This window comes from Pseudoalteromonas sp. CR1, assembly GCF_019392235.1.
Taxonomy (GTDB): Bacteria; Pseudomonadota; Gammaproteobacteria; order Enterobacterales; family Alteromonadaceae; genus Pseudoalteromonas.
Genome location: NZ_JAHXRM010000004.1, coordinates 115,344 through 173,014 on the forward strand (window position 1 = coordinate 115,344; position 57,671 = coordinate 173,014).

The 57,671-nt window shown below is 39.5% G+C and carries 43 protein-coding genes (2 of these 43 cut by a window edge); 29 read left to right on the forward strand and 14 right to left on the reverse strand.

Annotated features, from left to right (window positions below; all coding sequences use genetic code 11):
• Nucleotides 1-678, reverse strand: partial view of an SMP-30/gluconolactonase/LRE family protein gene (locus tag KZZ04_RS05760; protein ID WP_219422101.1) — the 5' portion only. The gene continues 195 nt to the left of window position 1, outside the view; the window shows 678 of its 873 coding nt (coding positions 1-678); it begins with the start codon at nucleotides 676-678; its stop codon lies off the left edge, out of view.
• A 473-nt stretch (nucleotides 679-1,151) separates the two neighbouring features.
• Between KZZ04_RS05760 and KZZ04_RS05765 the strand changes: the two genes are divergently transcribed.
• The 3 genes from KZZ04_RS05765 (at nucleotide 1,152) to KZZ04_RS05775 (ending at nucleotide 4,488) form a co-directional block, all read left to right on the forward strand.
• Nucleotides 1,152-1,991: a patatin family protein gene (locus tag KZZ04_RS05765; RefSeq protein WP_058404600.1), complete on the forward strand. Its 840-nt coding sequence runs from the start codon at nucleotides 1,152-1,154 to the stop codon at nucleotides 1,989-1,991.
• Between the two features lie 81 nt (nucleotides 1,992-2,072).
• The gene (locus KZZ04_RS05770; protein ID WP_058553029.1) at nucleotides 2,073-2,294 is read left to right on the forward strand and encodes a hypothetical protein; all 222 of its coding nucleotides are present in this window, start codon (nucleotides 2,073-2,075) and stop codon (nucleotides 2,292-2,294) included.
• A 157-nt stretch (nucleotides 2,295-2,451) separates the two neighbouring features.
• The gene (locus tag KZZ04_RS05775) at nucleotides 2,452-4,488 is read left to right on the forward strand and encodes a GAF domain-containing hybrid sensor histidine kinase/response regulator (protein ID WP_058404598.1); all 2,037 of its coding nucleotides are present in this window, start codon (nucleotides 2,452-2,454) and stop codon (nucleotides 4,486-4,488) included.
• Between the two features lie 382 nt (nucleotides 4,489-4,870).
• On the opposite strand, the gene ahpF is transcribed toward KZZ04_RS05775, so the two are convergent.
• Together ahpF and ahpC are read right to left on the reverse strand one after the other, a co-directional pair.
• Complete coding sequence (gene ahpF / locus KZZ04_RS05780) at nucleotides 4,871-6,454, reverse strand: alkyl hydroperoxide reductase subunit F (RefSeq protein WP_219422102.1); 1,584 nt, start codon at nucleotides 6,452-6,454, stop codon at nucleotides 4,871-4,873.
• Between the two features lie 154 nt (nucleotides 6,455-6,608).
• Nucleotides 6,609-7,178, reverse strand: coding sequence for an alkyl hydroperoxide reductase subunit C (ahpC, locus tag KZZ04_RS05785; RefSeq protein ID WP_058404596.1), 570 nt, complete (start codon nucleotides 7,176-7,178; stop codon nucleotides 6,609-6,611).
• Between the two features lie 263 nt (nucleotides 7,179-7,441).
• Here ahpC and KZZ04_RS05790 point away from each other — a divergent pair, with 263 nt between their 5' ends.
• From KZZ04_RS05790 to KZZ04_RS05800, 3 genes are all read left to right on the forward strand, one after another.
• Nucleotides 7,442-7,861 carry a DUF3429 domain-containing protein gene (locus KZZ04_RS05790; RefSeq protein ID WP_058404595.1) on the forward strand — a complete coding sequence of 140 codons (420 nt, stop codon included), beginning with the start codon at nucleotides 7,442-7,444 and terminating at the stop codon, nucleotides 7,859-7,861.
• 67 nt (nucleotides 7,862-7,928) lie between these two features.
• Nucleotides 7,929-8,312 (forward strand): hypothetical protein, encoded by a 384-nt coding sequence (locus KZZ04_RS05795; protein ID WP_058404594.1) that lies wholly within the window; start codon nucleotides 7,929-7,931, stop codon nucleotides 8,310-8,312.
• Between the two features lie 6 nt (nucleotides 8,313-8,318).
• On the forward strand, nucleotides 8,319-9,131 hold the full coding sequence (locus tag KZZ04_RS05800) for a class I SAM-dependent methyltransferase (protein WP_219422103.1): 813 nt from the start codon (nucleotides 8,319-8,321) through the stop codon (nucleotides 9,129-9,131).
• Here KZZ04_RS05800 and KZZ04_RS05805 read toward each other — a convergent pair.
• Nucleotides 9,128-10,732 (reverse strand): GMC family oxidoreductase, encoded by a 1,605-nt coding sequence (locus tag KZZ04_RS05805; RefSeq protein WP_219422104.1) that lies wholly within the window; start codon nucleotides 10,730-10,732, stop codon nucleotides 9,128-9,130. The genes KZZ04_RS05800 and KZZ04_RS05805 overlap by 4 nt on opposite strands.
• 317 nt (nucleotides 10,733-11,049) lie before the next feature.
• Here KZZ04_RS05805 and KZZ04_RS05810 point away from each other — a divergent pair, with 317 nt between their 5' ends.
• The 4 genes from KZZ04_RS05810 (at nucleotide 11,050) to KZZ04_RS05825 (ending at nucleotide 15,357) form a co-directional block, all read left to right on the forward strand.
• On the forward strand, nucleotides 11,050-12,081 hold the full coding sequence (locus tag KZZ04_RS05810; protein WP_219422105.1) for an AraC family transcriptional regulator: 1,032 nt from the start codon (nucleotides 11,050-11,052) through the stop codon (nucleotides 12,079-12,081).
• A 2-nt stretch (nucleotides 12,082-12,083) separates the two neighbouring features.
• A complete protein-coding gene (locus tag KZZ04_RS05815; RefSeq protein WP_219422106.1) occupies nucleotides 12,084-13,079 on the forward strand; it encodes a Gfo/Idh/MocA family protein in 996 nt (331 codons plus the stop codon).
• A 470-nt stretch (nucleotides 13,080-13,549) separates the two neighbouring features.
• Nucleotides 13,550-14,293 (forward strand): FadR/GntR family transcriptional regulator, encoded by a 744-nt coding sequence (locus KZZ04_RS05820; protein WP_058404589.1) that lies wholly within the window; start codon nucleotides 13,550-13,552, stop codon nucleotides 14,291-14,293.
• 206 nt (nucleotides 14,294-14,499) lie between these two features.
• Complete coding sequence (locus tag KZZ04_RS05825) at nucleotides 14,500-15,357, forward strand: DMT family transporter (protein ID WP_058404588.1); 858 nt, start codon at nucleotides 14,500-14,502, stop codon at nucleotides 15,355-15,357.
• A 37-nt stretch (nucleotides 15,358-15,394) separates the two neighbouring features.
• Here KZZ04_RS05825 and KZZ04_RS05830 read toward each other — a convergent pair whose 3' ends face one another.
• Both KZZ04_RS05830 and KZZ04_RS05835 read right to left on the reverse strand, forming a co-directional pair.
• Entirely contained in the window at nucleotides 15,395-16,597 is a 1,203-nt protein-coding gene (locus KZZ04_RS05830; RefSeq protein ID WP_219422107.1) for an MFS transporter, read from the reverse strand.
• Between the two features lie 55 nt (nucleotides 16,598-16,652).
• Entirely contained in the window at nucleotides 16,653-17,747 is a 1,095-nt protein-coding gene (locus tag KZZ04_RS05835; RefSeq protein WP_219422108.1) for an NADH:flavin oxidoreductase/NADH oxidase, read from the reverse strand.
• Nucleotides 17,748-18,213: 466 nt separating this feature from the next.
• On the opposite strand from KZZ04_RS05835, the gene KZZ04_RS05840 reads away from it, so the two are divergent.
• From KZZ04_RS05840 to KZZ04_RS05865, 6 genes are all read left to right on the forward strand, one after another.
• Nucleotides 18,214-20,628, forward strand: a complete 2,415-nt coding sequence (locus KZZ04_RS05840) for a TonB-dependent receptor (protein ID WP_219422109.1) — start codon at nucleotides 18,214-18,216, stop codon at nucleotides 20,626-20,628.
• A 91-nt stretch (nucleotides 20,629-20,719) separates the two neighbouring features.
• Entirely contained in the window at nucleotides 20,720-22,318 is a 1,599-nt protein-coding gene (locus tag KZZ04_RS05845) for a sulfotransferase (RefSeq protein ID WP_219422110.1), read from the forward strand.
• A 289-nt stretch (nucleotides 22,319-22,607) separates the two neighbouring features.
• A complete protein-coding gene (locus tag KZZ04_RS05850; protein WP_081824571.1) occupies nucleotides 22,608-23,579 on the forward strand; it encodes a phospholipase A in 972 nt (323 codons plus the stop codon).
• 29 nt (nucleotides 23,580-23,608) lie between these two features.
• Nucleotides 23,609-24,685 (forward strand): efflux RND transporter periplasmic adaptor subunit, encoded by a 1,077-nt coding sequence (locus KZZ04_RS05855; RefSeq protein ID WP_219422111.1) that lies wholly within the window; start codon nucleotides 23,609-23,611, stop codon nucleotides 24,683-24,685.
• Nucleotides 24,686-24,692: 7 nt separating this feature from the next.
• Nucleotides 24,693-27,770 carry an efflux RND transporter permease subunit gene (locus KZZ04_RS05860; RefSeq protein ID WP_219422112.1) on the forward strand — a complete coding sequence of 1,026 codons (3,078 nt, stop codon included), beginning with the start codon at nucleotides 24,693-24,695 and terminating at the stop codon, nucleotides 27,768-27,770.
• Between the two features lie 44 nt (nucleotides 27,771-27,814).
• Nucleotides 27,815-28,465, forward strand: coding sequence for a DUF3313 family protein (locus KZZ04_RS05865; protein WP_058403186.1), 651 nt, complete (start codon nucleotides 27,815-27,817; stop codon nucleotides 28,463-28,465).
• Nucleotides 28,466-28,482: 17 nt separating this feature from the next.
• Here KZZ04_RS05865 and gltS read toward each other — a convergent pair whose 3' ends face one another.
• The 4 genes from gltS to KZZ04_RS05885 form a co-directional block, all read right to left on the reverse strand.
• Entirely contained in the window at nucleotides 28,483-29,682 is a 1,200-nt protein-coding gene (gene gltS, locus KZZ04_RS05870) for a sodium/glutamate symporter (protein ID WP_219422113.1), read from the reverse strand.
• A complete protein-coding gene (locus tag KZZ04_RS05875) occupies nucleotides 29,679-30,113 on the reverse strand; it encodes a potassium channel family protein (protein WP_058403184.1) in 435 nt (144 codons plus the stop codon). The genes gltS and KZZ04_RS05875 overlap by 4 nt, the downstream gene beginning before the upstream one ends.
• Before the next feature lie 438 nt (nucleotides 30,114-30,551).
• Entirely contained in the window at nucleotides 30,552-30,965 is a 414-nt protein-coding gene (locus tag KZZ04_RS05880; protein ID WP_219422114.1) for a hypothetical protein, read from the reverse strand.
• 71 nt (nucleotides 30,966-31,036) lie between these two features.
• A complete protein-coding gene (locus KZZ04_RS05885) occupies nucleotides 31,037-31,483 on the reverse strand; it encodes a hypothetical protein (RefSeq protein ID WP_219422115.1) in 447 nt (148 codons plus the stop codon).
• A gap of 731 nt (nucleotides 31,484-32,214) precedes the next feature.
• Here KZZ04_RS05885 and KZZ04_RS05890 point away from each other — a divergent pair.
• From KZZ04_RS05890 to KZZ04_RS05900, 3 genes are read left to right on the forward strand one after another with little or no spacing between them, the layout of a single operon-like run.
• Nucleotides 32,215-34,068, forward strand: coding sequence for a CIA30 family protein (locus tag KZZ04_RS05890; protein ID WP_219422116.1), 1,854 nt, complete (start codon nucleotides 32,215-32,217; stop codon nucleotides 34,066-34,068).
• Nucleotides 34,069-34,095: 27 nt separating this feature from the next.
• Nucleotides 34,096-35,136 carry a sensor histidine kinase gene (locus tag KZZ04_RS05895; RefSeq protein WP_219422117.1) on the forward strand — a complete coding sequence of 347 codons (1,041 nt, stop codon included), beginning with the start codon at nucleotides 34,096-34,098 and terminating at the stop codon, nucleotides 35,134-35,136.
• Nucleotides 35,133-35,921 carry a LytTR family DNA-binding domain-containing protein gene (locus tag KZZ04_RS05900; protein WP_219422118.1) on the forward strand — a complete coding sequence of 263 codons (789 nt, stop codon included), beginning with the start codon at nucleotides 35,133-35,135 and terminating at the stop codon, nucleotides 35,919-35,921. The genes KZZ04_RS05895 and KZZ04_RS05900 overlap by 4 nt, the downstream gene beginning before the upstream one ends.
• 1 nt (nucleotide 35,922) lies before the next feature.
• On the opposite strand, the gene KZZ04_RS05905 is transcribed toward KZZ04_RS05900, so the two are convergent.
• On the reverse strand, nucleotides 35,923-36,342 hold the full coding sequence (locus tag KZZ04_RS05905; RefSeq protein WP_219422119.1) for a hypothetical protein: 420 nt from the start codon (nucleotides 36,340-36,342) through the stop codon (nucleotides 35,923-35,925).
• 200 nt (nucleotides 36,343-36,542) lie between these two features.
• Between KZZ04_RS05905 and uvrA the strand changes: the two genes are divergently transcribed.
• Nucleotides 36,543-39,125, forward strand: coding sequence for an excinuclease ABC subunit UvrA (uvrA, locus tag KZZ04_RS05910; RefSeq protein WP_219422120.1), 2,583 nt, complete (start codon nucleotides 36,543-36,545; stop codon nucleotides 39,123-39,125).
• A 50-nt stretch (nucleotides 39,126-39,175) separates the two neighbouring features.
• Here uvrA and KZZ04_RS05915 read toward each other — a convergent pair whose 3' ends face one another.
• Together KZZ04_RS05915 and KZZ04_RS05920 are read right to left on the reverse strand one after the other, a co-directional pair.
• On the reverse strand, nucleotides 39,176-39,793 hold the full coding sequence (locus KZZ04_RS05915) for a LysE family translocator (RefSeq protein WP_219422121.1): 618 nt from the start codon (nucleotides 39,791-39,793) through the stop codon (nucleotides 39,176-39,178).
• A 71-nt stretch (nucleotides 39,794-39,864) separates the two neighbouring features.
• Nucleotides 39,865-42,327 carry a S9 family peptidase gene (locus tag KZZ04_RS05920; protein ID WP_219422122.1) on the reverse strand — a complete coding sequence of 821 codons (2,463 nt, stop codon included), beginning with the start codon at nucleotides 42,325-42,327 and terminating at the stop codon, nucleotides 39,865-39,867.
• A 164-nt stretch (nucleotides 42,328-42,491) separates the two neighbouring features.
• On the opposite strand from KZZ04_RS05920, the gene KZZ04_RS05925 reads away from it, so the two are divergent.
• The 7 genes from KZZ04_RS05925 (at nucleotide 42,492) to KZZ04_RS05955 (ending at nucleotide 52,973) form a co-directional block, all read left to right on the forward strand.
• Complete coding sequence (locus KZZ04_RS05925) at nucleotides 42,492-43,496, forward strand: LacI family DNA-binding transcriptional regulator (RefSeq protein ID WP_138529838.1); 1,005 nt, start codon at nucleotides 42,492-42,494, stop codon at nucleotides 43,494-43,496.
• Nucleotides 43,493-44,722, forward strand: a complete 1,230-nt coding sequence (locus KZZ04_RS05930; RefSeq protein WP_219422123.1) for a glycosyltransferase family 4 protein — start codon at nucleotides 43,493-43,495, stop codon at nucleotides 44,720-44,722. The genes KZZ04_RS05925 and KZZ04_RS05930 overlap by 4 nt, the downstream gene beginning before the upstream one ends.
• Nucleotides 44,723-44,990: 268 nt before the next feature.
• Entirely contained in the window at nucleotides 44,991-46,217 is a 1,227-nt protein-coding gene (locus KZZ04_RS05935; RefSeq protein ID WP_082653575.1) for a threonine/serine exporter ThrE family protein, read from the forward strand.
• 146 nt (nucleotides 46,218-46,363) lie between these two features.
• Nucleotides 46,364-48,412 (forward strand): S9 family peptidase, encoded by a 2,049-nt coding sequence (locus KZZ04_RS05940; protein WP_219422124.1) that lies wholly within the window; start codon nucleotides 46,364-46,366, stop codon nucleotides 48,410-48,412.
• Nucleotides 48,413-48,550: 138 nt separating this feature from the next.
• Nucleotides 48,551-50,203, forward strand: a complete 1,653-nt coding sequence (locus KZZ04_RS05945; RefSeq protein ID WP_219422125.1) for an RluA family pseudouridine synthase — start codon at nucleotides 48,551-48,553, stop codon at nucleotides 50,201-50,203.
• Nucleotides 50,204-50,433: 230 nt separating this feature from the next.
• Nucleotides 50,434-52,353: a tetratricopeptide repeat-containing diguanylate cyclase gene (locus tag KZZ04_RS05950; RefSeq protein ID WP_219422126.1), complete on the forward strand. Its 1,920-nt coding sequence runs from the start codon at nucleotides 50,434-50,436 to the stop codon at nucleotides 52,351-52,353.
• A 194-nt stretch (nucleotides 52,354-52,547) separates the two neighbouring features.
• A complete protein-coding gene (locus KZZ04_RS05955) occupies nucleotides 52,548-52,973 on the forward strand; it encodes a hemerythrin domain-containing protein (RefSeq protein WP_058403167.1) in 426 nt (141 codons plus the stop codon).
• Nucleotides 52,974-53,059: 86 nt separating this feature from the next.
• Here the strand turns inward: KZZ04_RS05955 and KZZ04_RS05960 are convergent, their stop codons facing one another.
• Nucleotides 53,060-53,473 (reverse strand): hypothetical protein, encoded by a 414-nt coding sequence (locus tag KZZ04_RS05960; RefSeq protein WP_219422127.1) that lies wholly within the window; start codon nucleotides 53,471-53,473, stop codon nucleotides 53,060-53,062.
• A 247-nt stretch (nucleotides 53,474-53,720) separates the two neighbouring features.
• On the opposite strand from KZZ04_RS05960, the gene KZZ04_RS05965 reads away from it, so the two are divergent.
• Together KZZ04_RS05965 and KZZ04_RS05970 are read left to right on the forward strand one after the other, a co-directional pair.
• On the forward strand, nucleotides 53,721-56,075 hold the full coding sequence (locus KZZ04_RS05965) for a TonB-dependent siderophore receptor (RefSeq protein WP_219422128.1): 2,355 nt from the start codon (nucleotides 53,721-53,723) through the stop codon (nucleotides 56,073-56,075).
• A 190-nt stretch (nucleotides 56,076-56,265) separates the two neighbouring features.
• Nucleotides 56,266-57,671, forward strand: the 5' portion of a protein-coding gene (locus KZZ04_RS05970; RefSeq protein WP_219422129.1) for an FAD-dependent oxidoreductase. Its footprint extends 748 nt past the window's final position; the window shows 1,406 of its 2,154 coding nt (coding positions 1-1,406); the start codon lies at nucleotides 56,266-56,268; its stop codon lies off the right edge, out of view.

Genomic DNA, 57,671 nt, shown 5'->3' on the forward strand with positions numbered 1-57,671 from the left:
ATCAGGCGATAAGCACATAACGCACCCCATTCCCCATACCGCTAGCCACAAGTTACCTTTACTGTCGATTACGCATCCATCTGGGTCTATGTCTGTATTACTAAATTGATAAAATACCTTTTCAGTACCAACAACTTCGCCTGTAATATCATCAAGGTCAAGCTGGTAGATACAGCTTGTAAAAGAGTCACAATAGTAACCACGTGAGCGGTTTTTATCAAAGCACAAACCATTTGGAATAGTTAAATCAGTAATAATGCACTCAAGCTTTTTATTGTAATAGCGGTATACTTTCCCCTGCCCTTTTTCGGCACTCTTATCCATGGTACTTAACCAAAAGCCACCCCACGGATCGGCTCTCCCATCGTTTGAGCGTCTATTAAGCTCATTACTTTCAAGTTCTATAATTAATTCAGTGAATTTACTGTTTATGTTATAGCGATAGATACCTAACTCAGTTCCTAAAATCAAATGTTCTGCATCATGCCAAGCTATAGCGGTCACTATAAAAGGCATTTCAACCGAGTATATTTTTTCTGGTTCATCGAATGAGCAACAAAATAACAGTTTTTTATTGATATCAACCCAAAAAAGCATATCAAGTATTGGATGCCAAAGAGGGCTTTCTCCAAGCTGGTTTTGTACTTTACTAAATAGGATTGTCTTAAAATCAGCCATACTAAAGCCTGTGACCTTTCAGAATTAAAATTTTGTATAAATGGGCATTTTTAAGGCAACAAACTAAATTGCCTAAATAGCAACTTTTTGGTAATCCCTATAGATAACATCGATTTAGTAAAAAATATATAGCACTTCCTCAAACTGCTGCTTTTGATCACAGCAACATCGTTTTAAGTAGCCGCATAGAAAGAACTCGTATACCAATTCACACTAAGACTCAATTAAACGAATTAGTATTAAATATTCTTTCCTATTAACATAAACTTGCACAACAAAGGTTATCACTGTTTAGATGTACAAATATTCATAAATATCACTAAACTAGTGTGTAAATAAATTAATATATGAACTATTAACCTGTGTAAGACACTCAACCATTAGTAAAATAACGTATTGATTATATGAATTTTTTACTCGCTCTACTCAAACTTAATTGCTAGCATAAAAACAGATTAAAAGGAGTTATAATTATGGCCAAAAATATAAAACATGCGCTTGTAGTCGAAGGCGGCGCAATGCGCGGTATATTTGCGGCGGGCGTGCTTGATGAATTTTTAACGCAAAGTTATCAACCCTTTGATTGTTATTTTGGAGTGTCAGCAGGGGCAACAAATGTCGCCGCGTTTTTATGTAATCAACCTATGCGAAACCACAAAGTAATAACCGATTATTCTTGCAGGCCTGAGTTTATTAATCTAGCAAGATTTGTTAAAGGCGGGCATTTGTTTGACCTCGATTGGCTATGGGAGCAAACAATTCGTGATATTCCCTTGCAAACAGAAGTCTTTGAACAAAACCCACAATCATTTTACATTGTTACCACGGCAGTCGATTCAGGCAAAGCCCTCTACTTAGAAGCAACAAGCAATAGCATGGTTGAGCAGCTAAAAGCATCCTGTGCTATTCCCATTGCATATCGTGATTATCCAATACTCAATAAAATACAAATGACCGATGGGGGTGTTTCAGACTCTATACCTGTGATTAAAGCATACGAAATGGGAGCACGCGAAATAACCGTTATACTGTCTCGCTCGCTTGGTTATCGTAAAAAATTAACAAAAGCACCTTGGCTAACAAAAAAAATATATAAAGGCTACCCTGCATTAATTAATGCAACTTTAAACAGAGCCGAAGTTTATAATAAAAGTATCGACTTCATATTAAGCCCGCCCAGTGATTGCAAAATTAATATTATTGCACCACCAAAACAATTTAAGGTAGGCAGAACAACTAAATCGTTTGATGTTTTAAATAATGGCTATAACATAGGTTTAGAAGAAGCCCGTACTTATTTATTGTCATGTTAAGCTATAGAAATAATTAAAGAAAAAACATTAGCTGCCGATAGTAACCTTGATTTGTTAATTGTATTTGGTTAGGAGAAATTGATGAGTGAAAAAATGAACGAAGATGCCCTTCATGCTCTTAAAATAGCATTTACGTATATGCCAAAAGCTATTGAAGTAACTAAATACGAATACGGTGAACGTTATCAAACAGTACTGAGTCATATTGAAGCGGTAAGAGAAACACTGCTTATAAACGATGTTGACCCAGAAGAAGTTGATGGCGATATTAACCCTGAATACACACCTAACTCAACTTATTAAATAACTAATATTTTTTTAATTATGGTTTATATAAAAAGCGTCTTAATATTATTTAGTTTGTGAGCAATAAATCATCACTGTTTCAATTTTGTTCTATCTGTATTAGCTGCTAGTTAAAATTGAGTTTGAAAAATTATTTCTAAAGGATCTTTTTCTATTGAATTTTCTTAGGCAATTTCACGACATAGTCTCTGACCAAAATTTGGCTTTTGATGATAAAACGCAAAAATTATTAAATTTTGGGCTTAAAGTCTTTGGCCTCGATTTAGCTATTATCAGTGAAGTACAAGAACGTATTTACACTGTTCTATATGCAGTGACTCCTGACAACGGGCTTGCCATCGGCACACAATTTAATTTAAATGATACCTACTGCGTTCATACGCTCAATGCAGGCTCCGCACTTGCGTTTCATAATGTATCGCAAAGCGAAATAGCCGATCACCCATGCTTTACTAATTTTCAGCTAGAGTCTTACATTGGTGCTCCAATTAAAGTTGGAAACGAGGTTTTTGGCACAGTTAACTTTTCCTCAGCCAATCAATCTCCGGTATTTACCGATCAGGCCTATGACTATATAGAGTTATTTGCGCAGTGGTTAGGCGCTGAGTTTGCCAGAAACCAAACTAAAGACCGCCTAACAAAAAACAGTAATAGCCTATTAAAACTAGAAAGCGTCGCAAATATTGGCACATGGGAAGTTGATATTGCTCACAATAAAATTTATTGGAGCAAACAAACCAAGCTTATTCACGAAGTTGATGAAAACTATCAACCAATGATGGAAACAGCAATCAACTTCTACAAAGAAGGATCTAGCCGAGAAAATATTACTAAAGCAGTAGAATTAGCCGTTGGAAAAGGCGAAAAATGGAATTTAGAACTAGAAATTGTTACCGCAAATAATAACAACATCTGGGTTTCTACATTCGGTGAAGCTGAATTTGAAGGCGACACCTGCGTAAGGCTATTTGGTACATTTCAAGATATTACTGAGTCGATGAGATTACGCGAAGAGCTTAAAAGTAAAAAAGCAGAGGCTGAACGCTTACTTTTTGACAGAAGCATGCTTTTTGCAAAAATAAGCCATGAACTCAGAACACCGCTTAATGGTATCACAGGCATGCTCACCAACTTGATAGATGAGCATGACCCAGAAAATAGAACAGAAAAAATCAAAGTTGCGCTACGCAGCTCAGATATATTATTGAATATTATTAATGAGGTTCTTGATTTTTCAAAAATTAATCATGGTGAGCTTAAATTAGAACCGAATAATGTTTTATTAAAAACTGTTTTTACTGACCTTGTATCACTTTATACCCCTTTATTTACTGAAAAGCGTGTTGCACTTGAAGTAAAAAATGAAATTAATGACGATTGCTGGGCCTTTTTCGACAACACACGCCTAAGTCAAATCACCTCTAATTTACTCAGCAACGCATTAAAGTTTACAGAACAAGGTATTGTAAAGCTGGACACGTTTTTAACCAATACTGACGGTGATTTGTCACTCACTATTACCGTAACCGACTCAGGCAGAGGAATGACTCCTGAATTTCTAAAGTCGCTATTTTCGCCATTTACGCAAGAAGTCGATTCTAAAAATACTAAAGGTGGCACTGGCCTAGGCCTAGCAATTGTAAAAGAGCTTGTGCAATACATGGGCGGTCAAATTGAAGTCAGTAGCGAAATTAATAAAGGCTCTACATTTTCAGTTTATATTCCAATAACCCGAGGCGAGGAGCAAATACTTGAAGACAAACCCCTCGCTAATATTAATATTGATACAAATGAGTTATCTGTACTTGTTGTTGATGATAACGACATCAATAGATTAGTGCTTAACGCATCCTTAAATAAGCTTGATATAAACCCCGACTTTGCTGTGGACGGGCAAGACGCTGTTTTAAAATGTAAGCAAAAGCCGTATGACCTTATTTTCATGGATTGTATCATGCCTATTTTGGACGGGTTTGAGGCCACTAAACAGTTAAGAGAGCAAAATATTTGCCCTACTAATAAGACCTATATTGTTGCTTTAACCGCTAATACATCGTCTCAAGACAAACTTGCGTGTAAACAAGCGGGTATGGATTTATTTATATCAAAGCCATTTAAAATGTATTCGTTAGAATCAGCCATAGCATCAGCAATAAAAACTGTTAAACCAAATTTAAGCTTAATTAGATAATTAATTAAAAAATAGGTAAAAGGAGATAACAATTAAGCTAATAGCTCGAACGCTATTAATTACTATTTTTAGTATTGCTTTTTTTGCCGGTTACTCATCAGATGATTGGCAATCAGTCATGGTTGTGTTGATTATCAGCTGCTTTTTACTATTGCTCAGTTTCATAACTTCAAAGTCAAATAGCGGCACAACAGGCTACAGTGGCGGCGCAAGTTACTCTAATAATAGTTGCAGCGGCTCAGATTCTAGCTGTGGTGGCGATCAGCCTATTTTTTAAAAAGGTTATTTGCATCATAAAAAAGCCGCCTTTGGAGAGGGCGGCTTGGGTTAACAAACAGCTTTGGGTGTACCTTGCTGTTATATCAAGAGAGGGTTTTACAGTTTAAGCAGCTGTTTTGTCTTGCTCGCTTTCTTCGCTGTTGCGAATTAAGTAATCAAAAGCACCTAAACTTGCTGTTGCGCCGCTGCCCATCGCAATAATAATTTGTTTAAATGGGGTATTTGTTGCATCACCTGCGCCATAAACACCTGGTAATGACGTAGCACCTTTTGCATCAATTAATATTTCACCAAATTTACTTAGCTCTAAGTCACTAATTTTTAACCACTCAGTGTTAGGGATTAAGCCTATTTGAACAAAAATACCCGCTAAAGTAAGTGCCTTACTATCACCTGTTACTCGGTCTGTGTAAGTAAGTCCTGTCACCTTTTTACCATCGCCAAGTACTTCTGTAGTTTGGGCGTTTTTAATAATAGTAATATTATTTAAGCTGTTTGCTTTGCGAATAAGTACTTCATCGGCACGTAATGAATCTGCAAACTCAAGTACTGTTACATGCTCAACAATGTTTGCTAAATCGATTGCGGCTTCAATACCAGAGTTACCACCACCAATTACAGCTACGGGCTTGCCTTTAAATAAAGGACCGTCACAATGCGGGCAGTATGCTACACCGTGTCCGCGGTACTCTTGCTCACCGGGAACGTTCATTTCGCGCCAGCGTGCACCGGTTGCTAAAACTAGCGATTTAGCTTTTAAAGTAGCCCCGTTTTCAAGCGTGATTTCGTACTTGTTATTAACGCGTTCAAGCCCTGCTGCACGTTGGTTATGCATTACGTCAACATCGTACTCTTTCACATGCTCTTCAAGCTGTGCAACAAGCTTAGGGCCTTCAGTGGCTTTAACCGAAATAAAGTTTTCAATAGCTAATGTGTCAGCAACTTGCCCACCAAATCGCTCTGCAACAATACCGGTATTTAGCCCTTTACGTGCAGAATAAATAGCAGCTGATGCACCGGCAGGTCCGCCACCTACTACTAATACGTCAAATTCGTCTTTTTCGCTAAGTGCCGCAGCTTGGCGTGCTGCACCTTTACTATCTACTTTGTTTAATATGTCAGTTAGGCTTAATGCACCTTGGCTAAATGGTTCGCCATTTAAATAAACAGCCGGTACTGCTAAAATGTTGCGCTCTTCTACTTCCTCTTGAAATAGTGCGCCGTCAATCATTGTTGCTTTAATTTTGCTATTAGTCGCAGCCATTGTGTTTAGCGCCTGCACTACTTGTGGGCACGTTTGGCAACTCAAGCTAATATAGATTTCAAAATTAAGTTCTTGATCAAGTGATTGTATTTGTTCAATGTCTTCGCTTTTTGCTTTACTTGCATGTCCGCCAGTATGTAAAAGCGCCAACACTAAACTTGTAAATTCGTGTCCCATCGGTACGCCTGCAAACGTAATGTGGGTGTTTTTAACCGGTGAATGTACAACCATAGACGGGCGTCGTGCGCTGGTATCAGGGTTGGTAACTACCGTAAACTTATCGCTTAATGATGCTAAGTCGTTTGCTAAGCTTTCAACTTCTGCTGATTTTTTGCTGTCATCCAAGGCAATAAGCAGCTCAACAGGTTGAGTAAGCGATTCAAAATGGCTTTTTAATTGATTTTTAATGTTGTTATCTAACATGGCTTAACCCTTTTTAGGAAAATTTAAACAGCAAGCCTCCCATGCCAATAAACGCATGTGCTTAATTATCAAATTGAGATAGGAGGCACCAATAAACGAATATTTATTGGTTTAAGGGCAGTTGCCTGCCCTTATAGTAGGGATAAATCTATACTTAGATTTTACCAACTAGGTCTAGTGAAGGAGCAAGTGTGTCTTCACCTGGCTGCCAAGATGCAGGACAAACTTCACCGTCGTGAGTTGCAATGTATTGTGCAGCTTGTACTTTACGTACTAACTCTTTAGCGCTACGACCAATACCTAAATCGTGAGTTTCGATTACTTTGATTTCGCCCTCAGGGTTCATTACAAAAGTACCACGAAGTGCTAGACCTTCTTCTTCAATCATTACACCGAAGCTACGAGTAATACGGCCAGTTGGGTCGCCAATCATTGGGTAAGTAATTTTACCGATTGTGTCTGACGTATCGTGCCATGCTTTATGAGTGAAATGAGTATCAGTTGATACTGAGTAAACTTCTACGCCCATTTCTTGAAGCTGTGCGTAGTAATCTGCAAGGTCGCCTAGCTCTGTAGGACATACAAATGTGAAATCTGCTGGGTAAAAGAAGAAGATTGACCACTTACCAAGTACATCTTTTTCAGATACTTCTACAAAATCACCATTGTGGTATGCAGTTGCGTTGAAAGGTTGAATTTTTGTGTTGATTAATGAAGTGCTCATAGTATTCCTCATTTGTATTTAATGTATTAATTTAAGTTACCAAGCAAGGCTAGATTTGTTGGCTAACCTTGCTGGCTTGATTAATACAATAAGCCTATTGATAAACTAAATAAAATTGATTGTTTAGATTAAAACAATCGATTTTTAAGATGAAACTAAATTATAGATAGATTCGTATTTAATTTATTGCAACATATCGGTTTGCACACGCAAGGCTGATACAATTGCCTCGCTTACTATTAAAATATTCAGGGCACACTGTTATGAACAAGTTTATCAATCACATTCAATTAGGCTACCTTGGCCTAATTCCGTTTTTAGCCTGTTTAGCTTGGCCGCTAATGCTCGGTAGTAACAGTGTAAACTTAGAGTTTTTTACCTTTTATAGCATTGCTATACTTGCCTTTATGGCTGGTAACCTTTGGCATGCTGGGATGCAAAGCTATGCAGATGCAATAAAAGCGGTACTACCTGTTATTCCAGTACCATTTTTAGCATTTTTACCTATTGAATGGGTTTTAGGATGGTTATCGCTGAGTTTTTGGCTGGTTTTACTTTTTGAAAAATCTACACCACAATGGCAAACCTACCATAAAGACTATCAAAAAATGCGCTTTGTGCTCACGTCGGTCGTGTTTGTGTGCCACATATTTATTATTGGTATGAGTATTTACCCAAAATAGCAGCTATTACCTTAAATATTGCGCGGTAATAATGTACCATCCGCGCACAGCTATTTGAGGACTCACCATGATTGACCAATTACGCCAGCAGCTTAACGAACTTGGCGAAAATTACGTAGAAAAAAATGCCGCTTTTAAAATAAAGGTCATTCCATTTTTTTGCGCTATTAGCATAAAAAAAGATCACAAAAATGAAAATCGCCTCAACTTTTATTCAAACCAACTTATTGAGATATTTTTAGTTGTGTTACTCATATTATTTGGCGTAACGCTATATAAAGCAGAGGGCGGATTTACAGACGGCCCATTGCACTTTTCGTTTGCAATTGTGATCACCTTTAACCTACTTATTAAACAAATAGCCATCGAAGGCCTAAAAACAAGACTTGCCTTTGAACGTTTAAATGCGGCAAATAAACAAGCTCAAAACGTTCATAAGCAAGACACTTAGCACAGTATGTATTTAAACTCTAATTGGCGAATACTTACCGTTGGCGATGGCGACTTATCGTTTTCTCATGCAATTTACGAGCACGTAAAACCAAACACGTTGGTAGCCTCAACTTACGATAGCGCGCAAACCTTAAAACAAAAGTACCCTGATAACGCTTTAAATAAATTGCGTGAATGCAGTGTTGAGGTTCTTAATAGCTTTGATGTGACAAACAAAGCGTGTTGGCAAGCGTTAAAAAGTTATAATCAACGCTTTGACGTTGTTATTTTTCAGTTTCCACTTATTCCTGCATTTGTAGGTAAAAAGGAATATGAAGCTAATACTCGTCAATCAAGTATGAATGTTTTAAATAGAGCCTTATTACATCAATTTATTAAATACGCCACTGAGTTTGCACTAAACCCAAATGGCCCAATGCTGTGCTTTATTACCTCTAAAGATGTAAAACCTTATCGTGAATGGAACATAGAAGGCAGTTTAAACGAACGTTTAAGCAGCAAGTACTGCGGCCAAATGCCATTTGATATATCACGTTTTTCGGGTTATAAAATTCGTAATGTTGACCGCGACAAACATGTTAAAGACACCAGCGGGATCACCTATGTATTTAGCCTAAAAAGTAGCTGTATAGAGCCACAATTAGCCAAACAATTAATTAAGCCAAGCTACTTATCACCAAAACATTGCCCCCTTTGCCGAGTAGGGCCTTTTATAGCTGACGAAGACCAAATCAAACATTTTAAAGCTAAAAAGCACCTGCAAATGTTACGCCTAGAGTCTGATTGGCAGCATTGGCTAAACACTTTTTATAGCTAACTATTGGCTGCCTTTATTAAGTCAGCCGCTTTTTCTGCAATCGCTATAACGGGTGCATTAGTGTTACCTGTTACAATTGTGGGCATTATTGACGCGTCAACAACGCGTAAATTATTAACGCCATGCACTTTCAATGTGCTATCGACAACCGACATAGCATCATTACCCATTTTACACGTCCCAACGGGATGATATTCTGTATCAGCCGTTTGGCGAATAAATTCTATTAGCTGCTGATCATTATTTATATCCAGTGGGTAAACCATATCGGCACGAATTTCATCAAAGGCAGGGCTATTCATTATTGCGAGTGTTTTTTTCAAACCTAACAACATTATGTTTAAGTCATCCGGATGGCTCAAATAATTAGGATCAATAAGCGGTGCTGCGTGTGGGTCATTGTTTGCAAGCTTAATAGTCCCTCTACTTTTAGGTCGCATAATACTGCTATGAATACTGTACCCATGGCCATAATGTAACTTGCGGCTATGATCGTCTACCAAACCAATTACAAATTCGAGTTGAACATCGGGCGCAGGTGAATCTTTAAATAACTTAATAAACGCATGAGACTCCGCAAAGTTACTTGTTAAACACCCGTTTCGATTACTAAACCAATCTACAACCCCTTTGGCAACTTTAAGGGCACCTTTTGGGCTAATACCAAAGGTGCCCGCGCTATTATTAGCTTTAAAAAGTGGAACAACTGTAAGGTGGTCTTGTAAGTTTTGGCCGACTCCCTCTAACGCAACCTTTACATCAATGTTATGTAATTTTAAGTGGTCTGTTGGGCCAACTCCCGAAAGCATTAATACCTGAGGCGAATTAATTGCGCCCGCACTTAAAATCACCTCTTTTTTAGCTGTTAACTCTATTTGCTTTTTATTCTGCTCTATTTGCACCCCTTGCGCGGTTTTATTTTTTATCTTTATTTTATTAACATGGCAATGTGTGAGTACTGTTAAATTATGCCTATTTAAATTAGGTGTTAAATACGCTTTTGCGGCACTACAGCGTTCTCCATTATACTGCGTAACCTGCGACAAACGTGCGCCACTTTGCTCTTCTGCGTTAATATCATTGCTTAATGATACTCCTTGTTCTACACAGGCATTTAAAAAATATTGATTAACAAAACTTGGCGCATTGAGGTCTTGCACATGAAGCGGCCCATCATCACCATGCAATGGGTGATTATTAAATGCTTTGTTGTTTTCAGCTTTTATAAAGTAAGGCAGCATATTTTTAAAACCCCAACCCGTGTTGCCCAAACTCTCCCATTGGTCGTAGTCGTATTTATTACCACGAATGTAAACCATAGCATTGATTGAACTTGAGCCACCCAGTACTTTGCCTCTTGGTACAAAACCACACCGATTATTAAGTGCTTTTTGAGGTACCGTATTGTAATGCCAACTGTTAATACCATAAGGAACGCTCGCAGCAATTCCAGCTGGCATTTGAACAAAAGCGCTTTTATCGCTCCCGCCGGATTCAATTAAACATACACTCACATTTTTATCTTCAGATAAACGCGAAGCAATAACACACCCAGCACTACCCGCTCCTATTACGATGTAATCAAATGATGTGTTTTGCATATGAGTCCTTAATTAAAAATAATACCTTATGGTCTGTTGATCTTTGTGGATTAAAATTTGTTGAAACTAGAAGCTATTTAATCGCGGCGCGAGGTGTTTAATCTAGCGGGCTCGATAACTGCTCCTGCTTTACTCTACTGGCATACACCCATGTAAGAATAAGTAAAAGCCGAGCAATAAAGAGTAAATAGCCCCTAGGGCGAATCCTTCGGCCAGCACCTGCTTAACCTTTAAAGGCCAACGGACTCTAATAATACTGCATAGAAAAACACATCAAAACTTGATATTTTTAGACAACCAAGTTATTGGAGCACTACATGAATAATTTTATTAAGGCCACATCACTACAAGGAATGGACTCACTTGTTACGCACCTAGGCGGTGACATAACACAAATAATGACGCAGTTTGGCCTTAACATTCACTTTAATAAACTAGCGCAGCAATACATGCCCTATAGCACTTACGCCGAACTACTTGAATATTGTGCACATACTCTTAAATGCCCAAGCTTTGGGCTGCAACTGGCCAATAAGCAAAGCTTTGAAATACTTGGCCCTATTGCTATTGCAGCAAAAAGTAGCACTAATTTAGGTGATGCCCTTAACTGGGTTATTAAATATTTGCACCTACACACCCCAGCTTTAAGTTTAACTATTCATCCGTTAGAAGCTGATAAAACACTCTTTTTATCGTTTCAAATAAACTTAAACCCATTACCTAAAACAACTCAAGTGCTCGAACTAACTATCGGCCTTGCCATGGGCGTAATAAAAAAATTAAGTAATAACGCCTGTAAACCACAAGCCGTATTCTTGCCCCAAAAACAGCCCACTAATACCCGCGCATATAACACTTACTTTGGTTGCAAAGTCACACAAAATAGAAATAGTGCCGGTATTGTTATTCTAAAAACCGATTTAGCGTTAACGGTTGCACAACATCAATACGATAAAGTACCTGCCGCACTGCAATTTTTAGCTCAAAGTAAACAGCATAATCAATCCCTTCCCACCCAAGTAAGCGCCTTAATTAGGCCTATGCTGCCAATATACCAATGCACCAACGAGACCATAGCTAAAGCGCTGGGTATGCACCCTAGAACATTGCACAGAGAACTGAGTAAACACAATACAAGCTTTATAAAACTAAAAGACTCAACCCGACGTTCATTAGCTGCGCACTATTTGGCGCAAAACCATTACAGTATTTCAACCATCTCAGAGCTATTAGGCTATCAAGAACAAGCGACTCTTAGCGCCAGTGTAAAACGTTGGTTTGGGTATTCTCCGCGAGCATACAGAGCTAAAAAAATGATAAACTTAAATAAACATTATTCTAAGGAGTGAGTATGAACTTTGTAATTGTAGGTACTAATTTTATAAGCGACACATTACTTGACGCCGCAAATACCCTAGCCGATTTTAATTTATATGGCGTTTGTTCACGCGCGCTTTCAAGCGGTGAAGCTTTTTTAGCAAAACACCCAAAAAGTAGCCAAGCAAAAATATTTACCCATATTGAACAAGTTTGCCAAGACGAACAGGTTGATGCAGTTTACATAGCCGCCCCCAATAGCTTACACAAACAATATGCGGTTATGTGCTTAAACGCTGGTAAACATGTACTTGGTGAAAAGCCATCCGCAGCCAATAGCCAAGAACTAAACAATATAATCGCCGCCGCTAAGCTAAACCAGTGCTTGTACATGGAAGCCATGATGACCACGCACTTGCCTAACTTTACATTATTAAAAAATGCACTTTCTAAAATAGGCACTCCCAGAAAATTTATAGGGCAATATAGCCAGTACTCTTCGCGCTACGATAAATATAAAAATGGCGAACGCCCAAACACCTTTTTACCTGAATTTGCTAACGGTGCCTTGGTCGATTTAGGCATATACCCGCTTTACTTATTAATAGCGCTTTGGGGCGCACCGCAAAATGTAAATGCCAGTGGCGTGTTACTCGATACTGGGGTTGACGGGGCTGGCGATGTGCTGCTTAATTATTCAGACAAGCAAGCTGTTATTAGCTACTCAAAAATTTCGCAAGGTGACAACATAACCGAAATACAGGGTGAACTGGGCAGAATTCGTATTGAAGCCGTATCGCAACTTAAAAAAGTAGAGTTTATTGCTAACAATGGCGAATCAGAAACCTTATCGGAAGAATTTGATGAGCATTTCATGAAATTTGAAGTTGCTCATTTTATGCAGTTAGTAACAAAAAATCAGTGGGAGTCTAATGTAAACACATTCGCACTTTCACTAGATGTTATGAATGTACTTGACGAAGCTCGCAAACAGTTAGGCGTGATTTACCCTAACGATAAAACAGATTAATTTAAACCTCGACTGGGAGAAGTTGTATATGGGCGTTAACCAACGACAGTTAACGCCCATGGGGAAATGCAAATCACTATACCAACTACACACTTGTTACCTACGCACATTTAAGTAACGATCCCCATCCGTGGGCAATCAATTTGATATAATGACCTAAAGTATTTACCAATTCCTAACTGATAATAGATCGACTACTCAATCCTAATCACAAAACAGCTATTACAATCTTAACAGCATAAATCTAAACTAACACAAAAAAACATGACCAATCAAGCTGGCCAATCATGTAATTTTAAACTAAATTGGTATTACACAAATTAAACCAACTAACAATGTAGTTTTATAACCAAATCATGGTGCTAGAATTTTGACAAATTAGTGGGGTTTGGGGTAACCTTGTCGGTTAACAAATGTTATAAATTTTTAGACCTAAATGGTCAATATTCCTTAGGGTATGAAGGTACAATATGGGTAATCGTCGCTTATTTTGGCGCATTGTTGATAAAATAGAGTCTTTAATAAATCAAGGCGAATTTACTGCTGGGAGTCGTTTACCCCCTGAGCGTGAACTTGCAGAAATGTTTGACGTAAGTCGCCCAACAATTCGAGAAGCAATTATTGCATTAGAAGTACGTGGCCGGGTTGAGGTTAAGACCGGTTCAGGTGTGTATGTTGTTGAGCAAAAAAATGCCTCTATAAAATCAAAAGAGATCAGCGCATTTGAACTAACACAAGCCCGTGCACTTATTGAAGGCGAAATTGCAGCACTGGCGGCTCAAAGCATTACAGAAGAAGAACTCGAGCAGCTAAACCAAACGCTAATAGCAATGGAAAAAGGCCTCTACGTAGAACAGGCTGACCGCGAATTTCATGAGATTATCGCCAAAGCAACACGTAATAAAGCACTTGAGTTTGCTGTTTCTAATTTGTGGGATTTACGATTAAAAAACCCGCAAATTGTTGCCGATTACAGCAGCGTTTGTACTAACAATAACGAATGCGTAATGGATGAGCACACCGCGATTTATACTGCACTAAAAGCGCATGACGCCAGTGCCGCTCGTACTGCCATGCATAAACACTTTAACCGCTTAATTAATGCATTATTTGATGCAGTAGAAGCCCGCGCACTTGAAGAAATAAAGCGTAAAAATGACGAAAAACGCGGCCTGTACTCGTTAGACGGCTTAGTTAACAAAAACGCTCATTAAGTTTTAACATACTAGCAAATGCCTGTTTGCTAGTATGTTGCCTTTCATTAAATCCTACTCTAAACAGCCACACCTATTTTTTAATCGCAAACACTTACCAATCGTACTAAAAGCAGATATTATCCCGCCACAAAATACAGCTATAGCATCTCAAACAGGGTAAGTTTACTAATCCCTATTAACAGTGCTTTACATTAGGGACGACAATGCAATCAAGTACCAAAGATTTCATATTAGCAATTGTTTGCTTATTAATTGCCATGATGACCATTCAATCGGGTGCATCGTTTGCAAAGCAACTATTCCCTATTGTTGGCCCCGAAGGGACAACCGCGCTTAGGCTTGGTTTTTCTGCACTTATATTATGTTTAGTATTTAAACCATGGAAGCATATACCCGCCAGAGGGAACCGCTTAGCTATTGTGGTTTATGGTTTAAGCCTAGGTGGAATGAACATTTTATTTTACTACGCAATTGAGCGTATCCCCTTAGGCATTGGTGTCGCACTAGAATTCACAGGCCCCCTCGCCGTTGCCTTGTTTTCTTCACGCCGTAAACGCGATTTATTTTGGGTTGCGTGTGCCATTGCCGGTATTTTACTGTTACTACCCGATATGAGCGGTAAAGACAGCCTAGATCCTGTTGGTGTTATTTTAGCCTTAGCAGCGGGTGCCTGTTGGGCAGGCTATATATTGTTTGGAAAAAAAACCGGAATGCAAAGCTCAGGTGGTGCAACGGTTGCCCTAGGTATGACAGTCGCAGCCATAGTGCTTGTGCCCTACGGAGGCATGATGCAAGCAAGCGCATTCACATGGGAAATTATTCCACTGGGAATTGGTATTGCAGTTTTATCTAGCGCGTTACCCTACACGTTAGAAATGGTTGCACTTCGTAATATGCCTTCACAAGGCTTTAGCATCATGATGAGCCTTGAACCTGCTATTGCATCACTCGCTGCCTTTGTTATTTTGGGCGAGCTACTAACAATATGGCAGTGGTTAGCAATTTTATTAGTTATTATTGCCTCAGCAGGAAGCTCCTTCTCTGGCGAGTCAAAAAAGTAACCTAAGCCGAAAAGCCATCAACTAAGATGGCTTTTTGTTAAACTAAATGTGCTTTTTGTTTTGCCCTTTTAGCAGAAAAAATAAAACCTAATAACGCAATAAGCGGCATAGCAGCTGCAAATAAGGCAATACTTTCCCACCCACCAAATTCATATAATGGGCTAGCAATTAACGAACCAATAGCCCCGCCCAAAAATATACTGGTCATATAAATGGCGTTTAGCCGAGCGCGGCTTTGTGGTTCAAGTGAGTATATTACCCGTTGACCAAGTACCATATTGGCTTGCACTGCAAAATCAATAAATACACCCGTTAACGCCAATATAATAATGCCGTTTGGTAAATCAAATAAGCTAGGTAAAAAGCACGCCACCGCGATAACTTTAGCTAATAACGACATTTCGTAGGTATAGCCTTTGTCAGCTAAGCGCCCAACAATAGGCGCTGCAACGGCCCCCGCGGCACCAACTAAAGCAAACAATGCTATTTGCGTTTGCGAAAAACCATATTCTCGGGCTAGTACAATGGGTACTGTGGTCCAAAACACGCTAAACGACGCAAACATTAACCCTTGATAAAACGCGCGTTGACGAAGCACAGGTTGGCTCAATAACAACGACTTCAGTGACCTCAACAACGTAAAGTAACTTGTTTTATGCGTTGGCAACCTTGTGGGTATAACAAAGTAAATAACCAAAGAGATAAACACCATGCACCCCGCAGCAAAAAAGAACACGGCACGCCAGCCAAAATGATCAGCAATTAGGCTGGCCACAGGTCTTGCTAGCAATATACCTAGCAAAAGCCCCGCCATAATATTGCCCAAAACTTGCCCACGCTTTTCATCTGACGATAAATGTGCCGCTAACGGAATAAGTACCTGCACCGATACCGAGCTTGCCCCCACCAGCAAACACAAAACCAACATGGCGTTTGGTGTTTGAACAACCCCCACTCCAATTAAGCTAAAAAATGTAACAGACAGGGTAACCAACATTAACCGTTTATTTTCAACTAAGTCAGCTAGCGGCACTAAAAAAAATAATCCAATGGCATAGCCAATTTGGGTTAATGACACAATAAAACTAGCACTGTGTGCACTTAATCCAACATCGGGGGCTAACAATTCTATAATAGGCTGCGCATAGTAAATATTGGCAACAATTAACCCACAACACAGCGCAACAACGCTCACAAGAGCTCTGCTTATTTGCACAGGCTCGGCGCTTAATTTAGACATGGCATTCTCAAAATAAATGAAATAAAACCTCAAGCAACTGAGGTTGGCTATTAAGTCACTTTATGGGCGACAGCTTTCCATATGGGCCTGAGCGTAAATATTGTTTAGGCGCACTTACTGTGGCACCAAGTTCAGCGGCAGCATGCCATGGCCAGTGTGGGTTGTATAAAATACCTCTCGCTAATGCGACTGCATCGGCTTGTTGCTCTTTTAAAATATTTTCTGCCTGTTGCGCTTCGGTAATTAAACCCACCGCAATAACCGGCATACTAACCGCTTTTTTTATTGCCGTAGCAAAAGGAATTTGAAAGCCAGGCTCAACAGGAATTTGCTGTAAAGGGCTTAAACCTGCGGTGCTTACATGAATAAAATCGCACCCTGCGTCATCTAGCGCTTGAGCAAGCACTATTGATTGCTCTAAATCCAAACCACCCTCAACCCAGTCAGTCGCTGAGATTCGAATGCCAACTGGTTTATTAACATTAAACTCAGCGCGCACCGCTTTAAATACCTCCAATACAATACGCATTCTGTTAGTAAGGTTTCCGCCATATTCATCGTCACGCTTATTTGTAATTGGCGACAAAAACTGGTGTAGCAAATACCCATGTGCACCATGTAATTCAATTAGATCTAGGCCTAGCTCGTCGGCGCGTTTGGCTGCACTTGCAAAATCAGTAATTAATTGGGCTATATCCGCTTTACTCATTGCAACAGGTTCAAACGAATGCTCATCATAAGCCAATGCAGATGGCGCAATAGTTTGCCACCCATTTTCATCGCTTGGTGAAATAGCGCCTAAGTCTTCCCACGGTTTACCGGTTGACGCTTTGCGTCCGGCATGCGCCAGCTGTATTCCTATGGGCATATCGCTGTATTGCCTAACCGCGTTTAAACTTTTACCTAATGCTTGTTGGGTTTCATTATTCCACAGACCTAAATCACCATAGCTTATTCGCCCCTCAGGGCTTACAGCCGTCGCTTCCATAATAAGTAAACCGGCTCCACTTAAGCTCAGTTGACCCAGATGAATAGTATGCCAGTCAGTTGCCTCACCATTAATAGCTGAATATTGACACATAGGCGCAATAATAATGCGATTAGGGAGGGTAAGTTCACCAATAGTTAACGGTGAAAAAAGTTGGCTCATAACAAGTCCTTGATGGATGCACAGTAAAAAATCAAATTGAATGTACGAACAAGCCCCCCTATTCGCCCATTAAACTCAATAAAAACCTTTGTTTAAAAGTAGATTATGGGGAGTAACAATAATTTTTAAATAACCAAAACACACAAAAATTAAGATTCACAACTTAAAAAACCAAAAATAACAAAAAAATTAACATCATTAAAAACACGCAAATCTAACAAGCATGAATAGCTATTCACACACTCAATACAAGTAAAACAGTTCAAAAAACGTACCTGTAGTAGGTATGCATTATGAGGAAAGAGCTTAAATCATCATTCATTAACTAAAAAACACAACTTTAACCCTTTTTTATTCTAAAAAACTGAATTTTAATTCAATTTATTCATTCCCAGATCTAATTGTGACTGATAATATATTCCATGTACTTTACTTATGTTAATTCTTTGAACTGGGGATCATTTTTATGTTTAAACCAAGCCTGTTGACCTTGGCTATGTCGGGCGCGCTTACTAGCGCTTTTTTACTTCCAAATACAGCACTTGCTCAAGAGCAAGAAACCGCAAAAGACAAATCACTTGAAGTTATTGAAGTAACTGCAACACGACGTAGCGGCTCAGTGCAAAACGCACCGCTTAACATTACAGCGCTTGATGCCGACATAATGAAAGATCAAAACATCAGCGAGCTTGCCGACGTAGCACGTTGGGTACCTGGTTTAACAATTACCGATCAAGGTGGTCGCTCTGGATCACCTATTATTGTACGTGGTTTAAACACAAACTCATCTGGCCCATCGTCAGACGGTGGCACAGTAGCTACTTATATTAATGAAATCCCAGTTGCTATTGATATGCGCCTAGTTGATGTAGAGCGCGTAGAGGTCCTTATTGGGCCACAAGGTACACTTTATGGTGCGGGCACATTAGGAGGTGCCATTCGTTACATGCTTAAAGAGCCTGAACTTGATTTCACATCACTTGAAGTATTTGGCAATGTATCGCAAACACAAGAAAGCGACTCTATTGGCGGCGAAGGTGGATTCATCTTCAACCTACCATTAATTGAAGATAAACTTGCCGTTCGTGCGAGCTTAAACGTTTACGAAGACCCAGGGTTTATTGACTACGGCTACGTAGTACGTGAGCCAGGCGTATCGTTACCCGATCCAGATTGGACCGACAGCGCAGCAATTAACAACAACCTTAAAAATGTAGAAGACGCTAACGGTGAAACCACCACAACAGGGCGTATTTCTGTTCGCTTTAAACCAAGCGAAACACTTGAAGGCACACTTAACTACTTTTACCAAAACCAAGACAGCGAAGGTCGTTCAATTGTTCATTACAACACATTAAGTGCTGATAACGGCCTTAGCAACATCATTGGTAAATACGAATCAGCGTACCGCTACGAAGAACCGCGTGAAAAAGAAAACCAATTACTAAGTTTAGAGCTAAAAGCAGACCTAGGTTTTGCTGAATTAGTATCGGCAACTGGTATTTCAAACTTTGATGCCGACGGCCAACGTGACCAAACCGATTTACTTATTCGTCTTGATTACGGTTATGAAGAATTTCCTGCATTCTCATCGTTCACGCGTGAGCTTGAAGAGCAAGACACGTTCACACAAGAAATACGTTTAGTATCACAAAACGACAGTGACATTAACTGGATTGTAGGTGGCTTTTACAACAAAATTGAAAGCGATGCGTCTAGTCAAGAGTACACACCAGGCTTTGGCGACTTTGCAGTAGAAAATTTTGGCGCAGATCAATCTCGTCCAGACCAACTTGAATACTACTCAGTTGATCGCGTTGAAATAACAGAGTCAGCTTTATTTGGTGAAATTGGTTACCAAGTTACCGACAAACTCGATATTACTGTAGGCGCTCGTTTTTACAAGTACGATGTTGAGTCTGAGTCAGCGGTCGATTTTCCATTATTTAATACCTTATTCGGCGGCGCAGGCCCAGACGACGTAACACTTAACTTTGAACAAAATGAAGCAAGCGACAACGGCAGCCTATTTAAATTTAACGCCAAGTATCAATTTACTAATTCAGTAATGGGTTACGCAACAATAAGTGAAGGCTTCAGAATTGGTGGTTCAAATGGTTTAGCACCTTGTCCTGATCCATTACCAGCTAACCAAGCGGGTTGTGGTAACCCAAGTGAAATGCTTTACGATGCAGATACAACAACTAACTACGAGCTTGGTTTTAAAAGCACATGGTTAAGAAGCCGTTTACACTTTAACGCCGCATTATTTAATATAGATTGGGACGACGCACAAGTTGCCGGTGCAACCGAGGTAGGCCAACTACCGTACTTGTCTAATGCGGGTTCAGCCAATGCGAAAGGTATTGAAATATCGTCGCGTGCAATTTTATCTGACTCATTCTCTGTGTATTCTACATATGCATACACAAAAGCAGAGTTAACATCAGACGCACCATTCTTATTTAATTCAGACGGAACAGATGGTGCAGAAGATGGCGACCGTTTACCAGGCTCGTCTGAGCACCAGTTTTCAATGGGTGTAAACTATCAAACCGATGTGTTTAACGACAAAACGCTTGATATTAACTACGGTATTACCGCACAAAGCGATGTAATTTCTCGTGTTGGTTTACGCGATAACGGTGAAACATTACCAGGTTATAGCTTAAGCAATATTTCAGCTAAACTAACCGCCGATGAGTGGTCAGCGACCGTTTACGTAGACAACGTATTTAATAAATACGCCGTTACGTCTGTTCGCCGTTCAGATGCCGATATTACCTCAGCAAATAGAACTGATATACAACGTAACTATGGTTACTTTATCAACCGTCCATTAACGGTAGGCATTAAATTTAATTATAAGTTTGAAATATAATTAACCGTTAAGTTTAAGTACAATCAAAAGGCTCAAATTTATTTGGGCCTTTTTTCTTTATTAACGCGTAACTAAACAATACAAATAAAAAATGCAGCCAAATTTAAAACAACTCCATCAAAGCGCTATTAAATATTTAAACGAAGGCAAAGTACAACTTGCCCACAAAAGCTTAGTTGAACTGGTTTCGCATAAACCTGACTTTGCCGACGGCTATTTTTTACTGGCAATGGTTAACTTGCAAGTAGGGCAAATTTATAAAGCCATCAAGCTAATCGAAAAAGCCTTAACACTTGGCTCTAGCATTGAATATACTGCTCAACTGGCAAAATGTTATGCGCTTACCGGTGACTTAAAAAAAGCAAAAAATGTAGCGCTGTCGGTGCCTATTACACAAATAAAAAAAGCACTCGACGCCGATACTCTAGGCGTTGCACTTACGCAAGCAGGCCTACACGAACACGCTTTACATTATTTTGAATGTGCACTCACATTAGCCAATGCCAAACAACAACCTCACCCCCAGTTTTATTACAACTTTGCAGTAAGCGCCAAGTTTTTGGGCCTATTTGACAAAGCACACACCGCGTTTGAACATGCCATTGCACTTAACCCGCTTCATCATCAAAGCCACTTTGCACTCAGTGATTTAACTAAAGTAACAAAGCAAAAAAATAATATTACACGGTTAAAGCAAGTGTTTGAGCAGGTTTCACACCCTGATGCTAAATTACACATAGGCCATGCACTGGCAAAAGAATACCAAGATATTGGCGCATTTTCTGACGCCTTTACCGCGTTACAACAAGGTAAAGCAGCAAAGCATGCACTTACCCCGTTTGATAACGCATCGTCAAATGCGTTGTTTGAACATATAAAACAACTCAGTGCTAAACACAAAAACCAACAAGTAAACGGCAATCCCACCGCTGAGCCTATTTTTGTATTAGGTATGCCCCGCTCTGGTACCACATTAGTTGAGAGAATATTATCGAGCCACAGTGACGTGCAGTCAGCCGGTGAATTACAAGACTTCGGCCTAAGCGTAAAAAGATTAAGCAACACACCCACACCAAACGTGCTCGACATACAAACACTCACTAAAGCGTATGAACTTGATTTTAATCAGCTTGGCTCAACATATTTAAACGCCACCCGCGTTACTACCGGTAGCCATAAACATTTTATAGATAAACTCCCGTTTAACTTTTTTTATATCGACTTAATCACTAAAGCACTGCCAAACGCTAAAATTATTTGCATGCTGCGCGACCCAATGGACACCTGTATTGGTAACTACCGCCAACTATTTACTATTAACAACCCTTACTACGCGTATTCACTCGATTTACTCGACACCGCTAAATTTTATAGCCGCTTTTACTCACTTATGCAGCACTTCAGCACCGTGCACAGCAATATTAAAATTGTAAAATACGAAGAACTAGTCGCACAGCCCGAACAGCAAATAAAAGAGTTAGTCAGCTTTTGTGATTTAGAGTGGCAAGAGCAGTGTATAGACTTTCACCTAAACACCGCACCGGTGTCTACTGCCAGTAAAATGCAGGTACGCCAACCACTTAACAACAAAGCAATTGGCCGTTGGAAGGCATTTAAGCCCCATACTGATGAGGCTCAAAAATACCTTTTAGAGCAAGGGATCCCTTTTTTAAAGGAACCTTCGCCATAATTTTTACTTCAATATACTCAGTATCAGGTTTACTTCTCTGATAAAATTAAAAAGTGAACACGGCACGCAAATTAAATCTATCCAAAAAATGGTTTTAGTTGATTTAGGTCACAGCTTTTCATAACTGTTAATGTATTATTTAGCGACTCCTACCTAAAAACTAATTCAATTGTATTTATTAAAAATTGAATCATGCACTTTTAGTATATAATTTCAATAATTTGCAATAAAGCTGTGTTACAAAAGAGTAAACAACATGTATAATTACAAGAAAGCCTTGGTAAACATAATGTCTAAATATAAGCTGCCATTTGCCCTTTGTGTATTAATACCTTTTTCAACCTTGTCGCAAACCGCTGATTTATCAGCCTGTATAGCTGAAAAAAGTATAAATGCCGATGATAATGTAACTATTGGCGAACTAAAAAAACAGTGCTCCGATATACTTACAAACTCTATCGAAAAAAGGAGGGTATTAGAAAACCAAGCATCTCCTAATCCGTTTTCTATTTTACCTCACAAACCCAACTACGTTTTGCCTGTTAGCTATTCCAATGTAAGCTCAGTGCCTTATCAAGAACGTTTAGAAGGCGAATCACTTGATGATGTCGAAACCAAGTTTCAGGTTTCATTAAAATATTTAGCTATGGAAAATGCGTATTTTGACGACTTAGACATTTATGCAGCGTTTACAGCGGTTAGCTGGTGGCAATCATATAATAGCGATATTTCAGCGCCATTCAGAGAAACTAACTACGAACCAGAATTAATATTCAACTATAGTCGTCCGTGGCAATTTTTAGGTGTTGATATTAGCAACACCTCCTTATCGTTTAATCACCAGTCTAATGGCCAAGCAGGTACTTTATCTCGCAGTTGGAATAGAGTAATTGGAGCTGTCACTATTGTTGATGATGACCTAGTTTGGAATCTTAAAGCTTGGTGGCGACTCCCTGAAGATGACAAAGAATCATCTTTTTTAAGTGATGGCGACGATAACCCAAATATAGAAAACTATTACGGATATGGTGAATTAGGTGTGTTGTGGCAAGTTAACAATGACCATAACTTAGATTTGATGTTTCGCAATAATCTAAAAAGTAACAACCGAAGTACCTTTCAACTTGGTTGGTCTTTCCCTCTCACTTACCGCTTAAGAGGCTATGTAGAATACTTTAATGGCTATGGCGATGGGCTTATTTATTATAACCAACACTCATCTCGTTTAAGCATTGGTGTAAAGCTTACAGATTGGCTTTAAAGTTAAAAATTAAAAGTTAGGAATTATTTATGATCTTCAATTATTTAAAGCTCACTGTATTCATATTAAGCGTTTATTTTTTAAATGGCTGTAGTGACAACAACCAAAACGAATCAACACTTGCTGCAAGTAAGCCCGCTAAACTACTTACAATAAAAGAAAGCAACCTAGAACAGTTTCTTCGCTATCCAGCAACCGTTAAACCCCAAAAATCCTCAGACTTAAGCTTTGAAGTATCAGGCATTGTTAAAGAAGTGCTTGTTACTGAATCACAACGTGTAAACGCAGGTGATGTAATTGCAATTTTAGACTCAAGAGACATTAAAGAAAGTTATAATGCAGCGCTATCGCAATTTAACATCGCAGATAAAGAATATCAGCGTATGTTAAAATTAATGGGCACAAATGCGATTGCTAAAAATGAATTAGACAAACGTCGTTCTGATAAAGAAGTTGCAGAGACAAAACTTAAAACCGCAAAAAAAGCGCTTGAAGATACAACCCTAAAAGCCCCATTTTCATGTTTAATTGCTGAGCTTAACCTTAAAGAGAAACAAGTTGTTCAAGCCGGTAGTACCGCCGTTAGTATCATTTCCGATGGGTTAATGGAAGCAACAATTAATCTACCGGCAAGTGTTATTGCAACAGCAAAACCGCAAAGTGCAAGTAATACCGCCGCGTTTGTTACTTTTGTATTTGACCCTTCAAATAAATTACCCGCAGTTTTTCAAGAGGCTAACCTAAACGCTGATGCGACTTCACAAACCTACCAAGTAAAATTTGCATTTAAATCACCTGAAAATTTAAACATACTGCCAGGAATGAACGCAACTGTTTGGTTTAAAGACCCAACAAGTACACTCAACGATAAAGGTCTAGTCCAAGTTCCTCTCAGTGCTATTGGCATCGATAACGAAAAAACCTACGTTTGGAAAGTCACACCCGATACTGGCACCGTGTCTAAACAATTTGTGACACTTGAAAAGTCAGCAACAAAAAATGCGATTATTAAAGAAGGCTTAGTTTCGGGCGATGTAATAGTAACAGCAGGTATAGCGAGCTTATATGAAGGTATACAAGTTCATGCATGGTCTGAAAAGCAATAGGTGACATATGAACTTAGCTGAATTTTCCATTAAAAATCAATTACTGTGTGTAATTGCAATAATTTTAGTATTCGTTGGCGGTATCAATGCTTACACCACAATGCCAAGATTTGAAGACCCAGAGTTCACCATAAGAAATGCGCTTATTTACACTCAATATCCTGGAGCAAGCCCTAATGAAGTAGCAAGAGAAGTAACTGATCCTCTTGAAATCGCCTTACAACAACTCCAAGAAGTTAAGTCTATTAGCTCTACTTCATCCGCAGGTGTCTCGGAGATTAATGTTGAAATAAAGTATGAATTTTCAAAGTCTAAGGAAGACTTACAAGTCATATGGACCAAGTTACGAAATAAAATTAGTGATGCAAAAAGCACTTTGCCTCCAGATGCACTAACACCTATTGTTAATGACGATTTTGGCGATTTATATGGCCTCTCTTATTTGATTACAGGTAATGATTATAGCTACGCTGAATTACAAAATTACGCAAAGCAATTACAAAAAGATATTTTACAAGTTAATGGCGTCGCTAAAGTACAATTAGCAGGCAGCCAACAAAAAGCTATTTTTGTAGAGGTTTCGCAAGAGAACGCTGCAAGTCTGGGTGTTTCAATTAACAAAATTTATGACATACTCAAACAACAAAATAGTATTACTTTTTCAGGTAGTGTTGACGTTGGGGATTTACGTTTAAGCTTTAGTCCATCAGGTAGCTTAAATTCAATTGATTCAATAAAAAATTTACTTGTTACCGACTCAACAGAAGGCCGTGTAATTTATCTAAAAGACATTGCTAATGTATACAGAGGTTACGAACAACCAGCGCAAAAGCTAATCCGTTTTAATGGTCAAAAAGCCATAGCCATGGGGGTATCTAATACCTCTGGTGGTAATGTTGTTGAAATAGGCAAAGCTGTTGATGAAAAAATAAAAGAAGCTGATAGCCGTCGCCCATTCGGTATTGAAGTAAGCGAATACTATAACCAAGGTAAAGTAGTTGAAGCATCAGTTACTAATTTTTTAGTCAATGTAATATCGGCATTGGTAATTGTAGTGTGCTCTTTATTGTTCACTATGGGGGTACGCTCAGCGGCTGTTATCTCATTTATTTTGCTTGTTACTGTTGGCGCAACGCTGACGACTATGCAACTTATGGGCATTCCACTTCACCGCATATCATTGGGTGCTCTTATAATATCACTCGGAATGATGGTTGATAACGCAGTAGTAATAACAGAAGCTATTTTAGTAGGTGTTAAACAGGGACGACGTAAGCTAGATATAGCAAAAGAAATTGTCATGCAGACAAAATGGCCTCTTTTAGCCGGAACACTAGTCGGCGTAATTGCTTTTGCTCCAATTGGCTTTGCACCAGGACAAACAGCTGAGTATACCGGCTCACTTTTCTGGGTTGTTATGATCTCATTACTTTTCAGCTGGGTATTAGCATTAACCATTACCCCATTGACCTGTTACTGGCTTTTCCCGCAAAGTGACGCAAAAAATTCAGACGATTCAAAAACAGAAAAAGAAAGTGCTTTTTTCTTAAAATATAAAGCGCTTATGCGCTGGTGTTTAAGGTCGCGTGCATTAGTTATTTCAAGCGTAATGGTTTTGTTTGCTATCTCAATTTGGGGTGCGCAATTTATGACGCAAGGTTTTTTCCCTCGCTCTACGTCACCTCAAATGGTGGTTGACTTTTGGCTACCTGAAGGAACAAACATCAAAAAAACTGAGCGCGAAATGATCAAACTAGAATCATTCGTTCAATCTTTAGATAACGTTAACAGTGTGCAAACTCTGATTGGCGGCGGTGCAATTCGTTACATGCTGACCTATTCACCACAGTCAGCTAACACAGCCTACGGCCAACTTCTTGTAAAAGTCGACGACTATAAAAAAATTGATGCCATGACTCCTGTTATTCAACAATACGTTAAGGAGAATTTCCCAGAAGCAGAATCAAAGGCTTGGCGTTTTATTTTAGGGCCTGGTGGCGGCTCAGCAATTGAAGCCGAGTTTAGCGGCCCCGACCCTGTTGTCCTTCGCTCCTTGGCTGAACAAGCTAAAAAAATAATGTCCTCTGATCGTAAGTCTGTATCTGTTAAAGACGACTGGCGACAAAAAGTAGCCGTTATTGAGCCTATTTATTCAGAAGATAAAGCAAGGCTTTCGGGCGTATCTCGTAAAGATTTATCCCAAGCAATCGCTCACTTTTACAACGGCGAAAAAATTGGTACTTTCAGAGAAGGTAACGATTTAATACCTATAATATCTCAAACACCAACAACTCGTTCAGCCACGCTAGACAACTTAAAAAGTATACAGGTTATAAGCTCGGTAACGGGTAAATCTGTTCCTATTTTACAAGTAACTGATGGGTTTGAGACCAAATGGCGCGACAGTAAAATAAAAGCGGAAGACCGTATATTTATGATCAAGGCGCAGTCTGATCCTATAGCTGGCGAACTTTCGAGTGAATTACTTGCCAGAATAAAACCACAAATCGAAAATATTGCATTGCCCTCTGGATATAATTTAACCTGGGGTGGTGAGTTTGGCGATTCGAGCGAATCAAATGGTGATTTAATGTCAACAATACCCCTTGGCTTTTTAGCTATGGTGCTTGTTGTAATTGTATCATTTGGCAAAATTAAGCAGCCGTTAGTCATATGGTCTGTTGTACCATTGGCTTTAATTGGTGTTGTGTTTGGTTTAGTTGTGACCGGCGTACCACTAGAGTTTATGGGTATTTTAGGGTTGCTTTCGCTTTCAGGATTGTTAATCCAAAACGGTATAATTTTAGTCGACAGAATGGACACTGAAATAAAAGAAGGCAAACCTCGCTTTGATGCAATTGTTGACTCGGCGTCTAGCCGTGTAAGACCAGTATTATTAGGATCTTTCACTACTGCGCTAGGTGTTATCCCGCTATTTTTTGATGCATTTTTTCAGTCAATGGCTGTGGTTATAGTATTTGGTCTCAGTTTTGCCACACTACTCACATTACTTGTTGTACCGGTGCTTTATGCAACATTTTTGCAAGTTTCATCAAACGAAACAGCAAATAGTTCGCAACTATAAATCTCAGGGCTCTTTGAGCCCCAAATTAATTAAGGTTTTTCTCAGTGAAACAATCACAAATTAAAAAGTTAATTTCTGGATCTATTATATCTACCACTCTGTTTATAAGTGCTTGTACAGGAATAAGTAAGAATGTAGTAAAAGAAGATATAAATGCTGACTTAGCGGGCTTAATTCAAGATGAGTCAATGAAACCTGCGTTAGTTTACATCAGGCCTGATGCGCCCACACTCGCAGATTATAAAAAGTTTATGTTTGATCCAATCAAAATCGATTATTCAGATCCAGATATAAAAAATATATCTACCGAGGATATCCAATCTTTGCAAAGTTATTTTTTATCAGCGATGACCACTGAACTGAATAATTCAGGCTATCAAGTTGTGACACAACCAGACAAAAACGTTTTAAGAATTTCGTTTACTTTATCTAACTTAAAAGCTCCGTCATCGCTAATGAATGCGACACTGTTAGTAGTACCAGGCGTAACACTCAGTGTCGGTGAAGTATCTATTGAGGGAGTTTTTAGAGACTCTATAAGCAGAAAAGTTAACGCCGTCGTGTACGAAGGTAGCCAAGGAAGTTACCTATTTAAAGATAAACCATGGAGTACATTTAGTGACATAGAGGCAGCGTTTGACCGCTGGGCTATTGGCTTTACTAAAGCAGTTAATTCAGCCCATAACGCTAAGTAACACGATAATGCGCTGACTTAAAACAAAGTCAGCGCAAATTTAATAATAAACGAATTACTAATATCTACAAAAAATGCCGCAACCAATGGTAATATTATAAACGCAACTGGTGCAGGCCCATGAGATTTTGTCACTGCCGTCATGTTTGCGATTGCCGTTGGTGTCGCTCCCAGTACAAACCCACCAAAACCTGCACTTAAAACTGCTGATTCATAATTTTTTCCCATTAAAGGAAAAACAATAAACAAAATAAATATCACCGCAGTTAACGTTTGAAATACTAAAATAAGCAGTAAATCACTCGCTAAATCTGCAATTACCCATAATTGCATACTCATTAACGACATAGTTAAAAACAGGCTAAGAGAAAAATCAGATACAATAGCTAATGACTTTGTTCTTGCAGGCCAATTTAACTTTGGGATCAAATAAGGAACCGTATTCGATAAAAACATCCCAACTATTAAGCAAGAAACAAATAAAGGTAACTTAACTCCAAAGCTGACCAAATATTCATTAATTATATAACCTGCAATAATGCAGATATGAATAACTAAAATAACGGCCATAAAATTTAAGTGCGAAAAATTTTCAGAATCAGATTTAGTGTATTCAATTCCTACCGATAAAGACGATGACTCACTGGATAATTTATATTTATTTATCAGGTATTTAGCAATAGGTCCGCCAATTAAACTAGCAATAACTAAACCTAATGTGGCTGATGCTATACCAATCTCAAGCGCACTTTCGATCCCTCTTTCTGCAATTACGGGCGACCAAGCTATAGCTGTTCCATGTCCTCCAATAAGAGACGACGACCCTGCTAATATACCTATTTCTTTTGATATATTAAGGCTATAAGCACCAGCAACACCTACTACATTTTGTAATACAATAAATGTTAAGGTGAGGGTAAGTAATATAAATAAGGGTTTACCCCCTTTAACTAAGTCAGACACCCGAGCATTTAAGCCTATGGCTGTAAAGAAGTAAACTAACAACCTATCGCGGGTTGATAAATCAAAGTTTATTTCACTTTCTAAGAAAAAATACGCAAAAGTAATGGCTATCGCAGCGATCAAACCACCAGTCACCGGCTCAGGTATATTAAAATGCCTTAAAAAGGGAATTTTTTTTGTTAAATATATACCCACAAAAAAGATTAAAATAGCAATAGTGTAAGTTAAAAAACTATCTACATTAACAATATTCACTTTAAGTCCTTTGATTGTGCTTTTCTGATCTGGGAAATAGCTTCAATGAGAAATGCAGTATTTAGGCCCACTATTATTAACCCATTTACAGCTGTTAAACTGCCAAGCAGTCGCCATTGAGTTCCCAATACAACATCGCCGTAACCAAGCGTTGTAAAGGTAACAACCGAAAAGTAAAGTGCGGGCTCTAACTCACTAAACACCTCAAAAATTAAAAATATAGCAGCCCATAACCACGCACTTGCCGTTAAGCCTCCAACGAGCCAAATTACCATCGCCGTTACCACAAAAATCATTTTTAAGGTTTTAGAGTCCTTTAATAACCAGTCGCTAATATTGGCCAACACTTTAGATAAAACACCAATAAACATTGCTTGTATAAGCACCGTGCCACAGATAACAAACGTTCCTATAATTAGCTGTATGAGCATTTTAATCCCACTGTATAAATCTTAATATTTTAAATAACATTATACATAAAATTAACAACAAGGTAGGAACCTGTAATAACTATAATAAAGTATTTTCAATACCGTTATTTAACCGTTTATTACTGCTATTAGCAACGTACTAAAACTCAGCCAAAACCTAAGCAAGACAATATTTAGCTAAATAAAAACAGAAATAAACACTTAAAACCAAAAGGAAATGCAGTAAACGTAAACATCACTAAACCGCTAAGTAATCATCGGGAAAGCAATAAAAAAATGTTTGGCGTAAATCATCGATTAAGTAAAAACGACAGATAGTTATGCCTGTACTTGCTTTAACTCACCTGACTCATATTCCGTTAAATTTTAATTTAACTCGATAGGTTAGATTTAGTCTGCAAAATGCCAATTGAGGACACTCATAACCTTAGTCACTTGTTATATTTTATTTTTCAATTTATAAGAACCATTAAATACAGCATTGAAGCAATTGTATTGGTGTGGACAATTACGCAAATTTACAATTAGATTGCTTCCTCTAAGTGTTATTGAGCCAGAGTAAGAGTTTAATATTTGTAACTTATTTTTATAGGTTATCTTGAAATCATTTTCAGTCAGCTCACCGGACAATTGATCGATATGTATTTTGTAAAGCACATCATGGTAAGTTGGCCAAAACATTTGAGATTCGTCGTGAACCATATTTGGCATTTTGCCTTTCAAAATAAGCTCAAATCTTTTAAGTTCACCATTTTTAACAACAACATCATTTTCAAATGATGCGCTGCCCAATAAAGCACAACTTGATAGAAACACACTCAAAAATATTAATAGTAGTCGATTCATAATCATAAAATATAACGCCCGATTAACGGGTTAATAATTGTGGGCTAAAATTGAGCGAAGCGAGGAGCACGCAGTTTTTAATCCCTGTTTAATTGTTTGTTAGGTGCGTAAGAATTCAAGTACTCACCTACTCGACCACCAAATAGTGAAGGTGATGTATAATGTATTTTCCGTTTAACATATGTGCAAGACTCTTTAACTCTGTCGCTGCTCTCAGATTGCCACAATGCTATGTCTGTATTTTTTACTATTTCATTTAATGGTTGCTTGCCGATGATAACTGCTTTATCGATGAGTTGTTTGTTACTTAAATACCACTCATTTATTTCTTCTTGGATAGCGGGATCACAGTATCTTTTTAAAGATAATACGTAGCTAAAAACCTGACGAGCTTTAAATGCAGCATCTTGATATGAGCAAACACCATCTCGCCTTTGCTTGCCCTCTGGGATTGCTGCACAAGGTTCCACAGCAGACACTTTAAATGAAAAAAGCAGAAGCAAAGTTATTAATACAATCTTCATTAGCACCTAACATTTTAGTATTTATGCGACACGCAGTTTGTGTTGCATAATCGCTTGTTGGACTGAGGCGCTACCTGCTCGGTGTGTCAGAGTTGGTGTTGTTTATGCTATGGGAATTTGCTTTTTAGAGGCTCTCACTTTCCTCGCTAATTTAATCAGCTTAGCGAGTGTTATGTAAGCTTTCCCTGCATTGCTCAGCGTTTATTATCTATTCATTAAACCGAATGTTTAACCGTTAAGCAAGGATATTTTTCGCTCACACAGTCGCTATTAACCTGAGCAATTAAGCAGGTTAACTTATTGATTTGATGCAGCAAGCAAGGCTGCTAACTCGTTCGCGCTACTTTATTTGTCGCCTCATCTAAATTCATCAACCAATAAATCGTAAAGTACCCGTCTTGCATAAGTCGAGGGGCAAATCTTGACTTCAGACATTCAGACTTTTGACTAACTATTTCTCTCTCATAGCTGCCTTTGATAACCATTCTAACATGATCAAATTTTAAAGCTTTGCCTTAAACTAGGCACACACGTCGATGGAACCTATCGCTCATTCAAAACACTTAATTTAGTTAGCTTGGGCGCCCCACCACAACGCTTATTTACTTTTGTGTCGGTTCAACTGCTAATAATGTTGATTCAGATAAACATTAATGAAGCAGGTTATAAAACTCGCTAAATTTCTTACCAACAAAACGCCAAATACCTATTTATTGATAAGGAATACAGTCATGAACATTATTACAAAAACAGTTATAGCACTGAGCTTAGCAAGCCACTTTAGTGCGCACGCCATTGACCTTCGAGTCGATAACATTCGTTTATACCAAAGTAGTTCGCAAAGCTTTTCTGCGCCAAGTTCGCTGTATATTGATGAGGGTAAAATAGTAAGTATTACTAAAGCGACTGACCCACTACAAAACGCCGATAATACTATTAATGCCAACAACCAATATGCAATACCCGGTTTAATTGATTTGCATGTACATTTGGGCTCATCGGGCAGTAACTTTTCTGAGTTTCAGTATTTGCCGGTTAAGTCGCACTTTAATTCTAATTTGTATTTAGGCGTAACTAATATTGTTGATTTGTTTTCGTTTGAGCAAACCCTAAACGAAGCCGCACAATTAAAAGAAGCCCACCTAACCCCTAACCTTTTCTATGCAGGTACATTGTTTACTAATCCTGGCGGACATGGCACGCAGTTTGGCGGCCACGCATACGAAATTGCAAAAGATGAAGACATAGCAGCGCTATGGCAAAAACATATAAGCACTAAGCCACATGTAACTAAAGCTGTTATTGAAACTTTTGGCGGTGTAGGTGAATCGTTAACTGATAGCCAATTAAGCGAATTAGGTAAGCGCTCTAAAGCCGCTAATTTACCGTATTTTGTGCATGTTTCTACACTAAATGATGGTAAACGCGCTATTAAGGCCGGTGCAACGGCTTTAGCGCATGGTATTAATAGCGAAGCGATTGACGATGAGTTTATTACGCTTATGAAAAAGCATAACGTAACCTACATCCCTACGCTTGCGGTGTACCACAATCATAGCGATGAAAAGCATAACCATACTATTAGCTCACAAAGTGCGTTACTAAAAACTATTCCCGAAAAGCTTCAAGGGTGTTTGTTTGAAAACGTGCCTGCCCCTTCAAAATGGAAAGAGCACGCGTGGGATGAGCGTAAAACTGCTTATGCAAATATACAAAAGTTACATAAAGCTAATATCGCTATTGGCACAGGCTCTGATGCCGGTAACCCATACACGCTGCACGGTACTGGGTTACACAACGAGCTAGATGCACTTAAAAAAGCAGGCTTAACTAACGGTGAAATCATTAATGCGGCAACGGTTTACGGCGCAAAAGCGATTAATAAAGCCGGGAGCATTGGCAAACTTGCTAAAGGCTTTGAGGCAAGCTTTGTATTGCTTAAGCAAAACCCACTTGATGATATAAACCACATTCACACTATCTCAGAGGTTTATAAAACAGGTGTACAAGTAGACCGCCCAGCGCTTATTGCTCAAAACAAAGCCATAAAGCCACAAGGCCCTGCTTGTAATGAAGTAATAAAAAGTAGCCAAGCGCAACATGTTATTGATGATTTTACCGGTGAAACACCATGGCAAGCTTTAAGCGACTCGGTGATGGGGGGCCAGTCTGTGGCAACACTTACCACGAATAAAAATAGCTTAACCATAAATACAACCATTACAAAGCCAACCAGCTTTGGCGCGTGGGCAGGCGCTGAAATTAAATTTACATCGCCGGCTGATGCCTCAGCATTTAAAGGCATTCGGTTAACCTATAAAGGCTCAACTACACCTTTTGCTATGTCTGTTTATCATAGTGATGTAAAAGATTGGGATCACTTTAGTGTACTTTTAAAACCGCGCGATGAGTGGACAACGCTTGATATTCCTTTTTCCACTTTTAAACAATTTGGCTTTGGTAGCCCAGTTACGTGTTCGGCAACTGAATTAACTGGGGTTAACTTAATGTGGCGTAAAATGCCAGGCGCAAGCAATGAGCCATTAAAAAACACACTACAAATCAAGGAGCTAACTTACTTTTAAATAAGTTACAGTCAAAACACAAAGTCTTTGGGTTTTGACTGTTTTTTGTTATGGTTTAATCACTTACAAAAAGAAGCACCTATTATGCTCAAACATCATTTTTATAAATACAGCTTTTTTATTTTACTTGTTGTAGATATTGCTTATGCCCTTGGGCTCATAATTGCTAACTCTGCGCCCTTAACAGGCGGTAGTGCACTTGCTGCTACCGTGTGGTTTGTTACTTTTTACTGGGTGCCGGTATGGAGTGCGGCAGCGGTTATTTTTTACTTGCGCAATAAGCACATTAATAAAATAGCACTTGAATGGTTAATTGCCGTTGTATTTATGGCCCTCGGTAATGTGCTTACCGATGTATTACTGACACTGCTTTTTGATGGGCATAAATCAATGGGGATTTTTGTTGTATTTAACGGCTTACTTTGGGGCTCGTGTATTTACTTTACCAGTATTTTTATTGAAAACAAAAAACGCGCAACAGCCGAAAAACACGCACTTAAACAAGCTCAACTTGCTACATTGCGCTACCAGTTAAACCCACATTTTATGTTTAATAGCTTAAATACAATTTCGGCTTATATTCATACAAACCCCGATTTAGCCGATGAAGTACTTCATGAACTTGCTGATATTTTAAGGTACTCGCTTGATACTGCCGAGCAACAGCAAATACCTTTACAGCAAGAGCTTACAATAATAGAAAAGTACCTAAATATTGAAAAAGCACGCTTTGGCGATAAGCTACAGGTTAACTACCACATTCCCAATCCCCTTAAAAACATAACGCTACCACCGCTACTTATTCAGCCCATAATTGAAAACGCCATTAAACATAACGCCAAACAAACGTCGTTAATACTTAATATAACGTTAAGTGAGCTGCCTAACGGCGTTAAAATACAAATTAGCGATAATGGTAAAGGGTTCTCGAGTGATGTTATAAAACACGGGCATGGCAATGGTATAGGGATGAAAAACATCATGCTACGCGTTAATCAACTTGGACAAAGTAAAGTAATACTCAGCAATGATAATGGGGCTGTTGTTACGCTGGAGCTAACGTTATGAACAATAAAAACCAGCCAAATACAGCATCTAAAATGCGCATATTATTTGCCGATGATGAGCTTCCCGCTCGCGAAAAATTAAGCCATCAATTAAGTTTAATGGAGCATGTTGATGTAGTGGGTATGGCCAAAAATGGCAAAGAGGCCATTTCATTAATTAATGAGCTAAAACCTGATGTGGTATTACTTGATATACAAATGCCTGAAATTAACGGCTTAGAGCTTATTGATTTACTTAACTACCAGCCCATTATTATTTACACAACCGCGTATGACCAATTTGCGATTGAAGCATTCGAGCACGCCTCTACAGATTACTTACTTAAACCTTTTCCTATTGCTCGATTAAAAAAAGCACTCGCTAAAGCGCAGCAGCTACTTGAGCAAAAGCGTGCCCACTGCCAAGTTAACAGCCCAGAACACGAGCAAACCTTTGCATTATCCGAAAACACATTAAATAAGCTAATTAGTAAAAACGGTGAGCGTATATTTTTACTCTCCCCGGGTGACATTAAATTTATTAAATCAGAACAAGGTAATAGTTTGGCGTGGAATGGCGACACATTTCATCACTTAAGCGATACACTCGATCAGCTTGAACATGCCTTAGTAACAAAAAACTTTGTACGAATTCATCGAAGTTACTTGGTTAACGTTGACCACATTAAAGAAATACAGCGCTGGTTTAACGGTAAGTTAATGGTAATTGTAAATGATGATGTTAAATCAGAGCTTAGCACCAGCAGAGCCGGTGCCGATAAACTAAAGCAATTACTACACATTTAACTTATCTAAAAATTTGTTTCTGATCATTGCTTGAATACACACTTAAAATAGGAAACTTATATTCCGCAAACGAAACGGTAACTGATTGCGTTTCGTTACCTTTAAAACTTAATTTAAAAGGTTGAGGAGCTAATCGCGTACCATCTGCAAATAAAGCGAGTAAGTGATCTTCGTTAAGCTCTCTATTTCCCGATGATACATTTGTTAATGTGATAACTGCCCAACGTTCGCCTTCGTTATTACTCATTAATATGTAATTTAACACCTCAAAGTCGCCTTTTTTTGGTGTGATATTAGCATCGTTTGGAAATGCTAAATGCAAGCTATTGGGTATTGCTCTGTCTACGTTTATTACTTTTTCACTATTTGCCAATGCCGAAAACGAAAGCATAACCAACATTATAATCCATATTTTAGCCATATTTGTGTTCTCCAATAAACATACTATTTGTATATGCAAGCGCAAAATATACTCTCAGTATTTACCTATTATGTAAACATACAAAAACTTTATTACTATAATAAGCTCTCATTCACAGTGGTAATTGTAATATTAAGGCTTTGCAGTTCATCTATTAAATAGGCTAATTAATACAGGGTCATTAAACAGGAGTAAATTACATGGCAACCACACCTAAAAAGTTACATGAGGTTAGTAAGGCACAATCGGCTTTATTAAACCCAGAACACAGCATTCAAGTAAAAGGCGCACGTGTTCATAACTTAAAAGATGTGGAAGTAAACCTGCCCCGTAATTCACTTGTTGTTTTTACCGGTATATCGGGCTCGGGTAAATCATCGCTTGCCTTTGGAACACTATTTGCCGAATCGCAACATCGTTACCTTGATTCGGTATCCCCTTATGCACGCCGATTAATCGATCAGGTAGACGAGCCTGATGTAGACTCAATTGAAGGACTGCCACCAGCGGTAGCATTACAACAACAGCGTGGTGCACCCTCGGTACGCTCATCGGTTGGTAGTGTAACCACTATTTCTAACGCGCTGCGAATGCTTTACTCACGCGCAGGCGAATACCCAAAAGGGCAAGGCATACTGTACGCCGATGCATTTTCGCCTAATACGCCACAAGGCGCCTGCCCAGAGTGCCACGGTATTGGCCGTGTATTTAACGTAATCGAAGAGCTGCTAGTGCCCGACCCCACTAAATCAATTAAAGAGCGAGCTATTGCAGCATGGCCGCCGGCTTGGCAGGGTAAAAACCTAAGCCGTATTCTTACTTCTTTAGGTTACGACATTAATAAACCGTGGAATACCCTGCCTAAAAAAGCCCGTGATTGGATTTTATTTACCGACGAAACACCCACAGTGCCCGTGTTTCCCGAGTACACGCTTGAGCAAACACAAGCAGCTATTAAAAATGAAGAAAGCCCTAGCTACATGGGTACATTTATAAGTGCTAAACGCTTTGTTTTACAATCGTTTGCGAGCACTCAAAGCCCACGTACTAAAAAGCGCGTATCGCAGTATATGCAAATATCACAATGCCCGCAGTGCGAAGGTAAAAAGCTTAAAAAAGAGTCGTTATCGGTTAAAGTAACGGGCCTTGATATAGGCGAAATTTCGCAATTAACACTCAATGAGCTGGCAGATAAATTAAGGTTTGCCGCTAATAACCCCGCTAAAAGTAACGCTGCAAATCCCGAAAAAGCCATAGTCGCAAAGCGTATAGCAGGCGACATTCTTAAACGCGTTGAGGCACTCACCAAACTTGGTTTAGGGTATTTGTCGCTTGAACGCACCACCCCATCTTTATCGCCCGGTGAATTACAACGCTTAAGGCTTGCAACGCAAATTCGCTCAAAATTATTTGGCGTAGTGTATGTGTTAGATGAGCCTTCTGCAGGTTTACACCCTGCCGACACACAAGCTTTATTAGCCGCACTAGATGAGCTAATAGCCGCTGGTAACTCAGTGTTTGTGGTTGAGCACGACGTAAGTGTTATTCGCCATGCCGATTGGGTGGTTGATGTAGGGCCAAATGCGGGCTCCCGTGGCGGTAATATTGTTTATAGCGGCCATGTTGAGGGCTTAAAGCAAATTAGCAGCTCACACACAAGCCAGTACTTATTTAAAAATAACGAATCTCAGCAAGCTCAAGTACAAAACAAACAACGCCAAGCAAAAGCATGGCTTACGCTTAAAAATGTTGAGCGTAACAACTTACAAAAGCTTAATGTAGAATTTCCGCTTGGGGTTATTACAAGTGTTACAGGGGTATCTGGCTCAGGTAAATCAAGCTTAGTAAGCCAAGCGCTTGTTGACTTGGTTTACGATGCACTGGGGCAAAAATCGCAGCCACAAATACCTACAGATGAAGCCGAGCTACTCGAGCAAGAGCTCGATATAACAACCGGCGGGCAAATAACTGGAGGCATTGAGCACATAAAGCGCCTAATAAGCGTTGATCAAAAAGCCATTGGCCGCACACCTCGCTCAAACCTTGCAACTTACACCGGTTTGTTCGATCACGTACGTAAACTGTTTGCCAATACCAAAGAGGCAAAAGCACGTAAGTACGACGCCGGTCGCTTTTCGTTTAACGTTAAAAAGGGTCGCTGCGAAAATTGCGAGGGCGTAGGCTTTGTAAGCGTGGAGCTGTTATTTTTACCTAGCGTGTATTCGCCTTGCCCTGTGTGTAACGCCAAGCGCTACAACCAAAAAACACTTGAAATTACCTACAAAGATAAAACCATTGCCGATGTACTTAATTTAACCGTTGAGTCGGCGCATACATTTTTTGCCGATGAACCCGCTATTTTACGTGCGCTAAATGCGCTGCTACAAGTGGGCCTTGGCTATTTACGTTTAGGCCAACCTGCTACTGAGCTTTCGGGCGGTGAAGCCCAGCGCATTAAACTTGCCACTGAACTACAACGTACACAGCGCGGCGATACGCTTTATATTTTAGATGAACCAACCACTGGCCTGCACCCTAAAGATGTAGCCATGCTAATGGCGCGGTTAAATGGCTTAGTTGATGCTGGCAACACCGTCATTATGGTTGAGCACGATATGCAAGTAGCCAGTAACAGTGATTGGGTTATTGATATTGGCCCAGGAGCCGGCGACGAAGGCGGGGTAATAGTTGCACAAGGTAAACCTGAAAGCGTCGCTGAATCTCAAAAAAGTAAAACGGCACCATTTTTAAAAGCGCAGTTAAATCACGTATGCTCTGATTAAAGGGTTAAAAGCAGTATGCACAAAATAAAAAGAGCCCCAGGCTCTTTTTATTAGTCTAAGGCTAACCAAACACCTACAAGCATCATTAAACTGCCTGCAATTCGGTTCATCCATTTAATATTATCGCCTCGGGCTAAAAACAGGCGCAGGCTTTTACCACCTGTTGCATACGCTAACATACTTACAAATTCGGTTATCATAATTACGCTAAGTAAAATAAATAACTGTGGCGCAACAGCCTGGTCAACATTAATAAACGGTGGGAGTAATGAGATCATAAACGCCCACCCTTTAGGGTTTGCAATGGCAGTTACAAAGCCTTGCGTAAAAAGCGACTGGCGACTTACGTCACTTGGTTTTGAAGTATCAACCGACATTTTTCCTTTGGCGCGCCACATATTTACGCCAATATAAATTAAATACCCGCCGCCTACCCATTTTAAAATAGCAAAGGCCTCTGGGTAATTTAGCATTACACTTGCAACACCGAGTACCGCAGCAACGGCAACACTCGCCACCCCTAATAGCTCACCTATCATCATCCATAAGGTTCGGCGCACACCTATGCTCATGCCGAGTGTCATGGCAAGCGTCATACACATACCAGGCGTAATAGACACAAAAAAGAACGTTGGAATAAAAACCGCAAGCGCTGCTACATCAATCATTAATTTACTCTCGTATTAAAAACAAAAACGCGGCTATAAGTAGCCGCGTTGTTGCTTACTTATGTTTATTACTATTGCCCAGTACTTGCCACTGGTTCAGTAATTACTTCTACTGGCTCTGCTGTATCATTTAACAAATATTTATCTAGCCACTGCTCTTGTTCCCACAGTACGTGTAATAAGCTTTTACGTGCGCGGTAACCATGCGCTTCGTAAGGAAGCATAACTAAACGAGCGTCTTTACCTAAGCCTTTAAGCGCTGCGTACATGCGCTCACTTTGCATTGGGAAAGTGCCCGAATTAGGGTCCTCTTTACCATGAATCATTAGCATGGGTTCGTTTATTTTTTCAGCGTGAAAAAACGGCGACATATTAGCGTACACACTTTGTGCTTGCCAAAAATCACGTTCTTCGCCCTGAAAACCAAACGGCGTTAACGTACGGTTGTAAGCACCACTGCGGGCAATACCGGTTTTAAATAAATCGCTATGCGCCAATAAGTTAGCAACCATAAATGCACCGTATGAATGCCCTGCTATGGCTATTTTATTTTTATCAGCAATCCCTTTATTAACTAACACATCTACCGCAGCTTGCGCGCTTGCTACAAGTTGTGTTCTAAAGTTATCGTTTGGCTCGCTGCCATCAATACCAACAATGGGCATTTTAGGGTCGTCAAACACGGCAATACCTTTGGCAAGGTACGGCATTGGGCCCCAGTAGCCAATGTAAGTAAACTCGTAAGGCGACTCGCGAACCTGAGATGCTACAGCTTTGTCTTTGTATTCAAGCGGGTAAGCCCACATAAGCACAGGTAAAGTACCTTGTGTTTTGTCGTACCCTGGTGGTAAATATAACGTGCCCGAAAGCTCAACACCGTCGTCGCGCTTATAACGCACTTGCTCTTTAGTTACGCCTTTAAATGCAGGGTATGGGTGTTCAAATTGCGTTAGTTGGGTGAGCGAATCGTTATCTAAATCACGAATAAAAAAGTTAGGCTGCTCAGTTTTAGACTCACGGATAGTAATAAAGCGCTCGCCTTCGTCATCAAGTAGAGCTCGTACGCGCTCGTAATAAGGCGCTTCTGATTGCCATAAACGCTTGCTGCTATTTGTTTTTACATCGTACCTGTCTAAAAACGGAATATTACCTTGCTCTGACGCGCCATTGCCGCGCAGATAAATATAACGCCCACCAAGGACTTTAATTACATTAGCGCCTAAATCGTTACGCTCGTAAATAGCATTACCGGGATCTTTATAAGCATCGTTATAACTACGCTCTGAAAACAGCACACGGTTACTATCGGCATTACGTGGTTGAATAACATACGTACGTAATTGACGGTCGCTAAAGCGCCAATCGCTTAGCATAGCAATGTCGTTGTTAGCCCACTCCATACCCGCATAACGACGTTCTACTTTTGCAAGTAACTTTGGCTCGCGTTTAAATGGCGCACGTAAGCTGTAAATGTAATCGTGGTGCGGTACATCAGTTTTCATGTCGCCGCCATCTTGCGCTTCAGCCCAAATAACTTCAGCACCCTGATCTGCTCGCCATTCAAAATTACGTCTTCCTGTACGAACGCTGTCGTAGCCTTGTGGAATGTTATCGGCAAGTGATTGCTTAGCAAGCTCTGCTAATGCAAAACCGCGCATACCCCATATTTGCCATGTTGTTGCAAAACGGCTGTAAGGGACTTGATACGAAAACGGTTCGTTAATTCCCGCCACTAAAATATTGGTTGAGTCAGGCGATACCGAAAACGATTTAAATAACGCTGGGCTACCAATAGCTTGGGCCTTACCATCAAGGGTAATGTAAGCCAACTGACCTTGGCCAAAAAACTTAAATTGTGCTTCGTCGAACGGGCTCGTTAATAAATTTTGATACGTCCGTGCGGGGGCTTTTTCGCCAGTGCTTTGCTGAATAACTGGCACCACATTTTGACTGTTGTTTTCAAGTCGTGGTTTACCCACATTTACAGCTAGGTTTGCAATAATGGCCGTGCTGTCTGGTAACCATTGGTATGGCGATGCCGTTAAAACCGAGTTTAACGCTGCACTTGAAAGCATTTTTGCTTGTTTGCTTTCAACACTATAAAGCCACAAATTTGCTTCGTTTGTTTGTTCAACAATAAACGCTAGGTATTTGCTATTTGAAGACCACTTAGGCGAACGAATAATACCATTAGGTAAGTTATTAATATTAATAACTGTACCACTTTGCACATGCTTAAGTTCTACTGCACTAAAATTTGCGCGAACGCGTGTGCGTGAAAAGTTAGCCGGGTTTAGTTTAATACCCGCAAGTTTTAACTCTTCAATTGCAAGCTCATCAAGCGATACAACACGCCTGCGTTCAAATAACGCAAGCCACTGACCATCACTTGATAAGTAACTTGTGGGCGCCAATTTAGCATCTACCACTGCCGCCAAATTAGGAGATGGAGTTTGGTAGCCCTGCTCTGCATGACTAAATGGCAGTAATACAACACAACAAATAAAGGCAACTAACAGCCTAAAAGCGTTCATGTTTTTATCCTTTTGTTATTTTTTACACAATTATGTGTATATAAACACGTTTTGCTTTGTTCATAAAGCATTAAGGTGGCTTAAACCAATGCAAAAGATGACTTAACAGCCCTGTTTAAGCTACACTAACGCGTTTTTAATTTATCACTGCGGCAAACACAACTATGCGTAATAAAGCTAAATCTGTCACAATATTTGATGTTGCCGACCTTGCTGGTGTTTCCAAGTCAACCGTGTCCTTGGTGCTTACCCAAAGTAAAAAAGTAAGTGATAAAAGCAAACAACAGGTATTAAAAGCAATTGACGAGTTAGGTTATGTTTATAACCGCGATGCAGCCGCTATGCGCTCAAAGCGCTCTAATTTAATAGCTATAGTGATAAACGATTTAACTAATCCTGTTATGGCACAATTGGCCACCGAGCTTGAACAAATATTAAATGGCGAGGGTTTTCAGGCCGTTATTGTTAGCAGTAATAACAATGTTGAGCAGCAAACACGGGCAATTAATAAACTAAAAGAATACAACGCCGCCGGGTTTATAATTTGCCCCGTACCTAATACATGCACACAATGGTTAGACACATTACATACTCAGCATAGCGTTGTTACGTTAATGCAAGAGCTTACATTTAGTAACGCCCCTTGCGTGTTACCCGACTACAAAAAAGCAAGCCACATAGTTAGCATGCACTTGCTTTCTCAAGGGGTTACAAACATTGCGTTTATAGGCAGCAATTTACAATTAAGTAGCTGCTTAACACTTCAAAACGGCTTTAATACCGCATGTGCACAACACAGCATTTTGCCACTAAACGCAATCGAATGTGATGAAAACACCGCACATAGTGCCAAAAACGCTTTTACACAGGCCTATAAAAACAACCCTGCTATTAACGCCATTGTATGTGCAAATGACATTATTGCCCACGGTGTGCTAGCAGCCATAAAAACATTGCCCTTAACAGCTGAACAACGCATTAAAGTAGTGAGCTGCCAACAAATAAAAAATAACACCTTACTTGACGATACATTAACAAGTGTTGCAATCAGCACGCATGACATTGCAAAGCGTTGCCTTTTAGTACTTCAAGAACTACTACAAAATACAGCTCCACCGGTTAAAACACTGGTAAATGTGAACTTACAAATTAAAGAGTCTAGCCAATGAAAAAAGTGCTGGTAATTGGCTACGTATGGCCAGAACCCAATTCGTCTGCTGCGGGCACGCACATGATGTCGTTATTAAATGCATTTAAAGCACAAAACTGGCAAGTAGAGTTTGCCACCCCTGCTCAACGCACAGATCATATGGTAAACCTTGATGACTTTGGCATAACGAGCCAAAGCATTGCCCTTAACTGCGAAAGCTTTGACGAATACGTTAAAGCGTTCAGCCCAGACATAGTCATGTTTGACCGCTTTATGATGGAAGAACAATTTGGTTGGCGCATAGATAAACACTGTCCCAATGCTATTAAAATTCTCGATACCGAAGATTTACAATGCCTACGTAATGCACGCCACGAAGCGCACAAAGGCGAGCGCGAATTTACCACCAGCGACTTACATTCAGACATAGCAAAGCGCGAAATAGCGGCTATTTTGCGCTGCGACTTAAGCTTAATTATTTCAAGCTTTGAGATGAGCTTACTAAACAGTGTGTTTAAAGTAGAGCCAAGCTTATTACACCACTTACCGTTTATGGTCGATTTAAGCGCATTGCCCAAAACCACAAAAAGCTTTGATGAACGCGCGCACTTTATGACCATAGGTAACTTTAGACACGCCCCAAACTGGGATGCAGTGCTGTACTTACAAAAAATATGGCCATTAATTCGTAAGCAACTGCCAAAAGCCGAGCTACACATTTATGGCTCTTACCCGCCACCAAAAGCCACCGCACTTAATAACCCTAAAACGGGGTTTTTAATAAAAGGTTGGGCCGATAACGCCTATGATGTTATGCAAAGCGCACGTGTTTGTTTAGCGCCTCTTCGTTTTGGTGCAGGTATAAAAGGTAAGTTACTTGAAGCCATGATAATGCGAACTCCCAGCGTTACCACTAACATTGGCGCAGAGGGCATGCACAACGATTTACCATGGCCAGGTAAAGTTGCTAATAATACCGAAGACTTTGCAAATGCAGCCGTTGAGCTTTACAACAGTCAAACCGATTTTAAACACGCTCAACAAGCTGGTAATGCGCTACTAAATAGAGTTTACGACAAAGTAAAATTAAGCGCGGCGCTCATTAATAAAATAGATGTAATAAGCAATGATTTAAGCGCGCATCGCGAAAAAAACTTCACCGGACAAATGCTCAAACATCATACAATGCGCAGCACACAATACATGGCGCAATGGATAGCAGAAAAAAATAAAAAATTAGATTAAAAATGACTAGACACACACCAATTAGTCTTTAAAATCGCGGCCATTACACATGGGCGTTTTAGCCTATACTCTTAGCTAATTTTTATACCAACTCGCTTAATTAAGTGATCTATTTTGAGGGTGGAAAAACATGTTGATAGCAAGGCAAAAAATTTGTCGTTTAGTTGTTCTAAATGAGAATTTTTTAACGCAAGTAGCGACACGTTTAGCCCCGCAAAATGATTAAGTATTATTGCGGATTGGTTCTACACACTGGCCTAAATAAGATTTGAAAACTGCAACCTTTACAGAAAAACGCAAATTTATCGTTAAATTAGGTAAAATGCTTCACAAGTACGGTACGCCTGCTTACCGCCTAGAAGCTCATCTAATGGAAGTAGCCACATACCTAGACCTTAAATCGTCATTTGTTATGTCGCCTACTTCAGTTACTTTTGTTATTTGGACCGACGGCCATGAAGATGAATACACACATGTGGCACGAGTAGATCCTGGCGATCATGACTTAGGCTCACTTGCCGACACCGACGACCTAGTAAATAAAATGCTCAACGGTGATCTTACACTTCAAGAAGTAGACCAACAGCTCGACATCATTTTTGATGCACCAAACCCATATAATAAACTGACCACAGGCATTGCGTTTGCAACCTCGGGGGGTGCTTTTGCAATGCTTATGGGAACCAGTTGGACCGATGTAATTTGGTCGGCGTTGCTCACCCTTGTAGTGTATTTATTTGTTTTGTGGTCTATGCGCTCTAAACGTGTAGCGCACATGCTTGAGCCTCTTGTTGCTATTGTTTCAGCAATATTGGCATGCGCTGTAAGTGTTTATATTACCCCTGAAGTAAACATACGCTTGGTGGTACTTTCGGCCATTATTGTATTTATACCGGGCCTTGCGCTTGCACTTGGACTGGCTGAGCTTGCAGCGCGGCATTTAGTGTCGGGCACAGCACGCGTTATGGACTCATTTATGCTGCTGTTTAAGCTATATTTTGGTGGTTTTATAGGTATAGGCATTGGCTTTGCACTATTTGGCCAAGCAGACTTTGTTCAACCAGAGCCTTTACCAAGCTGGACGCCTTGGCTTGCTATATTTTTATTATGTAGCAGCTTAATAGTCATATTTAGAACCAAGCTAAAACATGCGGGTTGGTCTATTGCATCAGGTTTTATAGCCTATGGTACCAGTATTGGTTCTGCCATGTACCTTGACTACACGTTGGGTACCTTTGTAGGCGCGTTATCGGTTGGTATTTTTAGTAACTTATTTAACCGTGTTGCTAATGCGCCGGCTTCCATTGTTGCAATGCAAGGCTTAATTGTATTAGTACCAGGTAGCAAAACCTACATTGGCTTAAACTCGCTTATTGAAGGGCAAGACTTTGTATATGCAGAGCACATAGGCCAGCAAACGTTTTTAATATTTATGTCGCTTGTAGCAGGGCTTATATTTGCAAACGTGGCCCTGCCACCTAAAAAAAGTTTATAAAAGACAGCGCGGGGTCATTCCGCGCTACTCATCATTTATTTTATCACCCTCATTTAACGCCCTCTTTTGAGCATTAATCGCATTTTTTAGTTTATTGACCTTAGCTTGTTATACTAATCTGGATTTTAAAAATAAAGGATATAACAATGCTAAAAACTAGCTTAGCGCTGGCAATCGGGCTTTCAAGCTCACTTGCATTTGCGCAATCAGCAATAACAGTTGAAGATATACCAAAAGTAAAATCGGTAATACAAACAAGTGTAAGCCCTGATGGCGAAAGCGTTGCATTTACACGTTCGTTACCACGCACGCTTTACGTTGACGAAAATGGCAGTAATTACAGCGAACTTTACGTTGTAGACGATGAGGGTATTGAACGCCCATTTATTACCGGCTCGGTTAATATAAAAAGCATTCAATGGTCAAACGACAGTAAAACAATATACTTTTTAGCGAAATTAAAAGACGACAAATTTACTTCTCTATACCAGATCCCAGTTGATGGCGGACAAGCACAAGCTGTTATGTCGTTAAAAGGGACTTCTATTTCAAGCTATCAACTAAGCCCTGATAACAAACAGCTTGCGTTATTAGCCATGCCAGCTGCTGACAAATCAGATAAAGAATTAAAAAAACTTGGTTTTAAAGCAGAAGTATACGAACTAGGTTTAAAAAACAAACAACTCTTTATTGTTGATTTAGCTAAAGCTGACAAACCATTGTCGCCAACAGCCATAAACATAGATAGCTACGTAAGTGATGTAAATTGGTCTGCAGACAGTGAAAAACTACTCGTTAAAACCCAACCTACTGCACTTATTGACGATCGCTATACCAAATCAATGTGGCACCTTTATGATATTGCTAACGAAAAAGTAACTTTATCGTTTAAAACACAAGGTAAACTAGGCGACGCAGAGCTATCGCATGATGGTAAGTATGTGGCTATTTTGGGCGCAGAGGATCAGCATGATCCTGCTACTGGACGCTTATTTATTGCCGACACTGAAACCGCAAAAATCACTGAGTGGTTGCCTAACTTTATGGGCCACGTAGTTGATTTTGAATGGTCGCATAAGCGCAGCACACTCAACTTTATTGCCAGTGTAGGTACACAAAGCTTTGTTGCCAGTATTAAAGCAGGCTCTAATAAGTACAAAAAGCTAGTTGATGAAGGCCAATTCATTGCAACGCAGCTTAGTGTTTCTCATTCAGATAAAACATTAGCTCTTCGTGGTAACAGCGCTAAACATCCTAACGAAGTGTTTATTGTGCGTAGTAAAAAAGCAAAGCGTTTAACCGATTCTAACAACTGGTTAAACGATAAGCGTTTTGCAAAACAAGAAACCATCAAGCTTAAAGCGCGTGATGGTGTTGAGTTAGACGGCGTACTTGTCTATCCGCTCGATTACAACAAAGGCACACGCTACCCACTTATTATGTCAGTACATGGCGGCCCAGAAAGTCACGACAAAGATGGGTGGATCACCAATTACTCTCGCCCAGGTCAAATGGGTGCAGCACGCGGTTACGCGGTGTTTTATCCAAACTATCGCGGCTCTACAGGTAAAGGCGTTGATTACTCAAAACTAGGGCAAAACGACTATGCGGGTAAAGAGTTTGACGACTTGGTGGACTTTAAAAACCATTTAGTAGAAATGGGTTTAGTTGACAGTAAACGCGTTGGTATTACGGGTGGCTCATACGGCGGTTACGCCTCTGCTTGGGGTGCAACAAAACTAACTGAGCATTTTGCAGCAAGCGTTATGTTTGTGGGTGTAACTAATCAGCTATCTAAGTTTGGTACTACTGACATCTCTAACGAAATGCACTTGGTACATGCCCGTTCATACCCATGGGATAAATGGCAGTGGTACTTAGAGCGCAGCCCTATTTTTTGGGCTGGCCAATCTGAAACACCATTACTTATTATGCACGGTAAAGACGATCCGCGCGTTCATCCAGCACAGTCAATGGAGCTATACCGCTACATGAAAGTACAAGGTAAAGATGTTCGCCTGGTTTATTACCCAGGTGAAGGTCATGGTAACCGTAAAGTGGCAGCACAATATGACTACAGTCTACGTTTAATGCGTTGGATGGATAACTATTTAATAGAAGGTAAAAAAGACATGCCTGATTACGAAATAGACCATGCAGCAAAGCTTAAAGCTGTAAAAGATGCCAATAAATAATTTGTGGTAAGTTAAATAATGAGGCCAACATTATTGTTGGCCTTTTTTTATTATTTGTATAACCAATATCACCCACCAAGCTCATGTTGTGGTAAAATCTAAATCAATTCTTCGTCTCAATCTCATAATTCGACTGCTATGCCAAACAGCCCTTGTTTTACTCCATTTGCTCAACCTGTTTCTACTATTTCGTTACCGGAACAGTTTACTTACCCATTTTTTTACGAGCCACACCCACTGACTATTGCAGCAAGCGAACAATTGCAACAGCAGCTCGAAACACTGCCACATTTAAAAGCTGAAAACGCGGGTAAAATGTTTGGCGTATTAGTGGTTAAAAATGAGCAAAACGAACTTGGTTTTTTAGCAGCCTACTCAGGGCAAGTTGATGCAGACAAAGCCAGCATTGACTTTGTTCCCCCTATTTCAAGTATGCAATTGAACGATGAAAACTACTTAGCCAAAAGTAAAATAATAAATGACATAAACGCGCAAATAGACGAGCTTGAACACAGTGAGCAGCTAAAAAGCATAAGCCAGTTATTAGCAACAGCCAACGAAGGCTTTGAAAAAGAACTGCAAGCGCAGCATGCTTTAATGCAAAAAAGTAGAAAAAAGCGGAAAAAACAACGCAGCGACGCTGAAAAAAAATCGAGTAAGACTAAAATTCAGCAACTCAAAAAAAAGCTGGCAACTCAGAGTATTGAAGAAAAAAAACAGCTTCAGGCATTAAAGCAAAAATGGCAAACACAGCTAGTCACGCTTGAACAAGCGCATAGCAAAATAGACGATGAGCTTGAGCATTTAAAAAAACGCCGTAAAACACTCTCTAAAAGCTTACAAAAAATGCTATTTGCCCAGTATCAATTTCTTAATATTGAGGGCGAAACAGAAGACCTTAATGCTATCTTTGCTAAATTACCTGAGCACACGCCAGCATCGGGAGCAGGTGACTGCGCAGCGCCTAAGTTACTTCAGCATGCGTTTAAACATAAATTAACGCCTATTGCCATGGGTGAATTTTGGTGGGGAGCGCCGCCAAAATCAGCGGTTAGGCAACATAAAAACTACTACCCTTCTTGCTTTAGTAAATGCCAACCTATTTTGGGCCACATGTTAAAAGGTTTAAACGTAGAACCGAGCCCGCTTCTCAATAACCCGGCACAAGGTAAAGAGCTTGCTGTTGTTTATCAAGATGATGATTTGGTAATAGTGAATAAACCGGCAGAGTTTTTATCGGTACCCGGCATTACCATAGACGATTCTGTATTTTTGCGTATGAAAACACAATTTCCAGAGGCTACAGGCCCACTTATTGTGCACCGATTGGATATGTCTACTTCCGGGCTATTAATTATTGCCCTAAATAAACGGGCACATAAAGCCATTCAAAAACAATTTATTGAGCGCACAATAGAAAAACGCTACGTTGCTTTAGTCGACGGCAACATAGAGCAAGAAAGCGGGACTATAGAGTTACCCCTTACACCAGACTTTGATGATAAACCGCGCCAAAAAGTGTGTTACCAAAAAGGTAAGCCTTCACTAACAACATGGCAAGTGCTTGAGCGAAAAAACAACACAACACGCTTGCAGCTATATCCTAAAACAGGCCGCACACACCAATTGCGAGTGCACTGTGCACATGTTTTGGGTTTAAATACCCCTATTGTTGGTGATACACACTATGGTAAAAAAGCAGACCGATTACATCTGCACGCTGAGTACTTGGCGTTCACACACCCGATTACTCATGAACGATTAGAGTTTAAAGTTGCCGCTGATTTTTAATAATTAAGCATTAAATTATGCGTTTAATACCGTGCTAATACTAAGATTATGGACGTAGATATTTTTTAAAATAACTTTTATGATAATGTGATTACATGATTAACGCCGTGAAAACATCTATTTATATTTTATTAGCTACACATTTTGGGTGTAATTTTACGCACACAGTTTAAATAACTGAGCGTTGTCGTAGTATTAAGTAACGTATACTAAATTGGTAAGGGACTAACATGATGATAAATATACAAACGCAAATGAGCTACCTCAGGGCAGTGATTAAGCCGGTTGTCGTTATCTTTTTTTTACTTGCCACTTTTCAAAGTACTGCTAACTCTGCAAATACGTCCTCCATTGAGTTAAGCCAAAAAGCCGTAAGCGTACTTATTAAAAATGTAAGAACCGATAAGCTTGATTACCTGCAAAACAAAAAACAAATTACTCAAGCGTATGAACTGAGTAAATTAAAGTATAGTAACTCACTACATTTAGAATCCGCTGCCATTTATGCCGAGCTTCTTTTTAGACAAGAAAAGTATGATGAGCTAAATGCCCACCTTAATGAGTATTTAGCAAATCAACAACTGCCTAAACAGCCCGACATTTTACTGCTATTTTTAGAGTCACAACTAAAATTACTGAGCTTGAAAAAAAAGCTCAAACAAGCAAGCGATGTTATTAAAAAATTAGAAACGCGTTATGCGCAATCTACACCCGCCGAAAAAATTATCATATTAAAAGCCTTCGCGTTTTATTATACAGAAACAGATGACCTAAAAAAAACCTTAAGTGTTGCACTTGACGGATTAGAGCTAGCAATTCAAAAAAATGATATTGCATCGCAAGGTTACTTCTATAGAAAAATAGCCGACGCTTATAATTACTTAGACGAAAAAGAAAAAGGCATTATTTACGCTAAAAAAGCACTCGTTGCTTACCAGCAAACACAAGATGGCTTATATACAGCAAAAGCCTATTGGAGTTTAGGTAACGTATTGCTTGAAATAAACAAGCTACAAGAAGCACTTATTTATTTTGATAAAGCACTCGCCTATTTTGAATCTGTTGATATGCAAAAAGGACTTTCTTTTGCACAGTATTCAATTGCTAACATTTTGTATAAACAAGAAAACTACGAAGACGCTTTAACCCTAGCAAATAAAAACCTTAAAGTTGCCCGTGCAGCTGAAATAGGCGATATGAAACTAGCAACAATGATCTTAATGTTAGATATCTATTCAAAACAAGGCTTACCTGAAAAAGCCGATAAAATGAATGATCAAGTATTTTCGATGTTAGACGACTTTAGTCGCAGCATTTACAAAGCTGAATTTCTTCAAAAGCGATATCAATTAAAACGAAACCTAAACAAAACAGACGATGCATTTGATGCTATGGAGCAAATGCTTACATTTATAAAAAAGCATTACGAAGCCACCAGCGAAACAAACATTAAAACACTGCAAATAAAATTTGAAGTGAAAGAAAAAGAAGAAAAAATACTTCAATTAGAATACGACAAAAACATAAATGAGCTACTTGCTAAAGAAGAATATCAACAAAAAATTATTTGGCGTTTAAGCGCAACAATTGCATTTATTTTAGTTCTTGTGTCGTTATTACTCATTTATAAACAGGTACTTCAGCGTAAAAAATACTACAGTATGGCGCTAACAGACTATTTAACTAAAAGTTTTAATCGACGCGGTATAATGAAAAAAGCCGCTAATACACTTAAACAAAGCAACGCAACTATTGCTATTGTTGATTTAGATTTATTTAAACATATCAACGATACCTATGGCCATGATGTAGGGGATGCAGTGCTTGTTGCCTTTGCGCGTGCAGCACAAAGTATACTCGACGATGGTGACCAATTTGGCCGCTATGGTGGTGAAGAATGGTTATTTGTTTTAAACACAGTAGATAAAAAAAGTGTTGAAGCAACATTCGATTCTATTGCTAATGCGCTAACTAATTATTGTAGTGAAATACAAGGCTTAAAAAACACAGAAACCATTACTTTTAGCGCAGGCGCAGCAATTAGCACCTCTTCTAATCGCTCACTTGAAAAACTCATCATCCATGCCGATGAGCTTCTTTATAAAGCCAAACAAAATGGCCGCAATCAAGTTAATGTAGAGCAGCCCTAGACGCATTAGGGCTTAGCAAATATCAGCACGCTTAGTAAGTAAGAAATTATTTCACCCTCTTGTCTGTAAAAAATACATAGATAAAACAGCCTAGCAAACACAACAAATATAAAACCAAGTAATTTCATAAAGTTACACTATGGCACTACGTTTGCTTCACTCGTTACAAGCAACGTAATTAATTAGGAAGATTTATGAATATTTTTGAAGCACTACGTAATGACCATGATAAACAACGTGAATTAGTTGATGCGCTTATTCAAACAAAAGGCGATACACAAAAACGCCACAGCTTAATGGATGAGCTAAAAACGCAGCTAGAAGAACATGCCAAATTTGAAGAGCGTTACTTTTATAATCCATTAATTTGTGAAGACTTAACACAAGAAAAAGCCCGTCATAGCGTTGCCGAACACCACGAAATAGACGAATTAATTGAACAACTTGAAGACACCGAAATGAGCTCGTCGGCATGGTTGGTCGAGGCTAAAAAATTACACCATTTAGTGCATCATCATTTAGATGAAGAAGAACATGAGGTATTTCAGCTAGCGGGTAAAGCGCTGTCTGAAGGCCAAAAAGAGCGCCTAGGCGATAAATACAACGACGCAATGCACTAACCATTGCAGGTAACAAATTCATACACCTCCCTGTGTACTTTTGGTTATAAGCTAATTAGCTTATAACCATTTTTTGTATTAGCGCTCTACTTTACTGTGAATTTAATGTCTTGATCACGTAATAAATACAGAACAAAACACGCTGCCCACATTGGCCACGCTGCAAAAAATAATAAGTTATTAAATCCATCTATATATTGGTTATACGATGATAGCGTAGACAAACCATGCATTATAAAAACCACACCGTAAGTAATTCGTTTTTTGAACCCTGCTAAAAATGCCAACATTAAAATAAGCTGAAGCGCGCCCAATACATAAGCAACAACGTCAGTTGAGCCATTAATCCCATAAAAGTGTTCGAATATACGTGCACTGTGACCCGGATTCACAAACTTATCGAGAGTCCACATTATCATTACTATAAAAACACCTAAACGAAGCGACAAAAGTGACCACTGTAAACGGCTTTGAACATCGCTACTTAAAGAACCTGTCATAAAATTTCCTTTAAAAATATATAAATAAACCAAGAATTGAACAAGACCGTATAAGCTATGATTAATTTCAGACTATTAAGATTTAATGCGAATCGGTAATCAACAATAGTTAACGTTTAAAGACTATAATAAGCATAATTTACAAACATCCATTCTAAAAATTAAAAAAGTTAAACTTTGATTGAAAGATATTTTTATTCTTTTCGGTCTTTATCGCCAGTAACTAATTACACTAGAGAGACAACGCTTGAAACACGCATACTTAGCATTATCCTTAGCCACTATATTAAACACTCCCCTTGTAGCCTTTGCAGCTGAAAAAACGCAAGCACAAGATTCGATTGAGCATATTGAAGTGGCAGGCCAAGTTATAAAGTCTCAAGGACTTTCTGTTAAAAATGAAACAATTGACGGCCCTTTTGGCGATAATTTAGCATTGCAAGACATAGCACGCTCAGTAACACCTATTTCAAGCGAGTTAATAGAGCAACTAAACATTACTACTTTACAAGACGTATTAGCAGTAAGCCCAAACACCTATTCTGCAAGTGGATTTGGTGCGCCAAGTTTACCTACTATTCGTGGCCAATTGGGTGAGCTTTTTCAAGATGGAACACGTCGTCAAGCAGGAAACAACGGCTTTGGTGTTCCTTTATCGTTCAACTCTATAGAACAGATAGATGTTGTTAAAGGCGCTCCACCTGTTTTATTCGGTTCGAGTCAGCGTAATGGTGGGTTTGTTAATTTACACTCTAAACAAGCGTCGACTGACGAAAGTAAGGGTAAAGCGAGCTTATCAGCAGGCCGTTGGGATCAATACAGTGCGCAAATTGACTTTACAGCCCCAATAATCAAAGACAAAGTAGGCTTTAGAGTAAGCTATGAGCACCTTGATCATGGTAGCTACTATGATTATTCGGGCACTAAAAGCGACAGCTTATTTGCTGCATTACGAATATTACCAGATGACAAAAGTAGCTGGGATATTAACTTTGAACTATACCAAGTTGAATTTACCGACAACGCCGGTATTAACCGCCCTACTCAAGCACTTATCGATCATGGCCTTTATATTACCGGCCAAGGCGTACAAGCAAATGGCAGTACAGTACCAGCTGCGGGTTCAATTGTGTCGCCTACTGGGCTAGTAAACATTGATCGCAGCACCGTACTTACCGACCCTGATAACCAAAACGAAGCTACAACCTATTTAATTCACAGCATTTATAAACGCGAGCTAAGCGCAAATGCTTCTATTAAAAACATTAGTTACTTTCAACATTTACAACGTGAAGAAATAGCACAAAATAGCTTTGTTGAAATTATTGACGGCGCCGACACTGCGCAAAATCGCACTGAGCTTACCTACCAATGGAACAGTGACCAGCAAACAATTTTTGCCTTCGACGTACGCTATAACAAAGTACTTGGCTACAGCCAATTTACTACCGAGGCTGATTTACCAATTGATTTAACTGGCCCACTTTCAAACCGCCGCATTCCCTTAACCGATGCACAAAAAGCACGTTTAGTAGAGCTTCGCCCTGGTGTGTTCGTATCACCTGGAGCGCAGTACGATATAAATAACGACGGTAGCGGCGACTTTAACCTATCAGACACTACTGACTCACGTTCATGGCAAACAGGATTTGCAATTCAACAAGACTCAGATTGGACTGATAAATTTCATACTAGCGTGGGTTACCGTGTTGATTATTACGATGTAGAAGCGCGCGACCCAATTGCACCACAAGGCCAAGTTGCCGCAAGCGATAGCATTAACGACACGCTACAATCAGGCCAAGTGAGTTTTAATTACAAACTAAATGTTGATTTCACCGGCTACGGTGCTGCCAGTTATAACGAAGCCACATCAAATAGTATGGCTGGCGGTAATGTACTGGGTGGCGGCAACGTTATTAGTGCACAAAACTTTGCAACCGAAAACACGCTTGTAGAGTTTGGTTTAAAATATGCACCAACCAACAGCGATTGGTATGCTGATGGTGCCTTATTTAGCCAACGCCGCAGCCTACGTAATCGTGATGGCAGCAATACAGGTATTCGTACCACCGGTTTTGAAAGCCAAGTATTCTATGATGCTTACCCTTACTGGTTAAGCGCAGGTTACAGCTATATTGATGCGCGATACGATAATTCAGCAAGTAGTCAAGATTCAGCACAAGTGGCCGATGCCTTTGACAACTCACGCCCAGACATTATTGCAGGTACTGGCGTTGGCGCACCTAGCTTTACACCATTTGCACCATCGAACAGCCAAGTACAAGGTATTCCTGAGCAGTCATTCAGTTTTAATGGAAATTATTCAATTAATTCGAAATGGCAAACTGGCTTTTCGGGTCTATATACAAAGAGTTACCCATTAGATTTTTTACAAACAGTTAAAATTCGTGATCAATACACGCTAAACATTAATACTAGCTATGCATTTACGCCTAGCACCAAGTTGCGTTTAGATGTGAATAACATCACAAACCAAAAAAACTGGCGCCCTGTATTTGAAGGCGGTTACTTTGGCGCAACCTTGGCATTCCCTGAATTGCCAATAAATGCCAAGCTAACGCTGACCCATAAATTTTAAGATTTATGAATACTTAGCTTTTCTAGGTTAAATTTACATCAACCTGCTAGGTATTTAAGCAGGGCAAAGCCTATGTGATGTCATTATCTCACATAGGCTTTAAAGTAAAATGAGTGCTAAACAGGCGCAGCCCAAAGGGTTTACCTAGGGCAATACGAAAGGTCAATAGGCCCTAATTAAGAGAGAGAACATGATAAAAAAATTATTTTTGATAGTGATTGCAGCCGCTGCTATTGGCGCGTTCTTTCATTTTAATTTACACCAGTTACTAACACTTGATGGCTTAAAAGGGTCAATGGACCAATTTGACCAGTACAAGGCGCAGTCGCCGCTACTTGTTATTGGCGGCTTCTTTTTACTTTATGTGGTAGTGACAGCTCTCTCTTTACCGGGTGCGGCTATTTTAACGTTGGCAGCAGGTGCGCTATTTGGATTAGTTGAGGGTTTATTGGTTGCGTCATTTGCATCTACAATTGGGGCAACACTTGCCTTTTTAGTGTCGCGTTATTTATTACGCGACTCTATAAAACAACGTTTTCCTGAGCGTTTAGCAGCTATTGATGCGGGCGTTGAAAAAGAAGGTGGCTTTTACCTATTTACACTTCGTTTGGTGCCAGTATTCCCGTTCTTTTTAATTAATTTACTAATGGGTGTTACAGCTATTAAATCGTGGACCTTCTACTGGGTAAGTCAGGTAGGTATGTTGGCGGGTACGTTTGTATTTGTAAATGCCGGTACTCAGCTTGCGCAAATTGAGAGCTTGTCTGGTATTTTATCCCTCGATCTTATCCTTTCATTTGCCCTGTTAGGTGTATTCCCATTAATAGCGAAGAGTATTCTAAACGTATTTAAAAAACGTCGTGTATACAAAAATTACACTAAACCTAAAAAGTTCGATCGAAACATGATTGTTATTGGCGCTGGAGCTGGCGGCTTAGTGACAAGCTACATTGCAGCGGCAGTTAAAGCCAAAGTAACCTTAATTGAAGCCGGCGAAATGGGTGGCGACTGTTTAAACTATGGCTGCGTGCCAAGTAAGGCCATAATTAAAAGTGCAAAAGTGGCAGAACAAATTCGTCATGGCGAGCATTACGGGCTTGAAAACACCACACCGCAGTTTTCGTTTAAAAAAGTAATGGCACGTGTACATAAAGTAATTGCCGACATCGCACCTCACGACAGCATTGAGCGCTACACAAACCTAGGCGTAGATGTTGTAAAAGGCTACGGTAAATTATTAGACCCATGGACGGTAGAAATTAAGCTTAACGATGGCGGCACACAAACATTAACCGCCCGTACTATTGTTATTGCCACTGGCGCACGCCCATTTGTACCGCCATTACCTGGTATTGAAGAAACAGGCTATGTAACAAGCGATACATTATGGACTAAATTTGCTGAGCTTGAAGAAGCCCCTAAAAAGCTTGTTGTACTTGGCGGTGGTCCAATTGGGTGCGAACTTGCACAAAGCTTTGCCCGCTTAGGATCAAATGTTACGCAAATTGAAATGGCTGAACGTATTATGATCAAAGAAGACCTAGAAGTGTCTACCTTTGCTCACGAAGCGCTAACGCAAAGCGGCGTAAACATTTT

What these genes read in the sequence shown, in the direction of transcription:
- KZZ04_RS05765 (WP_058404600.1), top strand. Translation starts at nt 1,152, where the DNA reads ATGGCCAAAAATATAAAACATGCGCTTGTAGTCGAAGGCGGCGCAATG.
- KZZ04_RS05770 (WP_058553029.1), top strand. Translation starts at nt 2,073, where the DNA reads ATGAGTGAAAAAATGAACGAAGATGCCCTTCATGCTCTTAAAATAGCA.
- ahpF (WP_219422102.1), bottom strand. Translation starts at nt 6,454, where the DNA reads ATGTTAGATAACAACATTAAAAATCAATTAAAAAGCCATTTTGAATCG.
- ahpC (WP_058404596.1), bottom strand. Translation starts at nt 7,178, where the DNA reads ATGAGCACTTCATTAATCAACACAAAAATTCAACCTTTCAACGCAACT.
- KZZ04_RS05790 (WP_058404595.1), top strand. Translation starts at nt 7,442, where the DNA reads ATGAACAAGTTTATCAATCACATTCAATTAGGCTACCTTGGCCTAATT.
- KZZ04_RS05795 (WP_058404594.1), top strand. Translation starts at nt 7,929, where the DNA reads ATGATTGACCAATTACGCCAGCAGCTTAACGAACTTGGCGAAAATTAC.
- KZZ04_RS05800 (WP_219422103.1), top strand. Translation starts at nt 8,319, where the DNA reads ATGTATTTAAACTCTAATTGGCGAATACTTACCGTTGGCGATGGCGAC.
- KZZ04_RS05805 (WP_219422104.1), bottom strand. Translation starts at nt 10,732, where the DNA reads ATGCAAAACACATCATTTGATTACATCGTAATAGGAGCGGGTAGTGCT.
- KZZ04_RS05810 (WP_219422105.1), top strand. Translation starts at nt 11,050, where the DNA reads ATGAATAATTTTATTAAGGCCACATCACTACAAGGAATGGACTCACTT.
- KZZ04_RS05815 (WP_219422106.1), top strand. Translation starts at nt 12,084, where the DNA reads ATGAACTTTGTAATTGTAGGTACTAATTTTATAAGCGACACATTACTT.
- KZZ04_RS05820 (WP_058404589.1), top strand. Translation starts at nt 13,550, where the DNA reads ATGGGTAATCGTCGCTTATTTTGGCGCATTGTTGATAAAATAGAGTCT.
- KZZ04_RS05825 (WP_058404588.1), top strand. Translation starts at nt 14,500, where the DNA reads ATGCAATCAAGTACCAAAGATTTCATATTAGCAATTGTTTGCTTATTA.
- KZZ04_RS05830 (WP_219422107.1), bottom strand. Translation starts at nt 16,597, where the DNA reads ATGTCTAAATTAAGCGCCGAGCCTGTGCAAATAAGCAGAGCTCTTGTG.
- KZZ04_RS05835 (WP_219422108.1), bottom strand. Translation starts at nt 17,747, where the DNA reads ATGAGCCAACTTTTTTCACCGTTAACTATTGGTGAACTTACCCTCCCT.
- KZZ04_RS05840 (WP_219422109.1), top strand. Translation starts at nt 18,214, where the DNA reads ATGTTTAAACCAAGCCTGTTGACCTTGGCTATGTCGGGCGCGCTTACT.
- KZZ04_RS05845 (WP_219422110.1), top strand. Translation starts at nt 20,720, where the DNA reads ATGCAGCCAAATTTAAAACAACTCCATCAAAGCGCTATTAAATATTTA.
- KZZ04_RS05850 (WP_081824571.1), top strand. Translation starts at nt 22,608, where the DNA reads ATGTCTAAATATAAGCTGCCATTTGCCCTTTGTGTATTAATACCTTTT.
- KZZ04_RS05855 (WP_219422111.1), top strand. Translation starts at nt 23,609, where the DNA reads ATGATCTTCAATTATTTAAAGCTCACTGTATTCATATTAAGCGTTTAT.
- KZZ04_RS05860 (WP_219422112.1), top strand. Translation starts at nt 24,693, where the DNA reads ATGAACTTAGCTGAATTTTCCATTAAAAATCAATTACTGTGTGTAATT.
- KZZ04_RS05875 (WP_058403184.1), bottom strand. Translation starts at nt 30,113, where the DNA reads ATGCTCATACAGCTAATTATAGGAACGTTTGTTATCTGTGGCACGGTG.
- KZZ04_RS05880 (WP_219422114.1), bottom strand. Translation starts at nt 30,965, where the DNA reads ATGATTATGAATCGACTACTATTAATATTTTTGAGTGTGTTTCTATCA.
- KZZ04_RS05885 (WP_219422115.1), bottom strand. Translation starts at nt 31,483, where the DNA reads ATGAAGATTGTATTAATAACTTTGCTTCTGCTTTTTTCATTTAAAGTG.
- KZZ04_RS05890 (WP_219422116.1), top strand. Translation starts at nt 32,215, where the DNA reads ATGAACATTATTACAAAAACAGTTATAGCACTGAGCTTAGCAAGCCAC.
- KZZ04_RS05900 (WP_219422118.1), top strand. Translation starts at nt 35,133, where the DNA reads ATGAACAATAAAAACCAGCCAAATACAGCATCTAAAATGCGCATATTA.
- KZZ04_RS05905 (WP_219422119.1), bottom strand. Translation starts at nt 36,342, where the DNA reads ATGGCTAAAATATGGATTATAATGTTGGTTATGCTTTCGTTTTCGGCA.
- uvrA (WP_219422120.1), top strand. Translation starts at nt 36,543, where the DNA reads ATGGCAACCACACCTAAAAAGTTACATGAGGTTAGTAAGGCACAATCG.
- KZZ04_RS05915 (WP_219422121.1), bottom strand. Translation starts at nt 39,793, where the DNA reads ATGATTGATGTAGCAGCGCTTGCGGTTTTTATTCCAACGTTCTTTTTT.
- KZZ04_RS05920 (WP_219422122.1), bottom strand. Translation starts at nt 42,327, where the DNA reads ATGAACGCTTTTAGGCTGTTAGTTGCCTTTATTTGTTGTGTTGTATTA.
- KZZ04_RS05925 (WP_138529838.1), top strand. Translation starts at nt 42,492, where the DNA reads ATGCGTAATAAAGCTAAATCTGTCACAATATTTGATGTTGCCGACCTT.
- KZZ04_RS05930 (WP_219422123.1), top strand. Translation starts at nt 43,493, where the DNA reads ATGAAAAAAGTGCTGGTAATTGGCTACGTATGGCCAGAACCCAATTCG.
- KZZ04_RS05940 (WP_219422124.1), top strand. Translation starts at nt 46,364, where the DNA reads ATGCTAAAAACTAGCTTAGCGCTGGCAATCGGGCTTTCAAGCTCACTT.
- KZZ04_RS05945 (WP_219422125.1), top strand. Translation starts at nt 48,551, where the DNA reads ATGCCAAACAGCCCTTGTTTTACTCCATTTGCTCAACCTGTTTCTACT.
- KZZ04_RS05950 (WP_219422126.1), top strand. Translation starts at nt 50,434, where the DNA reads ATGATGATAAATATACAAACGCAAATGAGCTACCTCAGGGCAGTGATT.
- KZZ04_RS05955 (WP_058403167.1), top strand. Translation starts at nt 52,548, where the DNA reads ATGAATATTTTTGAAGCACTACGTAATGACCATGATAAACAACGTGAA.
- KZZ04_RS05960 (WP_219422127.1), bottom strand. Translation starts at nt 53,473, where the DNA reads ATGACAGGTTCTTTAAGTAGCGATGTTCAAAGCCGTTTACAGTGGTCA.